Raw genomic sequence first — 46082 nt, forward strand, 5'->3', positions numbered from 1 at the left:
TGTAATAATTAATTTTTCCATAACGATTCTCACAATAAAAAAGGCCGCTAAAGCGCGGCCTTTTGATTCCCGGGGGAGAATAAAACTTAACGAATGTTTGCTAGGTGATCAGCCATCTGATCAACACCACCAATAATGACTTTTTGTGTTTTGATGTTAATGTCATCAACCACTGTGCCGTTGATTGTTAGCTTGTATGTATTTGCAAAGCCCTCTAACGACCACACATCTTCATCAGTCGTTTTCGAGCTGTCTTTGCCTCGCTTAGTAATTTCGCCTGTAATCTCGTGGACATACGGGATTTTATTACCGTCTGAATCTAAAATTGACTCTTTAAACGTCAAACTATACGTATCACCAGCGCCAAGACCCATTTGGTTCGCAATTTCGGCTGTCATACCCTCTTGCTGGAACGACCAAGGATTCATTTTCCAGCCTTTCGTGCGAGTACCCTCAATAGCGCGACCACCGCTAACACCTTCAGTCACCTTTTCAACTGTCGGTGGCTTAAATTCTTTGGTCTTACCAATAAGCGGCACACCGTTTGTGTGTGCCGCAATCCCAAGTGTTGTTGAAGATTGGCTCATGATTTACTCCTACGCTGCCAGTACATTTTCTAAGAACGCTTTTACAACGCCATCAGATTCATATAGTTCAATTACGGTGTTTTCGTTCACGCCATACGCGCCATACTCAACAACAATGAACCAGCGGCCTGACTTGTAATTGTCGACCGTGTTTTTCTCAGGGTGCAAATAACAGCTTGAACCCGGCATCACCACTTCTTCAGCAATCAGTGATTCTAGCCAGTTGTTCACTTTGCCGACTTCTTGCTCCATGAATGTTTTTGTTAAGTTGCGACCTAACCCTTTTTCAAGCGCCTGCGTTAACTTTCGAATAAGGGCGTGTTCAAGACCAACGTGAGAAATAAAACGGCCTGTCAGTGTACGGTTGCCAATCAGTGACCAGCCACCTGCTGAGGTGTTACCGAAATAACAAATTCCGTGTTTATTTAGCAGGCTGCCATCCGTTGCATTTGATAGCGGGTTGTACTCGAAATACACGTCAACACCCGAAATCGCGACACCACGGTGGCCCGGACCCATCCACGGCTTTTCAGCAGCAATTCGGCCTGTTGCAACCACCGAACCCGGCATAACTAAATCGCCATAGTGGTTGTTGTATTTTGCTGTGTGTGCAATTGCAACACAGTTACCAAAGCCCGTATCGTCATTACCAAGTGCATCACCCTTTGCCGCCACATCAGTCGCTTTCGCGCCAACTAAATCAACCGTAAATAAGCAATTAATATCAAGTGATACCGCACCAAGTGCCTGCGCAACACCAATGTCTTTTGAATAACCTGGTGCAGCAATGATGGTCGGCTTCTCAAAACAATTGTAAATCGCTTTAATGCCTTTCTTCTGGCCTGTTGTACCGTCGACACCACCAATGATATTGGCAATTGTCGCAGCTTCATCAGCGCCCTCGTCGACACGAATAACGTAAATCGGCACGTTTGCTTGTTGGCGTGTCATATCGCAGAAATGCACCAAAAAGCCCTCACCCGAATCTGTAGTGTCGAGTTTAGCTGTTAGTTCTTCTGTTGATACACGTACAGGCGTATTAAGAGGGAATGCTGCTGCGTCTGCATTCGGAGCAGTACCAACGACTGCAACAATGTGATCAGAAAGTGGACCAAGCGCCATTGGAGCGCGTTTGATTTCTTTAGTAATACCGTTGTGTGCAAAGTTCGTCACTAGCGCCATTAGTTAGTTTCCTTTTGTTGCTTTTTGGGAGTTGGTGCAACTGGCTTAATAACGCCTTGTACGATGTACGTTTGCGCGTTCGCTGGGTGCATTTCTAACTTTTTACCTTTCTTAAGGTACTGGCCGTAAATCGGCCAATCTTTCAGTACTTCGTACTGCTTCTCAGGTTTTTCCTGTTTTTCTTTCATTTTCTTAGCCCATAAAAAAAGGCCGCAATTGCGACCTTTGTTAGTGAATAATTAAATTTAGTTAATTAATTTTCGAAATAACCCGTACACCACTACAAACAAAAACATGATGTAAGATTTGATAATAAAGAGCCTGCGCGACCATGCTTTTTCGATTGTTTCAGCGTGGTCGAGTAGTAATTCTAAAAACTGAACGTGCGGTTTTTTAAGCTTCTTTTTTAATGCGTAGTCATGCCAGATAGCCGCAACCAAGCCGATGCCAAAAGGGTTGTGAAACCAGCGCAAATACCACGGAATCGTAAAACCATCACTACCAAACGGCAATGGAACGACACCAAACTTGGTTTTAAGCTCTTTTGTTAAATGAAAGTGGCCGTCAGCACAAAAGAAACCATCGACCACTCTTTTGATATTTGACATAACTTACACCATTGTTTTTAGTTCTTCGCGCACAACGCCATAAACGTCGAACTCGATGTCTTCAAATTCAAGCTCAATCGGTTTTCCGATACTTGCTAAGCCCTCATTTAAACGCGCAGCGGAAATGATAAAGTTACCCTTTGTCTCAAACTCGCCCGTTACAGTTACGACGCCATTTTTGACAATCGCCAGCTCACGCTCGTCAGACACAACACGCTCACCGTTCACGACTTTTTCAAGCATGAACATAAACACCCCATCGGGCAGCGGTAAATTACCCGTGAGCGTGTATTGCTCTGCTTTGGGGATCCACCAGATTTTATCTGGTTTTGTCGCATTAACGCTTGATACATTCACGTTTGTAAGCGGCACTTTCATCACTTGGGGTGCGGTTTCTGGATTGAATAGCTTTCTAGATACCTCACTCCCTACTTCGTCAAGCTCAACAACGTAGCAAGGCGCTAGCTTTTCAGTGATTTCATTACCGTCTAGATCAAAAAATTTGATGTCCATTAGTAAACCTCTATAAATTCGATTTTAACAGCACCAGAAACAAGTGTGTGACCAGCGTAGATGCTTCTTACAGCCTTAATTTTCACAGATGCCATTTGTTCGACAGGCATTCGAGTGAATAGTGACTTACCACCATAACTTGCAGCAGACACAATGAATAAATCGTAAAACGGAGAATGACCTAGACCACTGTTTGTTGTTGCGCTCACTCTCAGCGTTTCGACAAAAGAAATACCATCGAGAATCAACTCAATATCAACATCAATATCACCTGATGTGACAGTGTTCCCGGTTGCATCTTCTCTAGTTGTTAGCGTACCTGAGCGATACAATCTGAGATTTTGCAATATGCATTTAGTGTTACGCGAGTGAACTGCAACATTACTCGAACTGGAACTTAACGGAACGACCATAGATGCACGATTGATGATAGCTGATGAACCATTTACATAGTCTTGAAATAGCCCACCACCACTAAGCAATGAATCTAAACTCATTTTGATTTTATACCTCTTGCTCTAAAATGATCGCCCAATGACTGAAAAATCAATGTGCCCTTTTCACGTACAACGTCTGACAATCCGTTGTACTTATCTTTGTATAACCACACGCCAACAGCGGTGTTTATTCGTATTCCTGAGCCTTTGTGATGTATAACGACTTCAACTTCATAGCCTTTCGGCATCAAAGGTATATTTATCGTACCACTCCCAATCCACGCATTTACTACCGTTTTACGCACAGGTAACAGAGTAATTTCACCGCCATCCGTCAAAAAAACATGATGTTCTGAGTTTGTTTCCCAACCTTGCCAAACACCTGCAATTCTTGTATTAAACCACTCCACGCTTGAGCGCACATCTTGCGCTGTGACTTTACAATACGTGGGGTCGACTGACGTTGAAGGAATGCCGTCCAAACCTTTTACAGTAACGACAAAGTCACTCGCATTAGCTATGTAGCCCGGCGGTAGGTCTGTTTCTGCATTATATATTCGGTAAATGCCCGTTTTAGTATGCTGAAGAAGTGAACCACCTGTATCAGTCACCGGATTAATAAGCAGCGCTCTGTTCGCTTTTTCTTGTGCTGATTTTGCAACACTGTGTGTAATACGCATCGCATTGGCGCTAGCCGATGTTGACGAACTAGTACTAGTTAAAGAGTCAGTGATAGCGCGGTGAGTATCTGTAAACTTTGCATTTACTGGTACGGGTGTTAAAACGTGCTCTTTTAATGCGTAACGTCCGTCGTGATTGTGCGCTAAAAATTCCTCGCGGGTGACATATACAGCGCTATTATCGACAACGATTGCTAAATTTACATCTGACGTAATTTTAAACGTGGCTTTGATTGGTATTTCAATGCCAGCGCCCGAATTGGGCAGTGTTTTTTCTACTGGCGGATATTTCGAAACCGCAAATAATGTGCCGTCATCTAAAAACCAGCCAACCTCTTTTATGGTCCAGCCGCCATCCTGAATAGGTACAATCCCTTGGATAAAATAAGCGTTTTCTTCAATGGCTGGCCCGAGCGTAACAATAGGGTATCGTTTAACTTCATCAATGAGCTGTGTTTGCGTTCTCATTGCAGCGACAGTCGGATTGTAATTTGCGCCACCTGTGCCAATTGCCATTTGGCTAATGTTAAGTGTGCCGCCCGGTTGCGTTGCCGCTATTGCTGCAGCGCCTGCATTCGTCAGCACTGTAAAATAATCAGACATAATTACTCGTAGAATGTTGTGATTGTTGTGATATAAGTCGAGCGCGTTGCTGCGCTTATGTGTTGTGAGCTACTAACAACCGCACCAATTGACAGTTGGAACGTGTCTCGCGCTGATACTGCTAACGATAAACGGGCGCGTATTCGTCGTTCTAACTCCGCATTCACGGGCCTGTTAACAGTAATATCTAAATCAAGATGATATGGCGCACCGGAATGTTCCCACCATTTTTTAATAGCTACTGTACCGCCTAACGGTGACAACGCCTGCTGAATTGCTGCGCGCGTTCCTGCCAACCGACTAATTCGCATTGCTGATTTTATCGTTTCGCGTTTTTCTAATTCGCTGGCGTTTGAATCCCAATCTGGCACAAGACGTTCTTGCGCTAAATAATCCAGTTTATCAACCGGGCAAGTATCGGGATTTAGTAAGTCGGGGTACGGGTTTTTGTGTCGATAAACTAAGCTTTCAAACGCATGATAAAGCCCCCGTTCAAGCAGCGACGCATTGACAGGTAAAACATGTTTTTTCATAGCTTCTCGCTGTTAAATGAGCGCCATTGCTAAATTAATGGCAGTGCAATTCGGGGCTTGATTTGGTGTGCACGTAATTCGTGGCAGCGTTAAATCATATTTAACCGCGCCTGCAGCGTGTAGCAAATGTCCGACATAGGTCGGCTCAATTGTCAGGCCAAGGCGTTTTTGCTGCTCTGTGTATTCAGTTAGCTTATTTAACGCATCATCATGAATGATTTTCGGTGATGCGCCCGAATTTGTGTAGAGCGTCGCAGTGATTTGATAATCAACAAGCGTGGCTTTTTGCGTGATAATGTGGTCCGTTGCCGGAGCGACATCATTGCGCGAAAAGTACTCATCAACAATTGCCATCAATTCATCTGTCGGTACACCGTTATTTTGATGCGACAAAAAGGTCAGCAATACTTGACCGGGTGCTGGCCTTTGCACTGACACATCTTTCACTTGCGCAGCTGGCGTGTCTTTGGGGAATTCATAGCGCACTAATAATACGCTGTCAGATTCTTTATGCACTGTGATAACAGGACGCTGGCCCAAGCTAATGCCGTGGTATTTATATGCGTACTCTGCACCTGCCGTTGAAAAACCGAGCAATGTTAGGTAAAAGCGAAAACGTAAGTCTTCATTACTTTCTTTAATGTCAGGAATTGGCGGGAATGCGTTCTCATCACCCTTTTGAATGACTTGTCGAACCAAGCCTAATTCGGCCACTTTAGCATCTAAATTAGAATCTTCTGCCCAATTCGTGAACATTTGAAGTGCATCGTAATTAATCTCGCGCTGGCGATTTTGCTGAATGTAAACAAACGCTTCACAGACTTTTGCTAATAGATCAGATTCAACATCGAGCGACTTTCTTACTTCTTGTGCCTGCGCTTCATCTTCTTTTGCGATGTACGCAACTAATTCTGATTTAAACGCGCTCAGTGCGGTTTCAAAATCATCAGTTTGAACCACATCTGGCTCAATCAGTCTATTCTGTTGGGCTAGTAACACGTTTTATCTCACCGTTATATAAAAAATCTAAGATAAGATGAAAGCCATTTTCTTTGACGAGTACGTCAATAGATAATAAATCAGCATCATCTTTAATTTGATTAGCGTCGTTGTAATACGCATTCGCGGCCCATGCCCGAGCCAGCATTTTGTGATTTTCTGACAGCGTTTTGCCCGTCAAAAACGGTACTTTTGAACCGACTTTACGTCGTTTAATTCGCTCATTAACGCCCGTTGTCATCACTTCGATAACACGCTGTGCGTAGACGTCAAAACCACTTATCGTGCGGCCTGTTGTTCTATCTATACTCAGCATCAAATCATCCTGTTAGCGCTTGGAGGCGCTACATTGTTACCGTGGCCATGCACGTTGAATTTATCACGCATGACTTGCATGGTTGATGTACCGTCACTGACTTGACCATCTGCAGCCACATTTCCGTCAACGTCCACATTGCTATTACATGCCACATTGCCAATGAGGTTTGTTTCACCCTCAACAATTAAATTGTTTGTGCATGTAACCACGTTTGTATCAATCGTAACGGCATCAGGCGCGGTAATGTTTGCCGTCCCTTGTTGCATTACGATGTTTAGCACGCTGTTTTTGTGGTCATATTCAACGATGGTCCCGTCGGGATATTTACGGCGATGCACATCAGGGTTGTTTGTTGGGAATTGAAAACTATCACTTTCAAGGCCGCACAGCGCTTGATAACAACTGGTGTCATCACCACCTGTTAGATTTATTAAGATAACCGACTCACCGACACTTGGTGCGCGATACTCAATAACCGCACCTGCAGATGGAGCAAACCAACGAATAAACGGTGTTTCGCATGAACCGTGTTTAACTTTGATGCGCTTTTTATCATCACTGAGCGCTACAACTTTACCCGGTACGATCATGTTGTCTAAACGACGTTTTACACTTTCAAGCTCACGCAAAACATGCGCAATTGCCGCATCATTCATTGATTTCACCGATATAACGATAATCGTCGTCGTTTTCTGGATTAACGCCAAAATAGACGCCCGTACACATAAACGCTTCTTCATTCATCGCCGGTTCGCCAAGTTTTATTTCTTGTAAAAAATTTACTTGCCAAACGCGATACCCTTTTGGGCCTTTCTTGCCGCCTGCGGGGAATGCCTCAATTTCTTTCGGCATAAATACTTTGTCGCGTAAACCCCATTTTTCACGGCGAACAAAGCGCTTAACTAATGATGCGAGGTTTATCACCTCCATTGCAGGGGATGAATCATTAACAGGCTCAGACGATAAAATACACAGGACCGCAATATTCAGTGTTTCGGGGTATGAGCCATCGCTCGGGGGCGCTTTATTTTCGCCAAGTTCATCAACCGCGATTAAAAGCGCTGGCGTTTCTAATTCACCAAACTCTTGATCATCGAGCAGCTCAATCGTCGGAAAATCAATACCAAGTTCAATGAACTTTTCACGTAATGTGGCTTTCATTGCTTCAAAATAAGGCGTCAAACTACTTAACGTTGAACTCATAATTTAGCTCTTGCTTAAAGATTACTTGAAAGCGCTTGTTTAATTCACGTTCAAGCAGTCGAATTTCATTAACTGCATCTGCTGCAATTTCCACTTTTTGCTCATCAACCGGAAAGCGGCCCTCACCACTTTGGTGCGGGTTATGTTTCGATGAGCGGCGAAGCCATACTGATTCACGGTCATAAATATTGGCGATAAAAGCACCACGTACAAAATGTGATTTTGCCATGACGCCGTGTTTCTTTTGTTGCGGATTACCTAAACGACTTATGGCAATGGGGAGTAGTCCGATCCATAAATTGACTTGATTCGTGTGTTTGTCGTGTTTTACTTCCAGTTTAAAGCGATTACGTAATGGTTTCTGTGCAATGTTCAAAGCGCTTGATGTGCGACGTTTAGCTTGCACATTAAGCCATCGACCTGTTTTTGTAATGGCGCGACGAATAGCGCGACGCACTTTAGCTTTATGCGTTGCAAGCTGCTGTTCAAAGCCTTGCGGCATATCACCTAAATCAAACGTGAGGTTAACCGAATTTCCCATACTGACTGGCGCTTTTGGTTGATTTGTTTGTCACGGGTGCGACTTGGCAGTAATAAAGCCCCTCACCATCGTCTAAAGGCTTTTCTGATAACCGATAGAGCGTGCCTTGGTGCTTAAGCTGCCATTCTTTGTGCGGCACAACCGCGCTTTGAATAGTCGCTAAGTGCGCTTTATTTGTTGCATGACTATCAATAGTCCCGCCTTTCGCTTGAAACGCAATAAGCGACTCAGGATCATCTAATATCACGCGGGCTGCGTGTTCGTTTAAGTCATCATCAATTAACACCGACTCATCAGCAACCCGGCGCATGATACGCCGGGTTGCTTTAGCAAAAGGGCTAGACATTAGTTAGTCGTTTTTGCTGTCATTTTAATGCGACGTACTGCAAGTGGACTCGTACACACATTAATCGGGTTAGATTGGCTTTCAAGTTTAATGCCTTTATCCATCGGAAGCGGCTCCGAGTTACCATAGAACGGTAAGCCAGTCGTGCCAGCTGTCTCGTTGTAGTTCGCAGGTGCAAAGCGCGTTAAGAACATTTTCGGTTTATCTACCGGGAAAACAATGGCGTCATTGCCATCAAGGAAATCTTTCCCCTCAACCACTTCCGGGTTGTATTCTTCCCAATATACGCCTTGATAATACACACCCGAACGCACATCATCACGTAGCACTGCACCGTTTTGGTAACGGTCAAACGCCTTTACAAATTCAGGGTCTTCAAGCATTTGGTCAAAGTAATCAGGCTTACATAAACCGCGGTAGACTTTGCCTTTAATGCCTTTTTGATGCTTTTCGGAATTGCGCTTAACACCAAGCAACTGCGTTTTAAGGGGCTTGTTAAAATCAACAGTGTCTTTACCGTCAGCTTCTTTAATACCAAAGGCACTAAACAAATCGAGAATAACACCGCCGTTTGCACCTTTGACTTTACCCAGCAGCGCCCCCATGCGGTGAAACTCGATGGTCGCATCCAAACTCATTTTGTGATCTTCTTGCTTTTCATCAATCAGCGTTTGCAGTTCTTCAAGTTCATTTTCAGAAGCAAAAGCGCGGAGATTAAGCACATCATCTGCCATAATTTGCCCCGTAAGCGGCAAATGCGTTGCTTTGATAGTCACTGTTTTGCGCGTTCTATCGTTGGTATCTGTGCCATCTGCGCCACGCTCTTTTTCTGGCACTATCATAATTTGACCGTCTTTGAATTCAATCTCAACCGACGTCGTGCGGATGCCTTTTTCTTCAAAAATACCCAGTTCAGCAAGGCGGGTTTTAGGGGTTTCAACATTGTTAATCGAAGCAGTTAACGTTTTAACTTTGAACTTGCCCGACTGTAAAGCAGCTTGTAATTCCATCGTTATTATTCTCTTACACTAAATTACGGTTTAATCGTGCGCTTAGCGCAAGATCAGGTTTAATGCGGCAAGTTCAGCAATTGCCGTTTCTTTTTGCTCGGCTGTGATGCCGTCAGGCCATGTGATGCGGTCGGCATAAAATGCAGCGACACGTGCGTGGGCTTGTGCTTTTACAGGACCTGCTGATGCATCAGCATGGCCGTATAAAATACCCACGGCGGCATTAGCTTCACCTGTGCCCGGCACAAGTTGCACGTGTGTTCCATCGGGTTTTTCACCAAGCACCGTGCCCGAGGCAAGCACGCCCTCAGAGATAGTGACTTCATCTTTTGACACTTGCGGCAAATCATTCATTACATGTGCGCTTGCACGCGGTAGCATATGTGCTGTTTCTGATTGCATGGTTTACTTTCCTATTTTTTGTTACGTTTTTCGTAAATCGCCTTTGAACAAAGCGATTGCTCTTTTGGCTCGTTGTCATCCACGATTTGTCGCGTTTGATCGCTGTTTTCATCTGCAGCGGCTTTCGCTTCGTGAATGGCTTTACCAACAAGGGCAACCGGATCAGCAAGCGAACCCGATAAGGCGCTGTAGCTACCCGACAAACCTGCTGCGGCCAAGGTATCTTTTAAGCCTTTCGCTTGGGTAATTTGGTTTTCGGCGGCTGCTTTGGTCATACCATCAACAAGTAGTGTTGCCGATAACTCAGGCACACCATTATCAGCACAGAGTTTGGCGATACCTGCTGCATCGTTTAATGCCATTTCTTCTGCAGGGCCTTTAATTGCTTCGATTGCATCAGGGCGTTGTGCTGTTAATGCCGCCACTAAGTCACTCGCGCTTAATGTGGCTGTATCTGGTAGCGTTAAAGCAGTGCTTGACGCTGCTGTGTTTTCTTTTGGCATATTGGATTTACTCCCGTTTTTAAGTTCACAGATCACAGCTTCGAGTGAGCCAAGGCGATGCGCCATGCCTTTATCGACAGCCATTTGACCGATTAATGTTGCACCGCCACCAAAGTCGCTTAGCACCACATCGCGAGACAAATCCATGTTGCGGGCTACTCGATCAATGAAAATATCGGCTAAGGTATCGACTTGCGCTTGATACGCGGCTTGGCCTTTCTCAGAAAATGGATCAAGGCGTTTGTCTGGTGATTGGCTTGATACTATTTCAAGACGTTCAACGTCGCTTTCAGCACTTTCTTTGATGCGTTCAAGCGTCAACACAACACCGATAGAGCCAAGCCTTGCGGTTGCATCAATGACTACTTCATCACAGGCACTGGCTATCCAATAAAGCGCAGAGGCACACGTACCGCCGACATACGCTTTAATCGGCTTGTTGCCTCTTTCTTGGTAAATCATTTCTGCAAATTCGTGGATGCCGTTTGCATCGCCGCCGGGACCATCACAATTTAAAATCACACTAGTAACAGCGTGATCCGACATTGCGTGTGAAAAGTCTTTGGCAAGTGCTTCTGTTGATATGCCGCCGCATACATCATCAAACATGCCTGCGTATCGACTAATCACACCCGTTAGGTGTATCACTGCGACGCCGCCCTCACGTAATTCCATACGCGGTGACAGCGTCCGTCCGGTTTTACCCTCAAGTGCTTTTGGTGAGAACACACTGAGTTCAGATAAATCAATGTCGTCATCATTGCGACTGGCGATTTCGGCCATCACTGACAGCAAGCTGCCATCAAGCGCCCACATTTGCCGCATTAAATAACTAAGTGCTAATTTCTTCTTACTCACGTTTCACTCTCGCTTTTTTCTGAGGGCGCACAAAAAAGCCCGCCTAAATCTGGCGGGCTTTCAATGCCTTGTTCTTTACACATGTCTAGCCATCGTTTTAGCGCTTTGGCGTTCACTCGCATGTTGTTTTCTAAGTCTGTGCCATATTCTGCACTTTCCCGTTCAATGTTTGACACATTTGAACTCACCGCTTTATTGCGGGCGTTTATGTCTTGCTCAGGGTGCAAATGACGCCATGCATCAGGGCGAATATCCACGACATAATACGGCCACGGTGAAGTTGCAAAATCAGGGGCGCTCACTTGGTTTGTCGTGACAATGGTTTCAATAAACCAGCGCCAAATACCAAAGCATAATTGCCAGCCAGAAAGGTTTTCTTGATCAAACGAAATGCCGCGACGGTACTCATTTAAAAAAGCACGTACTAGGCGGTCATTTAAACCAGACCAATCGCCCGTCAATACCGGATAAGGCACTTCTAAGCCAGCGGATAACAACAAGGACTGCCATTTCATATAATCAGCGTAGCCTTGACCTGTATCATCGCCGTTAAAGAGGTCCAGCTTTTCACCCGGTACGCCTCGCAATATCATCCCCGCGCGCACAGACGTCGTTGATTCTGCAACCTCAGTGTCAGGGTAATAAGGCTGTCCCGTCAGAGGATCAAACTCGAAATCCTCATCGCCGTTACTTTCTCTTGATAAAAAGCCAGTAAACGTCGAGCGATTCTTTTTGCGCACCAACTCTTGATCGTCATATTCGTGGAATGTACGGTCTTTTAATAGTGCTGCGGCTGTTTCGGGTTCAGCGCGCACTTGACCGGGGCGAGTAGGCATATAATGATGAATAACATCACGTGCGGGTACACGCTCTAAATCACGCAAGCTCACATTTTCAATACCGTCCTCGGGATGGTATTTGTAAAACCAATACGCGACTTTTTTTCGTTTATAAAATTCAACACCTTGAATAATGCGGCGGTTTTTAGCCAGCTTTTTATTCAGCTCTACAGGACAAAAATCCGATTCAAGCAATTCAACTTGCATCGGTACGGTTAAGCCCGAATCAAGACGACAGTGCAAACGTCGCACGAACACTTCACCACTCATGCGGCGCGATAGTACGCCGAGTTTAATTAAGCCACCAAAATTTAAGTCACCCCACGGATCAAGCTGATTAACAGTGATTTTCCAAAGCTTATTAACGGATTCTCTAAAATCATCATCTAAACTCTGCGAAATCAGTGTAAAGCCTTTCCCCACCTCATTCGTGGTGTTTTTATTGATACCCGAGCGCAGCAACAGACTGTTACGATAACCTTGCCGCGTTCGGTTTCTAAGCGTGACACCCGCATCAGCAATAGAGCGAACCGGACCGACTGCGGGCGCGTGCCAATTTTGTGCGCGCGGGCCTCGGGTTGCCGCTTCATACGCTTGTGCTTTAAACGGGGCGTTCGTTCTAGGGTTAATGATAAGACTCATTAAAGCCCCCTATCAGTCATCGGATTAATACCGCTTAATGGGTTTTTCCGTATACCACCTTGCTTAGCTATCACACTCGCAATATGACGACGCGCTTTGATTAACTCACCAATTGAACGATAAGTAATTTCGCGACCGTTAATTTTCACGGTTAATTCACCGCTTGCGATGGCTAAATCAAGCTCATCAATATCTGCTTTTGATACAGCCATATTTCACCTTTTAAAAACTTGTTCGCCGTCGGCGGCGTGGTGGCAGTGACACGGTATCACCCGAGCCAGTTATTAAATTGCTGTTTTCGCTAATTGGCCGCGCATACGGTGGCGGATTATCCCAATCAATCGTTTCGGCTTTTTTCTTGTAAATACAGGCCCACCCGTAAACAAACAAATCAAATGTTTCATTGGGGGCGCGTTTAGATAGTTTTACCCACTTACCCGACTCGTCGCGTTCCTCTGCGGCCAATTCATCAAAGAATGACTGCGGCAACCAATTTGGCAAATGGCAATAACGCCGACCAGGTTCATCACGCTGCAGGCAGTTATCGACAATATCTTTTAAGCGATTGGTATTGAGTAAATACACGGGCACATCGCCATAGGCGCGGGCTTTCCTATCTTTTCGCTTGGTGTTATCAGGGTAAGATTCATGTATGGCCGCACCTGTAGCACGCCCTTTTACCAGCATAAATTTACTTGCTAACCCTTGTCGCTTAAGTTGGCGATAATACTCATACGCATTATCGGTCACGCCATCTTCACCACCGGAGTCACACGCAGTGATTAAAATTGGCATTTTGCGACCTGTGCTATCATCCAGCTCATACGAACCATTGATAACGCGATCGGTTAATTTTTCCCAATCTTCTAAATGTGTAGCGGGGTTAATGCGCACAAATTTAGCAGCATCATCGGGATGCACCCGATCTGACTTTTCGATTTTGTAGCGGTCAATAACTTGGTGTTCTAAGTCTTTCCCCCACGCAAGCACCATCACATCAAAGCGCGCGGTTTTTGCACCCGCTTGCACATCGACTTGCGCTGTTAAGAAACGCGCCCAATCAGGCACAACTTTAACGCCTAACTCGGCTTGCCTTGCCATCAATTCGCTTGTGTCTCTGTCAGACTGACGCGGCGGTGTAAAGGCTTTGCCTTGGTCGGTATTGACCGTAGTTTGTAAATCATAATAACTGCCCGTTTTTTCATACTCGATAAGCGCAGCAAGGTACTTATAAACAAGCTGATTCCATGTTTGAAACGCCGCTGTAGGGCCTTTTTGCCAAAATGATGCAATACGAGTTTCACGGCGCTCACCGCTAATGACTCGGTTTTGGTCAATGGTCATGCCATCAGGCAACCAGATACCACTGTTATTCGCTGCCACTTTAAATGCGCGACCACACGATTGTCGGCTGTACTCATTGTGAAGCGTGCCGCAGTGCGGGCACACCATTAGCACCTCTTTTGATGCGCGTGTGGGATCGGCTTCGTGCTTATCCCATTCAAGCAAATCAAAATCAGGCTCGAAATGCTCACCACAATCAGGGCATTGCCAATAAAACAGGCGTCTATCGCCTTGGTTGAAAAGCGACAAAATACCGTTTGTTGGGGGCGCTTCGTGGGCGTTCTTTACACGATAATTAGGATCGGTAATTAAAAAGCCCGGTGAACTCTCAGCCATCACCATGCCTGATGACATAAACTGCTGCGTTCGCTTGCCAGCTAGGTAGAACGCACTCCCTTCACCGTCAATGTTTAACGGTATGCGGTCATAGTCCGTAATCGCTACATACTTCCAGTCGGATGACGCAAAAATATTTTTAGACGGCCAGCCTAATTTTAAAAAGTTACCCGCCTTGAATACCTTGTCATGCACATTGTTATCATGGGCGCGGGGTGACATTGCAGCGCGAATTTCAGCACTGGCATTAAATGCGCGACCTAAGCGCTTTTTAGAGAACTCCGCCGCTTTTTCTTGTGATATTTGAACCAGTAAAAAATCAGCCGGGTTATTGACGATAGTGTCACACACCCACCCATCAATGAGGCTCACCGTTTTTGCGGTTCGGGCAGGGCCTGCGAAAATCACCGCATCGTATTGCCGCGACTTCAAACAGTCCATTGGTTCAAACATGTAAGGAACCAGCTCCGGGTCCCATTTCACCATCGAGCCGTTTTGCTCTACATGTAATAACTGTTTTGCGCTTTGTGATACAGGGGCACGATTTGGCGCTTTAACTAAGCTTGCAACTTGGCGGCGGGTTTTGCCGGGCGCTGCATAGCTAGCCAACATCGTCGGTATTTATCTCTAATAACTGTAGGTACAGCTCATTGCGAAATTCATCACTCATTGTTTCAAGCTGCTCCAATTGTTCGGGTTTAAACACACGCTTACGTTCCATTTTATCGGGCATCGACTCAAAAAAGCTCACCACCTTTTTAAGCGTTTCTGACAAATCAAGTTGGTAATGCGGTTCGGGAATAAGCTCACCGATTTCCGTTTCAAACTTTAAGCGTTCACGCTCCGATTGAAAGAAATCTTTGCGGTCTTTTGGGGCCATTTTTGATGGATCATGTATATCGTCTTGTTCGGCTTTCGCCTCTTGACCAAATAATGCAGGGCCTACATCAGCCAAAGCATACACATCAGTGCTCTTTATTTTCTTAATAGGTTTTACGCGGGCGGCATTTAACCGTTTTCTAACCGTGTCCCGGTGCAAGTCAAAGGCACGTGACAACGACGATATATTCATCAAATAGGCGTCATCAATGCTGCTTACGCTCATAATGACTGGCTGTTTTTAATGTATTGCCGCACTTCTTTAAAGCGCAGATCACAGCGCTCAATGACACCCAACAACACAGCATTGTCAGCCGCAAGATCGGCCCATGTTTTACCGACAAAGGGCGGAGCCACACAGGGCGAAAGTAAAATATCAGGCGGTGTGACATACACGTATTTGGTTTTAATGATTGGTTTTGGCTTGGGTGCGATTGCGCAACCGGATAAGCTCATCAGGCAAAGACTCGTTAGCACAATCATTTGTTTCAACAATTTCATAGATAACCTTTTGCGTTTCACTTGTCTTGGTTTTAACTTGTTCAACCTGCACATAAAGCGCGGCCAATTGCGATTCACTTTTACGCCTTAAGCGCGTTTGCTTTTTAAGTTCTTTGTGCTGTTGATTAAAGTCATTGGTCAGTTGCGCGGTTGTTTCACGTTCAGTTACAAGGGCTTTAGTGGCGGCGTCGCGTTGTGATTTAATCACATCAAAACGCCAAAGAAACACCACAATCACAGACACGACACACGCCGCCAAAAGTAGTTTAAATTGTGTTACCACCACAACCTCCGTTTAAAACGCTGCGTATACCAGTGATGTATTTTTTCAACATAATCAATCGTTTCTTTCGAGTGTTCCCCTGTTACATCTGGCAAACAGGCGATAATCCCCGAATACGACATAGCCCCGTCGCATAACCGCTGAGACTTATACAAATGACCTCGACCTGCGTTATAACCAGCTAACCCTAAATCGTATAAATCACCTTGGGTGCGCCCTTGACGCTGCCAGCCGTTAAGCTGAATACGCATATAACTTGCAGATGCATGAATGTTGTAATGCACATTACGAACCGACACACCATCAGGCACAATATTGCGCTTTTGCATATCGCGCCACGTACCCGGCATAAACTGACCGACACCTGCAGCCCCGACGGGACTTGTTGCATTTGGATTTAAGCGGGATTCTTGCCAAAGCTGCGCCCAACCTAGGCCCCAATGGTATTCGGGTAAGTTTCGACGCCAAGCGGCTTTTATTTTGGCGTCATACTTTGATTGTGAGTATTTAGCCGAGGCCAAGCATTCGCGCGGCCAAATGACAAACGCCAAGCACCCAAGCACCGTAAAAAACAGCCAGTGCAAGCGGGCTTTTTTTAAGTATCGGGTAAACATCATTGCGAAAGCTCACAGCAAGTAATTTGTCTCGAATGCGCAGGGCCACAAACACCGTGACCACTGCGACAAGAAGATATAAAAGATTAAATAGTATTGCGGTCATTTTTTCCCTCGCTTAATGCGGCGCTGATCAAAGTAACTCCACACATCAAACGCAAAGCGACATACAACCACAGCTGCACCGACAATAGTCAACAACGAGCCAAGGCTTAAACCCGGCAAAATAACCCACGTTAAAATGTCAGATACATTTGAGGATTCATTTATCTTTTGCAACGTTTGTGTCTTTTCAGAGGATAGCGACACGCCTGCACCACCTATGTAGGCGATCAAGCGGCCTTTTAATTCGGACATTGAAAGTATTTTCATAATAGGCATAAAAAGAAAAACCTCGACACTGAATTCACAGGCCGAGGTTTTTAAAAGGTCTTTAGTTCTTATTCTGATAACGCAGTTTTGCCACGTTAGGAAAAAGCTTACACAAAAAGGTCACACATTGCAATACCTATCACAGTACGAAATAAAAACACAGCAACTAACCAAGTGTGACCCGTCACAAATCAACATAATGACATAATGTATAATGCCTATTGTCACTTTGATAAAACAAACCCCTTAACCGAGATCACTTCTTGCGGGGCGCGGCCAGTGATGACCAAAAAGCGCCGCCAAATATCATAAGGGATTTTAGAGCGGCCTTGCTTATATTCTCTTACACGCCTATCAGAACTCACACCCAAGAGCGCCGCCAGCGCCTTATCGCTGCCACACTCTGCAAAGAGCGCTTGAAACTGGCGAAAGTACGCACCGACCACATCATTATGCGGGGCTTGCCACCCCTCAGACTTTCTGAGTAAATGCTTATTGCAATAATCCGCCTCGTTTATATCCAAGTCACTATGTAGCACAGGGGCATTTAAATTCGCTTCAAGTGTCGCGATTGCTTCACGCGTACTGCTTTCATATATCATGCGCTGCTGCTCACTCAGCGCGGGTAAGTTTATTTCCATGTTTAACCTCATTACTTGCCGCAAGTATCAAGGGGCTTTCGCCCCTGTGCTACCTCGGTGACAGTCGGATTTTCCGAACGTCTGACACCTTGATGTTAACAAGGCTCAATGTACCGTTGACTAACTGTTCCCACTGCTTGCTTTGATGAATGTGCATCATGCAATAGTAAAGATAGTCAGGTAGTAAAATGTCAGTATGTGTGACCTTTACCCCAATGTGTTCCGGGTTATATTCCCGTGACACACTACCAACCGTTTTTAAAGAGCCTCGTCGTACTATCCAAAAATCAGCTTGTTCAAAGTGAGTTTTGATAGTTGCAACATCGGAAAGTATCATCTCGTTCTCCGTGGTGGCATCAACTAGCCCCCTCGATGACGAGTGGCTTTCTGTGTGCCACCGACAAAACAGAGTATAGGCGCAATGCGCCTAACAATCAAGAGAAAAACACCGAAACCATAAAAATAAATATTTTAAAAATATCTTTTAGATACTCTTTATATATTTAATCTGTAAGAAGCGTGACAGGTCACAACGATAGTATTTTGAAGTCTTTGAAATGAAAGCACTCATACTGGCCTTTAAATGCACCACCGCACCCGGCAGGCAATGCCTTGTTACAATGCGCGCATTTACCAAGGCTGGCAACTTGGGATTTCATCAACGCATGATCACGACGTATCAGTGTCGAAATAAACTCATCAGCACTATACGCGCCGCGCACACCGCCACGCACCTCGCAAAGCTCATCCAACATGGCGCGCTCACGCTCTGACAGCTTCACTTCCGTTTTTTTAATGCCTAATGCTTTATTACGTTCCCGCTCCTTGGCTTTACGTTTTCGCGCAGCGCTTTTTTTTGCATCATCCGTCATTGCTTAGTCTCTTTTCTCAAACAGCGCAGGCCCTGCCACCGCCATATTGTAAACAGGAACACCTTTCACTTTTTTCACTGGCTGCACATTGGCAGTTCGCAACCGGGTGCGCACTGTTGGTCGGGATAAATCAAACATGGTTGCCATCTGCGACACATTCAAAAACCGATTAGTCATGTTTTACCTTTCAATAAACAAAAAACGACACCGTTAACGCCAGTAATGACGCGGGTTTTTCCAGCTAAGTGGAAAGCCTGCTGACGACGCCATAGAAAACCGAAAAAATGTCAAACCCCGCGAGGCTGCTTGCCCCGTGGTAAACGACAACTACTCAGGGTCCCCGCCACTCTCCCCGATCAACCTATCAAGACGCATTTCTAACTGTTTGTTTTTAATAACTTCTTCCAAGTAATTCAGTTCCTTTTCAGTGAAGTTTTCAGCCTCAAAATCATCGAAAAACTGTGCTCTTTTTTTGATGTTCATTTGGTTTTCATTACTCCTATGAGATAGATTGCAACATTCCTTGTCTAAGCCACGCATGACAAGCCTTTGCGTGAGTTGTAAATAAAAAAGGATCTCGGGATTGGATCGGTGTCAGATTCTTCACAAAACACACTTAACCCTCTTGCTAATAAATAATCGTGATAGCGCTCTATTGCATCGCGTTTTGGGTCGACAATCAGCGTTTGATAATAAGCACTATCAAGCCCACCAAGAGCATGATTTAGTAGCCGTCTACCGACCATGTAATCAATTTTGATTTCAGCCCATACCGAGCGGGCACACTTTCTAAAGTCATGCGCTGAAAACTCACCTTGACTAAATTCTTTTATCCAACGACTAACCGTTGATTCACACACTGCACCTTTACGCTCATGACCGGGGAATAAGTACTGCCCTTGATAGCCTTGTTTTATTTGGTACTCACGATAAGCACTTAGTAAAAAGATGATTTGTTCGGTTAAATGCAGGCTTAGACTTTCTTTACCTGTTTTTGTGTTTTCTTTTGGAATGGTCCAAAGGCGGGCGTTGAAATCAAACTGCGACCATGTTGCAAGGCGTGTTTCACCGATGCGCGTTGCATAGGCACAAAGCAGCACAACCAACACTTGCACCCGCTCTTTTTGATGCGTCAATGCATTTAACACAGTGGCAAGCTGATGCTTTTTAAGTCTTCCCTCTTTGGCTTTCACGGTGTCGTCGATGAAATCACTGAACACAATATCAGACAGTGGATTGACTGAAATACGCTTTTGTTTCTTAGCACGATTAAAGGCTGCTTTAAGCGTAACAAACGCAAGACGTACAGTTGGTAACTGCCTGATCTGTTGCAATGGCATGATTAACTTATCATCAATAATTGCGGTGCTTATATCACTTAATGCAATATCACCCAATGCAGGTAAGAGGTGATTTTTAACCACCGATTTTATATTAGCGCGGGTTGATTTAGATAAGTCTTTCAATTTATCTGAGCGGTCTTGATACCAACTCAAGACCGCACCAACATGATTAAAATTATCAGCACTCACACTAGCGGTCGGATCAAAGGCTTTTTGTGCAAGGATAGTTGGCAGTTGTTTTTCAAGGGCGTTAAATGACAATAACGGCCAATCACCTAACTTTTCCCAATGGTCCTTATTGTTGCGATACATCACTAAATGCCATGTTGCTTTAGTGCGGCGTTTATTAAAGCGAAGTCGAAGCGGAAAGCGTGGGTCGCGTAATTGGAAAACATCACCCGCCAGCTCACGTTTAATCAATGATTCAGAGAATTTAACGACTTTGGTTTGTGGGCGTTTAGTCATGACTTTTAAACACCTTATCCACTTTTTCTGTGGATAAATGAAACAACACGATAAACGCCACTATCAGCGCTGACACAGTGAATACATAGCCGAAAACGGTAAGCAAAAACAATAAAATCACAAATAGTGTTAATTCAATACCATTTAACACTTTGGCAATACCATAGTGCTGCAGCAGGGCCAACGGCGAAAAGCAGTAAACGATGAAGACAGCGAACAGCAACCACGCCCCACTCACCGCAACAACTTGCATGAGTAGTACACGTGTAAACTCGCCAACGAATACAAGTGCAATCAGAATAAGTAAAAAAATTCGACACATGGTGCGTTCGCTTAATGGGTTAATCTAAGGAATACATCGCAGCGATGGCGCGCTGTTCGAGGATAGCTTCTATACTTCTTCTTACCTGCACTTTTTTAGCACTGCTTTTAGCAGGTTTCACATTGTGTTCACGCTCTTTAAAACGCTCACCACTGGCACTTGGTGAAATTTGGAAACGATTAGCTGACATTATGATTTCCTTTGTGTTAGTTGTGTTAATACATGTTCTTTACATTTTGCTAAGCGTCTGCGGTAAGTGCGGACACTTATCCCCAAGCAAGCGGCTTTTTCAAGTTGCGGCTTAGTCGGATCAAACTTATTCATTCTGAGTGCGCCATGCTCAAGGCGGAATAACAACACCGCATCAGGATCTCGGTCATTCAATGCCATCAAAGCAAGCTCAATATCGGACTCAATACAATCAATAATCGGCGCGCTTGTGCCCCCACTGCCAAATGTAATGTGCCCTTTGTTTTCAATAAAACGACTCATTATCGAGCTGCCAACAGGCATTAATTTGCCCTGATGACACCAACGCGCCCACGCTTCGACAATGTCTGAAAACTCACTTTCTCGCATGTGCTGGCCTTTGGCGTTTAGTGCGGGCGATTAGCCCACGTATTAAATTGCTCAACAAGCATTTCAAAACAGCCTCGCGCACCTGAGTCACGGTTAAGCTCTGCGCGCGACTGGATGCCACAATAGTCTCGAACGACCTGTGCTGCTTGCTGCTCGGTTTCAACGGGTTCTTGATTAATTAGTGCTAGGAATTGCCAAAACTTAGGCTTTTGGCATAGCACGACTGCGCCTTGTGTGTAGTTGTGATTACGCATTGCCGTTATCCCTTGCATTTGTAAATAGTTCACTCACCAACTCAAGCGGGTCCATTACCCCCTCTGGCACGATGCCATCATAGTTAGTTGGCGCTACATGGAAATCATCGCAACGGATAGGCTCATCATTAAACGCCTTAGCAAACGGCCCGCGCACATGACAAAACACCGCACCATAGTGACGCAGCAACGTTATATCTTGTACTGACTCTACGTCGGTTATTAACGTAATGTGATCAATTGCTTTAACGCCTGCTAAAAGCGCATCGAGTTCTTTTTCACACATCGAACCGCCGCGAGTTAATGCTGACACTGACACTTTCTGAATACGGGATGGACTCACTGCTACCACCTCAGAAACCACCTCGTCATGGTCTGACTCTGTACCACCAAATAACACGAGAATTGTCATTATTTTTGTTCCTTTGCTGCTAACCATTGCGCTTCAAGCTCACTAAAGTCGATATTTTGCGCGGCGATTTTTGTTATTTTCTTTTTGTAGTTTGGGCGAGGTACGCGCTGTGCTTTATACCAGTACCAGACTGTCGGCTGACTCACGCCAAGCAATCTTGCTGCAGCACTCACGCCACCCTGTTGATCAACCCATAGTGCGAATGTCATAAGCGCCTTTAATGTTTCAATCTGAAATACATATTAATAACAATCTGTGATAAATACAACCACAAAATGTGACATTTACATCATCAAAACGTGTTATTTATAACAATTTGTGGTACTTTTAATTATGGACGAAAGAAAATAGTTTTATGCGGTATCGTATTGATACAAATGGGATTAAGTAATGGGAAACAAATCAGAGAACGTAAACAACTCAGTCGCTAAACGGATCAAAGAATTACGCCTAGAGAAAGGCACGACAGCACGCGCAGTAGCTGAAAAGCTAGATAACGCTAACAACCCTACAACAATTTACAACTATGAAAGTGGGGCACGTAATCTTGATTTGGCAACCTTGTCACAATATGCCGACATATTTGGTACGACTGCAGACTTTATTTTAGGGCGCACAAACGTTAGAAATAGCAGCCCTGACTCACACAATTACACACCCGCTAACGCCCCAATTTTGAAAAACTCCGAGGTTATTAGTGAAGAAATCGGCTTTTTTCATAAGCTGCTTGAACGTAAGAATTTAAACGCTAAAGATATTTTGCTTGTCACCGTCCAAGATGATGCTATGTCACCCGAACTCATGCTAGGTGATGATGTATTGCTGTCACTGAGCGACACGAATATTTCTAAAGCAGCAATGTATTGCCTTGAGGATAGTGAGGGCGATTTGTGGTTTCGTTTCATTCGCAAAGAAATTGGCGGAAAGTACAAACTCTACACGGCTGACAAACAAAATCCTGACGAGCAGACACTCACAAAAGATGAGTTTAATGAACTTAAAATAATTGGCCGGGTTATTTGGCGTAGCCGCTGGCAATAAAGAGTACCGTTAATTAAAGCGTGGTTTCGACTGCGCTTTTTTTGCACATAACATATCACAAAATGAAATATTCAAAACAAAATGAAATAACCGAGGCATTTATGGCAAACCATCAACAACGCTCTAAAACTAATAAGCGGTATCGCGATCATACATCAACCCCACAATGGCTTTACGCCGCACTTAACGAACGCCATGATTTTGATATTGACCTTGCGGCCACTGATAAATCAGCCAAACATACCCAGTATTTTACGAAACGCCAGAATGCATTAAAAAAAGCGTGGCATCAATACGGCGATGCAGGCTGGTTGAATCCACCGTACTCGCATATTTTGCCGTGGGTAGAGCGTGCCCTTAGCGAACAACAAAAAGGCTTTACGACAGTGTTTTTAGTGCCTATGGATGCCTCAACAGAATGGTGGCCGGGCAATCAGCCTTGTATCATTGAAGAAATAACCGGGTATTACACCGATTTCACGTATAAATCAGGCAAGCAAAAAGGCCAAACAATTAAAAAGTGGTGTAGCGGGCGCATCGAGTTTGTCGACGCGCGTACAGGCAAGGTAATGAAAGATCCGCTGAATAAACCCTGTTGCTTAATCACGTTCCCTGCGCATTACCAAGGCGATACTATTAGGACCTCAGTATCTAAGTTTGAACTCATGCTGCAGGGCGAAATCGCACTTAATAAACAACATTCAAAGAGGGCCGCATAATGCTTGATTTAACACGCCTGGTATTAAGTGATAATGCGGCAAACACCCTCACTGAGTTTGTGAAAGAGTTCAATGCGCTCATTGAGGCGCAAGACAAAATGTGTGAAACGATTGCGCGGCTAAAAGCTGAAAATAATGAGCTAAACGCAAAAAATGAAGCGCTGCTATTTAGTCAAAATGAAGCAGCTGGCTATAAGCGATTAGCCGATGAACGTCTGCAGACAATCGAAAAAAACAATGCAACATTAGCAACCGCGCAAAAAGTCGCAGTCGAGTTTATGGCGAATAAGCGAGAACTTGAATTACTGCGCACCAAAGCAACCACGTTACAACAAGAAATTACAGCATTGAAAGCGGGCGGGAACCCGGCAAGGCTACGCGAGCAAATAAAACGCGTAAAAGAAAAGTCTGCAGCAAAAGACACGCTCATTACGCAGCACAAACAAAAACACCAAGAAAATGAGCGGCGCATTAAACAGCTTAACACTGAGCTTTCAGAGATTAAGAAAAAGCAAAGCACTAGCGGTATGAACTCGGTTTATCATAACGGCGATAATCATTTAATTGTGTGGCCGCAAAAAACCAAAGTTCAAAGTGGTGACGGGAGTATTTATGAGGGCCGCTCTTTGCTTTGGATGCACCAAAGCGGCACAGGTAAATTAATCACATTCGATAAAGACAATTTTACATCGGTTCTATGCAAAGCGCCCAAAGGCGGCACTAAGCTACCAAGTGAAGTGCGCGAATTTGCGGATAACTGGCTGTTTAACGTGAACGTTACACAACATGGCGAACTCACTGAAAGCGATTTCGCATGCACCGATTTAAATGCATGATGTGGAAAACAGCTTAAGTTAAGCACTGTGGGAAAGTGCTTAACTTGCCTCATCTACAATATTAAACACGACGCGACTCACCTTGCCCGCTTCTTCTTTTACAAGATAAGAGACATTCAGTGGCGTTTCTTTATTAATACGCTTAACGGCAGGCTCAATAAAGCTGCGTTTCATTTCTGCAAAGTTATTTTGTTGACTACTTGGCAATTGATAGCGCTCTGACAACCAATCAGGTGACACCGCCCACACGCCAGAGCTTCGAAACTGGCACAAACTTTCATATAAGCGAATGGTGCGCGCGTTATTAATACGGCCACACTCATGTAAATAGAAGCTAGTAAATTGCTCTGTAAGCGAATTGACGTAGGGCATGAGCTTTTGATTAAACTCAACTCGATACGTGCCTTTACCGCGCTTTAATGCGGTTTCAGCAAGCCACGGGCGCTCAATTTCTTCGTGTTCGCCATCCTTGGGATAAAAAACAACGGTATTCTTGCTAATTTCCTTAAGGCCCGTTTTGACATCAGCACTTGCCGTTGGACCACTTACCCCGAATAAGTTTTGGTAGTCACTCACATTAACTATAAACGCGCCATCATGCGCGGTGTCTCGGTTAATCTGACTTAGGCAGATCCACAAAACACGCTTAGCCTTAAGCGATAAATAGTAAGCCGCTTCGGTGATTTCGTTTGATTGAACAACTAACGATTTTTTAGCCGTTTTAACAAGTTCGGTCATCGTTTTTATTTTAATTGTGGGAGGTTTTATTTTTACCCATAGTAACACAATAACCCTGTGAATAAAGGAAATAAACTTAAGGCAATTCCCACAGCAACTTAAGGTAATTCCCATAACAACTTAAGGCGCTCCCCATAGTAAGTTAATGCATTTCCCATAGAGTCTTAAGGACTTTCCCATAGCACCCTATTTACAGGCTTTATGCACCAAGGGATTGCGGCATCCTAAAAAGCTTTAAAAAGAGTAAAAATTAAAAAAAGAATTAAAAATAGGCTGTGAATAATGGGTATTACTCACATTGTGGGAAAAAGCTTAAGTTTTGGTGCAACGTGTAAAGATTGTTTACACGTTATGTTTTAGCCGAGCTTTCACTACATTCAAAACAACAGTGTATGGATCTGAAAAAAGACTTTCTGCTGCCTGCAGCGATTTAGCATTAACAAGCTGACTTTCACGCATACAATGAAACATTTGATATTCCACTAAATACAGGTGCATGGTGATTCCCTATCGTTAGTAATACTTATCAACAACGAGGCTTTCTTTATCAATGTAAACAGAAAACATTAACTTGTTTTGATAGTAAAACTCTCTTTTATTTGCTGAAACATAGTGTTTAATCTGTGCATTTTCTGAATGACATTTAATTCTTTCAAGATCTGAAACACCATGCACCTTTAAAAAATATTCAAAAATATGTGACTCAAAGCTCTGCAGCACTAAATCATTTTGCTTATGACTTTCGCGTTTTATTGCAAAGCTTTGAAACTCAAAATCGCCAACGATTTCATCTTTGATATTACGCATTACTATTCTCGCTATTTACTTTCTTGAACAGCCAGCGCTCTTGATAACGAATCTTTTTCATTTTGAAGTTGAGACACTTTGTTTTGTAGCTCAGATGATTTGCGTTCTGATTCAAGTAACAATGTTTGCACTTTCGGCAATTCGTTTGCTTGGCTCTTATAATCTGCTAAATCACCTGTTAAACGCTCAATATTAGCGGTAAGCGCTTCTTTCTGAGATTCCAACTTAACGGCGTGGGTGTTGCTTTCAGCAAGGCTTATGCGCAGCTCTTGATTGTGCTTATGCTCTTGCTCAAACTTCTCGCGTTCCATTTCAAACTTCGCATTATCAACCGATAGCGATTTAATTTGCTCACGCAATGATGCGGTTTCATTTTCAGCTTTTTCTAGACGCTCATTTGCAACTGATACCAATGATTCACTTTTTTGCTCTGCGTTCTTGATGGCTGTTTCGGCAGCTAGGTTTGCTTGCTTTATTTGTTCTGCTGTATCGTGTTTTACAGCTTCTAACTCGGCTTGCGCATCACTGGCTTTCTGTGTGGCTTGGTTAATTTGTTTCTCTGCAGTTTGCGCCCTCGCTTCTGCCATTTCAACACGATGCACACAGTCTTTCTCTTTTTCTTCTAGCAATTCGATTACTTCATCGCGATCTTTTTTAAGTCGCTCGATAATCGTTTTTAAGTCTGCGGTTTTACGGTCAACAACGCTTTGCATTTCACTTGCCAGTAATTCAGCAATCTTACTGCTACCAAGTTCATCGGCCATGCTTGCAACATCAGCATCACGCTTATCGTTAAAGTCGCGCAGAAAACGTGACACTGTTTCAGTTTTCCCGCCTGTAACCTTAATCACTGCGCGTACTGTTAACTTAACCCCGCTATCTAAAATATCTTGTGCGGCGCTTGCCACTTGCTCGTATGTAATACCGTTTTGCTCAGCCATTTCTTAATCCTTAAAAGTTGTGTTGGTTAATAATAGTACCAAGGGAAACAGGAAACAACTGTTTCCTTATGTTTTTGTTTCCCAATCAGGCAAAATAAAACCACAAATACATGTGGTCGTGATTTCCTATTAGCTTAACGGTACTATTTGACCAGTGTTAAACACCCGTCTACGCTTGCCAGAATTACAATCCACTTCATCAACAAAGTGAGTTGTAATCACCACTATTTGCCAATCTGGTTTAGTCATACTATTTCCTTTCTACACACTCATTTCTGAATTGTGCATTGTGGCCCAATGCAATTGCGCAAGTGGGCGGCGATATTGAACCGCTAAAAAGTGTTGCCAGCGATAAAATTTTAATACGTGTGCATTTGCCATATTTTTTGCCTTGTGTGTTTTTCGCAAGCTTGCGAACTAAAATTCTTCAATCAGCACTTGGTGTGCTTCATACTCTATGCTCGTTAATGCGTTATAAAGTTCGCGCTCACTTTTCTTTTCAGCGTCTTTAGTTTGCATAAGTAAGTAATCAATAAAAAACTTACAATTACTGAGTCTTACCTCTAATTCTTCGTTGGCTTGTTGTAGCTTTTCAATTTCTTTACCCGCTTCAATTAATGCTGATCCTGTCACTTTAGAATTCCTTATGTCGTTTGCAAGCTTGTGAGCTAACTTATTGCATCTTCAATTTGTGTTGCCATTTCAAACATCCAAGCATCATCGTACTTATTTTCATACACAGCTTTTAAAAGTTGCTTGAGTTCAGTTACCTTTGCTTCTGATTCATTACTTTGAAACTCAGGCTCTAAAACTACATTCTTATCTGCAGTTTTAGACATTCGAGCCATAACACGCGCAAATTCATCAGGCGTGTAGTTATCAATATCTCTTATCAATTGCTCAAGTTTGCTAGTGAAATAGCTGGCATCTAAGCCGTATCGGTTAGCCATAAAACCTCCAATATCAAAATTCGTGGCGTTCGCCATCAACTGTTACGTTTAAAAGCTCATGATCATGAGTAACTAAAACAGCATTTTCGTGATCTAAATTGCAGACCAAACTGTCATAATTAAAGTCTTCCATTTCATCCTCTGGCCAGTCGATTTCCTGTTCCATTTCAACTAAAAATTTAACTTGTACCTTTGCCATAAAAATTTCCTATTTAGTTAACAGTATCTCAGGCAGCTTAGATCGGCTTTCTGAGTTGTGTTGTATGTAGACCAAACCCTATGCATTGTCATTTTGTAATGAGACAATCCGCCTAACTCTTTGCCATGATCGTTGATTGCTTTTCCGAGTGCGGCATCTGCATCTTTAACTTGTCCATCTTCGACAAAATAGGTCGATGTTAATAGGCGCTGTTCGTATTGGCCTGAGCTGTCTTTTTGCCACACAATCGCCACATGAAAAGCTAGGTTTTCCATATTCAAAAATTCCTATTTAAAGAGTTAGTGAGATTCACGCTGCAACTTATCAATTTCAGCAGCTATTAAAGCGCCAGCTTTAGTTAGCTCTCGAATACGGGATGGGTGAGTGTCATCTACCCCAATTTTTAGATAACTCATTTCCCAAGGCCAGTGGCGAAGAGGTTTATTAATCTCTGCACGAGTTCTAAATTCATGGCGTAATTGTGGCGAACTGGTTGCTACAGTGGCGTAGGTAATTGCAGCCATTGTTAAAACACCTTTCCCATAATTATCATCTCGCTCGGACGTATAACCCTCTTTTTCTATCTGTCTAGTGCGTTCATCAGCAATTAATTGTGCGCCTGTTTTCATATCAAAATTTCCAATACGATTAATTATTAGTTTCTTGCTCTTCTCCAAGCTCTTCCAGAGCATCAAGAACATCTGTCTGAGTCATTAACTCCTGAATCTCACAAGCCGCTTCCCAACACTGAGTTTCGTACGGGTGCCTGTTGACCGTTTCAGTGTGAAATTCTGTACCTTCTGGCACATGATAGCCGCGAGAAGCATAAATAATTCGCGCTATTTCATTTGTCTGATCTACGATTTGCTGTGCTGTTCTCATGACTCAAAATTTCCTATTTAGCTATACCAAGCTCTAAAGCTGCATTTTTTACTATTTGTAAGTCTTCGCCATAGCCCCAAGGGTGACGCCCGAAATTTCGTTCTTCGCAAAAGTAATCTGCTCTCAAGTGCTGACCTTTTTTGATAAAGTCTCTCAGCGATTCAATCAGTCTTTTAAGCGTTCCGCCGCTTGTGAATCCTTTCCATTCACAATATTGGCGATGAGTGTAGATCCGTTTCTTTGTGTAATAGTCTATAAAAAACACACGCTTAGTAGGTGAAAGCTCAAGTGATGAAACGAAACCTTGGTGCTCAAAAAACTTTCTCCCGCAACTGGCGATTACTTTTATAAACTCGTTTGCTGCGTTTAGCCTTTCGTGTTCAGTTGTACTTTTTTCCATGTTTAAAATTTCCTATTTGGTTTGTGTGCTTATTTTGGCGCTAAGCATTTGCTCAGATACCCACTGCTTAGCTTGAGGTAAAGCTTGTGCCGCATTTTCAACATCAACACTTACGTTTTTATAAAACTCAGGTCTTTCTTCTGGCTTGTCGTCATCTACCACCATTACAGCCAGAACTATTTTCTTATTAGCCATAAAATTTCCCATTTAAACGTTAATGCAAGTTATGCTGTAATCAGCGCTATCTTCTGTAAATTCACCGCGCCCATGAAATGAATAAATACCGACTTCTTCTGGTATGTCATCAATATTGCTTTTAACCCAATCATCGATGCCAACTTGGTGCATATCATGTAAAACAAATTCAAGGTCATCGCTTGGAGCAAAACCAAACGTTTGATTAATTTTTTCATCAAGCTTCATAAGGGCAAAACCCTCGATACCGACTGCTATTTCTAGCTCTAAATCTACAATTGCCTTTGCCATAAAATTTCCTATCTGTTACTTGTTAATTGGTGCGTTTTAGATTGCAGCTTTGAAATGGCAACCACTGTATCTTTTACTTCGTCTGGGGCTTCGCTGTAACCGTTGAGTGTCATATACATACTGACGGAATTAGAAACTTGCATGAGATTGCTCAATTCAAAGTTTTGCTTGTTACCATCTTTGAATCGTATGTTGTGATCTGGCTTTAGTGGTCCTATTTCGCGCTCGTAAATGATGCGCTGTTTTAACGTCCAAACATTAGGCTCGGCAGTTTTAACTTCCACATAACCATCAACATTCACACGTTCAGAACCAATCGGTTTTTTGTTAACTGATTCACGGCCTTTTTTAAATTGAGTCTCCACACTTCGACCACCAGGCTGCCAACCTTTCATACCTTTGTTGTGTGGTACATGGTTAGCGTCAAAGTGACCTGTGCGACCACTTTTAATGCCGTGGTTTTTACAAGTACCAATGATTTGAACGTCAGTTTTGTTAGTGCCAAACTTTTTATTAAATGCTTTTGTTAGTTGGTGTCTATCCATGCTTGGGTAATATTCACGCAAGAATTGCAAATGCTCTTGTGTGTATGCCCGCAGCTTACTTGATCCAACTTTGCGACCACACTTAATGCTGTAATTTTTAATGGCATACTTAATCTGTTTTAGCTCCCTTTGTAAGCCAAACTCAGCATTAAACGCTTCCGTTAATTCTTCAAAGGTCATTAACGGATATTTCTCTCTTAGAAAATCAATATGTTCTCTTTGGTAACGAAAACGCGCCACGATAAATCCTTAGTTTGCTTCTAACATTTTTGGTACTTCATTCGCAGCGGTTTGCCCTGCGTATTCAGCTTTAAACTTTGCCGCATCGAGGGCGAGTCGTGCATTACCAACAATTTCTTTTGATACGCCTGTAATTGCTTTGCTGCGCTCAATTTCGGCTGTTAGTTCTTCACCCTGTAAATCTTCATCACCCAAGCGTTCAAGTTGCGCGAATAGGTGATTGTTTAAATCCATTAGTTTGTTTTTCATTTTTAAACCTTGTTGAATAAATCAAAGTTGATGTATAAACTATAAATCAAAGATGATTTATTTCAAGTGTTTTTTACATCATTTTTGATTTATTTAGTTAAAAGCACTAGGATCGCGAGATAGCCAAATTGGAAGATAAACAATTGCCTAAAAAGATTGATGATAATCCGCAGTATGTGAAAGCCTTGCGCGAGTTTTTAAAGGCTGAACGAAAGAAGCTAGGCGGAACAAAAGCAATGTATAAATTGCTGTATGGTGTAGAACCAACTGAGAATGAAGAAAAGCGCCTTATTAACCTGTTAAATCGTGGGGCAATGGGCGCTGAATTTATTGGTTTGTGTGCTGAAAAGCTTAGCCTTGAAGAAAAGACACTAGGCGAAGTGTTTAAAATAAATCAAAGTTGATGTCTATAGAAAGAGGGTTAACCCTCTTCTGTAATATCATCTAGTTTCTTTTTGAAATAATGCTCAATCAACTTTCGTCCTGATTCAAATATAATTTTGAATGGAGCATCTTTGAAGTCACTTTTTAACCGTTCGAAAACCTCACGATTATCTAATGTGCTAGCAAAGTCGTGACCTAGTTGGGTTAGCCTTAAATCAACTATAGTTAATGTGCAATTATTATGCACCAGCCCTATACCTGTATTTTTCATTGTAGCGTGTTCTAGTTGCATGTTACTTATTAATTGATTTTCAACAAGTAATTGATAGTGAAATATGAATTTGTCATTAGTACTCCGCTTATCTTCACTGTAAATACTAAATCCATTATCAGCTAGGTCGTTAATTGTTATGGAGGGCTTCTCTGATTGTTTCCATACATTTAACATTCCTTTAATATAATTTAAGTCAATTTCCATATTTATCTCCTTTCTTTGGTCTTCCACGTTTTTTAGGTTTAGGTAACATCGCTTGATGCGCTGCTTTAACTCTTTTGTAATCAATTACCTCTGTGTAATCATTCTGCGCTTCTTCACACCTATGATGCAAGAGGTTTTGCAGTATAAATCTGGCGTGGGGATTATTCTTTTTGTTTAGTAGCTTCTCAGCGAACCGCGCCATTGAATGACGGCCAGCGTGACTACTTGAGCGTGGAAAACCGTATTCTTTATAAAGCTTGCTAAGTAAATTTTGTACTGCAGTAGCAACCAAGTATTCTTTGCCTTTGCTAACCTTTCGAGTCAGTGAGAAGTTTTGCCAAACACCGCGCCAATTACTTAAAAACACATGACTTTCGGGGTCTAATCCACGGTATTTAGTCGAACCGCTTTTATCTAGTTTAATACGATGCTTTACCCGGGCATTAAGCCATTTATCAAGCATTTCTCTTTGCTCTTGAATGACAACGGGCGCTTTCATTGGGTATTTGCCTTTTGTTCCGTCCTTTCTAACGTGGGTGATATGGCAGATAGAGCCGTCGGGATAAAGGCACTCTTTTACTTTCCATTGGCTAACTTCAATCGCTCTAAAACAGCTAAAGAACGTCATAGCTAACATGCATTGATTACGTAGGCCAAGCAGCGGATCAACACGCACATTATCGACTCTCTCTATTAAGTCGATCATTTCTTCTGGCGTGAGAATGTCAGGCTGTTTTACGTTGCGTAAATCCGGTGTTTTCCATACCCATTTAAATTCAATTGCGTTATCCATGCTTAGCCTTGTTAATGTCGGTTTCCTATATAGTAGTGCAAAAATAAAGCGGCTGTCTACAAGCCGCTATTTATCTAGGGTGATGGGAAACGCCCCTAAACCCACTATTCCAATATCACCCCAGTTAGTAAGGGTTTCTCATTTTAAAGCCCAAAAATTCAACTATGTTGGAATTTGGTGTAACCCTCCCCCTTTACAATGCTAACCAATTAAGTATATTTAACCAATTAATTAAGGTTGTTAAGAGTATTTTAATTGAATAGAACCGAATTTAAGGCAGAGTATGAAAAGCGGGGATGGACGCCTTTGTTGCTGGCTAAGCGATGGGGTTGTAGTAAAACACGTATTCATCAGATGGCCGCAGAGGTGGAGCAAGGCCACAAAAAAGCGCAGGCCTATATCGACATGCTACACGGTTTACCCCATGTAATAAATAGTTAAATATATTTAACTTAATGGTTGACGATTAAATATATTTAACTGATACTTGTTGTAAGTTAAAGAATTGGAATATCCAAATAAGGAACGGCAGTAATGAGGCAAGTCAAAAAAGCAGAATACAATGCTATTTCTACCAATGTAGATAAGTTGAACTCTAACATTAATCGAATGAGTGAGTTCAAAGAGCAACTTGAGGACTTTCTCAAATCTAAACTGTCTGAATTTCGCGTTGATGGTATGACGGTTGAAGAATTTACCAATAGCCACAACCAATTGCTTGCAGAGACAAATGAATTAATAGAAGCGGTAACAACTGATATTGATAATTATATGTCGGAACGTAAAGATGCTTGGCATGATTCTGGTAACGGTGAAGCTACTCAGGAGTGGCTTGAAAGCTGGCAAGAATTAGAGGCTGGCATGGCAGAAGAAATGTATTTTGATTGCATTGAAGTTAATTTTGATGTGCCTCATTTGGAGTGTTTTGAATTACCACCAAAAGAGCGCATTCAGTAGATTGGAAAATCTATGAAAAAAGCAGATTGGCAAATTGTAGTCATTGGCAACTCATTCGTTGATGAGATTGATTGTAATTCTGGCCGTCGTCGTCGTGTTTTTCAAGACGGCCGCGTAATAAATTATAGTTGGAATAACAGAGGGAATTATGGCTGAAATGAATTATGACGTAACAGCGTGGGGTGAGGTGAAAGCCGATGTTTATGCTGGTGAACCCTGCGGCTCTAAGCATGAAAAGTTTATCGAAATGAGTTGCCAAGACGATATGGAGTCAACGACCGAAAAAGAAATAAATATTTGTTCTTCGCGTTGGCCTGTCGGAACAAAAATCACGATTGAAACACCGCTTTGTCCGAGCTGTGAAACAGATGCCGAGCTTCAAAATGAGGATGGTAAATGTGAGTGTGGTTTTGACTGGAAAATTTGGGCAGAAGAACAATATAGCTAAGTTGGAAAATCAGAGGGAATTATGGCTAAAGCAATTGTAGATTTAAAGCTTGAAATCGCGGTTGGTATCGAGGGTTATGCACTCATGAAACTCGATGAAAAAATTAATCAAACGTTTGGTTTTGCTCCGAGCGATGATCTTGAGTTTGTCTTGCATGATATGCATCAAATTGGTATCGCTGATTGGGTTAAAAGCAATATTGATGACATACCAGAAGAAGCAGGCATTTACTCATTTCATGGGCGAGCTGAATTTACAGAAGACACCGCAGATTACAGCATAGTTTGTATGGATATTTAGCATTGGAATATCTTTTAAAGAACAAGTGTGCGTTTTCAGCAGGTTTTGGACAATGTGTAAACTACTAAAACCGCCGTCAATCAGAGTGAGACGTTAAAGAGCTGACAGGGCCGGAGACCAAACCTATATAAGAGTGGTCAAGCAGGGGTGGAAAGTCCCGCCGACTAGCAGCCGTAAGTTGCTATTTATTCGCATGGGTTCTGTAGCTCAGTCTGGTTAGAGCGCTACGCCGTTACTGAGGTGGTTGCAAACACCAAAGTTATGAGTTCTAGATAAAGGCTATTATGGGAGGTCGCTGGTTCAAATCCAGTCAGAATCCAGCCGAATAAATTTAATTGGAAATAAAGAGTTATGGCTATTAGCAGAAGAATTCAAATAACAGAACAGGAAGCAATGACAGCATTTGAGTTCCTTAAAAATGTAAATGAAAGTGCTGATGAACCATCTCCTGTAATTTATTCGTTGCTTGTGAAGCTGGCTAATGGCTTCGGGAGACCAGAAATGCTGAGTAACATAGCTGTTCCTGGTAAAGATTTTTAAATAGTTGGAATAACAGATTAAACAAAAGGCAGCTTACGAGCTGCCTTTTTTGTGCATATAGGAAACGTTTAACTTTTAGTTCAAGCACTTGTAAAGCTTTTTATATTTAATAAACACCTGCCATAAAGATACTCTATAAATACTTTTTAAATATTTTTAAAGGATTTTTAAAATATCAATTGAATATTTAAAAGGTATCTTTTAAGCTTTATAAAAACTGATAAGGAAAACACTATGATTATTGTAATGGCACACGAAAAAGGTGGAGTTGGGAAGACAACGGCGGCGATAAATATTGCTGACGAGATAAAACCTGCATTAATTATTGACCGAGACACGCATGGCAACATAGGCGTATTAAATTCACTTCGACCTGACAGCGAGAAATTCAATGTAAGAGAGGCGAACAGTGAAAATGAGTTAATTTCGCTGCTTGAAGAATATAACAAGAAAGGTCACATATTAGTCGACTGCGGGGGCTTTGACTCAGACATTAACAGCATGGCAATTGCGGCTGCTGATCTTCTGATAGTGCCAGCCAATGACGATATAAACGAAAAAATAGGTTTAATGCGATTTGACGAAACTTTAAGTCGCGTTTCTGAGCAAATGGGGAAAAAAATCGTCGGGCACGTATTATTCAATCGAACCCACCCAAGCCGAAAAAACTTTGGGGGCGCGGAGGACTTTATCAGCGAATCTAATCACTTGGTTAGATTGAAAAGTGTTTTACCACGTCGCAACGACTTTCCTTTGGCCGCAGCCAATGGCAAAGGTGTTAGCAATTTCAAAAAAACAAGAAAGAGCAAAAGCGCCCTTGAAGTAAAAGCGCTAGGGAAAGAAATCGAGAGCTTTAAAAGTATTTAATAAATACTTATTGAATACTTTTTAAATACGTGTAATATACTCAAAAAGTACATGGGAAACATTTATGTCTGAATTTGAAAAGTTAAAGAATGCGGCGAAAGGCTCAAAACTAACTGAGAAAAAAACAGAAGTAACAGGCTCACAAGCAAAGCATTTAAACAAATTACCGTCGCGCTATGTTGAAGCGCACAGGAAATTAAAATCTGATGGAATGACTTCTCTCGATTTGTCGTCATATATTTATGAGGCGCTAAGAGAAAAGCTAGAGCGTGATAACGCGCTTTAGGAAAGGATTGAGCCAGTAAACTTCGACCCTCACTGGCTCAGCAACACAATCAAACTGATAAGGAATTAACTATGTCACAAACTAATTATACTAATATTGATAAAATGAAACTAGTGGAAATTAACGCATTACCATTAGAGGTGCTTCTTGAGTGGCTCAGCAACAAACAGCAGTGGTTCAAGCAGAGTATTATTCGTTCTTATCAATCGAACAAGATACATCATCAAGCAACCTCATAATAACCAATGCAGTGGCACTTGTTGCAGGATCGTCATTCTCTGTTGCCTTAGCCAGAGTTGCAGCAAGCGCCTTTGCCTCTACCAACCTTTGTTCTGAATCTATTTTTTTTGGATTAGACATTTATCGTCCTTGTAATAAATCAATGTGCTTAACTATTAATGCATTCTCACTAAAACTTGGCATTTTGTCAAAAAAAATAATTTAATTTGTTAATTTGCCAAAATAATTGGTACATTATAAGAGTCTAGATTGGAGTTAACTAAAAATGAATCAGCACTTAGAAGTACGAGAACCAGACTCTAAGGCAGTATTAGAGAGGATAATGGGCCTTTATGGTTTCTCTAGGCCAAGGGAATTGGCTAACCATTTTGGCATTGATGAGAGTACACTTTCAAAATGTAAAAAAGGCGAAAGAGAAGTACCAAAAAACCTTATCAGAAAGGTTAAATTCGATAAAAATGTATCACTGGATTGGCTAGAATACGGCGAGAAGCCGCACCTTTTTGACGACTATACTCGCACTGAAATGCAGCTAGGTATTTTGTCCGGATTGGCAAAAACAAGCAGATTAAAGCTGTTACCAAAAGAGGTTTTAAGACAGGACTTAATATTATTGGAAAGTGCTGCTGCATTAATTATTGAAAGTATAGAAGAACGGATTATGCAAAAAAAAGAGATAGCTTAAGCTATCTCTTTTAGTCATCTTTCTTTTTAAAATCAACTACGTTATTTAGCTCTTTCGCTTTTTTCTCTCGCTCAAGCATATCCATAAACCAATTTTTTTGCTTATATTTACCCATCATAACGCCTACATCATATTGAGCTTGCTCGGCCCTTAATGCGTGACGCTGGATTGATAACGCATCTTCCGCTAAATCAGCCTCAATAGAATCCATAGTGTGCTCAAGTGAGCGCTGAACTATTTGCTGCTGAAACCACATGTTTTTAACATCGCGGATCATAGTAAAAAGAATTGTCACAAACCCAAGCGGAATTATTGCGTAAACAAATTTGAATACACTATCCAATTCCAACCAAAAATTAACTAGCGAATCTAGCACACTCATTTACCCTCCCCTTAAAATTAACCATTTACTAATTTTCTTGAAATATACGCTTTAAACATTTTTATATAATCAATGTAAATAACAGAAACGATTACAACTGTTATTAAATTAGAAACAACACTATAAAAATAGTTATACCATTCACAAGGAATAGAAACAGCTCCTATATTGCAGTCAAAATTCCAATTGAAAACAGCCAGTTTTAACCACAATAAAGCTTGAATAAATACGTTAATCCACAACCCAAAAATCGCGATAAAATAAATATTATTATAATGGCTGCTTTCTTTTAAATGTACGCTTTTAATATAACGGATTATTACAAAGTCAATTAATGCGTAGGCGATATAAACATGCTGTGATCTTTCAATGAGTATTTGCTCTGCTGATTGCTCTGCTGATGAAATATGCATTGAAATGAACATCATTATGAACCCCGTTAAAATATACTTACCAGATAAAGCACGAACGGTTATAAATCGACTATAAGACTCAGTTTTTTGGATAGCAAAAAATATAGATGAAAAAAAAGCAAGGCAGTAAAGAATGGAAATGTAGCTTGATAAGAAGATTGGAGAAAGGTTTGATTTATTCGATGGGCGAACATATACCATCGAGTCAATAACAGCTGCTAACTCACTAAGTTCCATGTGATAACTCATTAAAAATTCATAGCAACATTTTACAAAAAATACACAAAAAAAACCACGCATTAAACGTGGTTTTCTTCTCTTTTAATAATTAATTTTCTTTCTTTTTATCAGGAACGATTACACCACCGCCACCGTTTCTAACTTCGATTTTAGGTTGTTCGATGTTAGTTTCCGCTACTGGCTGTTGAACGAATAACGAAGCTAAGAAAAGATAGATTGTAGATAACATTGTTATACCTCATTTAGTTGGTTTTATTGAAAAAGGCAAATAACATGCCAGCCGAAAAAAATTAACCGCCTAGAGTACACCCTAGGCGGTTAATTAATTTCAGTTAAAGCAGGCTATTTAATTACACTCTAGCGGTCTTAAATTGCTCTAGAGTGTAAAACTGTAATATGGCTAAAATTTACGCATATACGAGAGTCAGCGATCCAAGAAAGCAAAGCGCTGATGCTCAAAAAGAAATAATTCGTAAATATGCCAATCGTTATTCACTCATCATTGACGAATGGATAAATAAAGAAGTAAGCGGATCTAGTAGCACACGAGAAGAACGAGGAATAATATCGCTGCTCGATAACATCACTGCAGGTGACATTATTTTAGTATCGGACCTTGACCGACTTGGCCGAGATTCTATTGCGAGTATAGTAAACACACTGACGAGTATTATCGACAAACGAGCCGAATTGCACCTCTGTTCAATTGATGAACGATTCACCGAAAATAATAAGAACGATTTAGCTTCTTTTTTCATACAAATAGGGCGCGCATTTGCTGCACAAGACTTTTCTCGTAATCGTTCATTAAAAGCAAAAGCGGCAATACAGCGCCGCATTGATGCAAACTTAAACGTCGGGCGGCAACCCGGTACTATCGTAAAAAGCTATATAGATGATAGCGAAGTTAAAATTATTTTCTGGCTAAATCAGCAGATCCCTGTTGCACAAATAGCACGTTCGTTAGATATACCCTATACATCGTTAAAGAAATGGATTGAACGGCGAAACGAATTAATTTGCCAAGCAATCGACCTAAATTTATACACACCCGGTATGTCTTTAAAAGACATTAAAAATGCATTGAGAAAGCATTATAAATTAAATAATACAGATTAATGGCCGCAGGCCATGCAGTGAGTGCAATGAGCTTGCGAATGGCTGCGCGAACGGTTACACCAAGCAGCCACGGATTTATTATAAAAACTAAATCTATCACTGCGCGGTTAGTTTGCACAGTTGGTGCGATGGTTGCAAATGCCACTCTGCTAAACCTCAAATATCCTTTCAGATAAAAAGAACACATAGTAAAAGCTCAGCTATAAAAGGTTCATCAGTCATCTTGCCCCCTAGCAAAGCTAGGAAATGGGCAAGGCATCATCTTTGTACTGCGACAGCAACTTGTTGCTTGTAAGCAGACGCATTTAATCCACTGCTTGCAGTGCGTATTAAGTATTTAAAAGTATATATAAGTATAAAGATAATATTGCACTTTAAATCAGGGCTTTCACACTTTGTGAAAATAAGCTTTGCACCTTATATGTATAAATAGACTCTATTAATCCATATAAGAGTACTAAATAAACTAATTGTAGTATTTTCAGTGTGTCGAGGCTCTTAAATAGCCTTGTATTAAATTTTAAGCACGCAAAATACCGAGCATATAGCTCGGTTATGAAAAGCGGTTAATTTAGCTTGTTGTGGGGGTTACGCCCGTGAATTTGCGAAGCACTGCGACTTCTTTGTTTACAGCATTTTTGAACTCATCGAAACTCACATAACTCACTGCATCGCCGAGTTGATCCATGACGCGCTTCGCAGCCACAGTTCGTTGCTCTGAGCGAGATTTGCTATCGAGTTGTCTTGATAAGCGTTTCTTTGCCGCTTTTTGTTTTCTAAACTCAAAGCATTTCTTTATCCAGTTTGTGCGGCCAAGGGCTTTTAGGCTTTTAATCGACATATTGCCAATTTCATCCGGGTTGTAACCCTTACAAATATGTTGCTTTTTGAGGTACGCAAGACGCACACTTTGCTCTTTTTGAACTTTTTCTTTAGGTACACCCATTGCTGCAAAGAAAAGCTCTGTTACTTCAAAATACTTGTGGACCCAAATTCCTGCTTCTTTATCCCACACTTGCCATTTTGCATCGGCCACAATCCAGCCCATCTCGATCATGCTGTTAATTGCACGAGAAAGGCGTGTTATGTTTTTCTTTGGCTCATAGTGTGGATCTCTATCTGCTTTTGCTTTTTCAGCTTGGGAAATAGTATATAGCCCTGTTACGTCTGCAAGCCTTGTTAGCGAAACTTGAACTTGGTGAGTCACTAAATTTAGATACTCACAACACGCTTTATGAATAGCTCTAATTGCTTTTCGGCGATCCAAGTAAAATGCTTTTTGGCGATCAAGGTCCGGTCTGACATATAAAGCAACGTCAGATTGCGTTACATCGCATGACGCAGATTTTTTTACGAAGTAATCAATAACAGCTAAGCGTTTTTTGTGCGTTTCTGGCACAGCAAAATCAGGATTTGCATTTTTTACTTTTGTGCTGTGTAAACCGCGATGACGGTTTGTTTTGTTGCAAGGCTTATCATTTAACATGACACCTCGCTTAGTGACAGTCCATTCATTGTCATTTCTTCTTTTATTTATTTGCAAAATAAAATCAGACGTCTTACAATGAATGTGAATCAAGTCTTCTTTGAAAAGGTTTTTTGTTTTTTCATTGTAAGAGCAAAGAAAGTCGCACGCCAATGCGGCTTTTTTTGTGTCTAGATTTTCGTTTCGTCGCAAAAAATCAATAATTACTGCAAGCGACGCAATAAAATGTATCACAACATGTGATACATTTTCCATATAAATTTAGCATTAAACTAAAACTTTTCCATCGTACAGGATCATTTGAGAATTATTAAACTAATTTTACAATTAGTTTAATACCGCGCTGCAATTAGCATTAACAACATAACTTGAACCCGGTGTCATTACGTGTTCAACACGATCATTAGAATAATCACCGTTTAATTGGTCCTCGTCAAACCCTGTAAAGTTGACTGGCCCCTCAGACATTAACATCGGTTCACCCGCCACTGTATAAGTAGCTTTAATGCCGTTTCTCGCCATATTCGACAACTCACCAATTGCAGCATCTTTTGCTTTTTGTTCATCAGCAAAGCGACCCGGCAATTGTTTGAATGGGCTTTGTCCAACTTGAAATTTAACTATTTCGGCTTGGTCTTGGTTGTACCAATCAGCAATCACACCTCGATAAATCTCGCGCTCTGGCTCAACAAAAGAAACGCTTTTAAACGCATTGTGGGGCGATTTCTTGCCCTCATATAACTGCAACGGGATTGGTTGTAAATTCTGGCCTGACAGCGACCTTGATTGGCCTCGCTTGCTAAACACTAATAAACCGTTTATCGGCTTGGCCACCGCATCGTGACGCAGGGCTAAACGTGATAAGAACGCCAGATCACTTTCGTTTTTTTGATCTATATGCGTTATTTGCTTATTTTCAAAGTCGGGATGCACCCGCGACGATAAACCAAGACGATTCGCACAGTAACGAACTAAATCACCTAACGTGCAATCCGTGTAAGTTTCCGAACGTCTGACTTTTTTGCCGCCTGCTTGCGCATTAAATGGCGCGGGGGATGCAATGATAATGGCCTTTTTTGGTAAATAAACGGGCTTAACTTTTGACACTGTAAATTTACCCATGTCGACTAAACCGCTTTCTTTCCAGCCTAGTTTCAAATGCAGTTCATCACCGCTGCGCGGCCACTGCGAACGAGGAATGTTTTTCATATTCACCGTAAGCGTTAATGTGTCGGCCACTAATCCGGGTGAATCAATTAACACCAGGTGTTCAGTTAGCTTGTTTAAATCATCATTACCCGAAATCAAAAATTGCGGGGTATAGTTTATTAATCCCATACGCTCAAACGCTCACTTGACTGCTCAACAATTGGATCAGGAATGATTAACGTCACGCCTGCAGGCAACACCGCACCGATACGCGCCACATTTGGATTTAGCTTGTAAAAACTATCCTCTGTTTTAGCGCTGTAATCGCCAAGGTGCTGATAAAGCACACCGTCAATGGTGTCACCATCAATTGTTCGAATTTCTTTAGGCATTCGCAAATTCCTCCAATTGCACCGCAAACTTAATTTTACGTGTAAGGCCATTTGGCTGAATTTCTTCTTTCGTTTTGCGAATTTGTTTAATCGTCCAAAGGCCGCGATTGTTAATATGCTCGATAAACACCACAGGCTCATCGGCATCTTTTAACGTATGAAGCGGCTCAAGCACTGCTGTACTTGTGCCGCCAAACGCCTCTGCGGTGATTTGTACTTGGTCCAATTTGCCGCCTGACAGGTCTTGTCGAGGCTTGCCGTTTAGCACTTCTGATGACTTAAAGCCTGCGCCACTTACCTCAGAAATGCTGACAATAGTGGCATCAGCATTAAACGGACTAAATACAAAATCACCTGCTGAATTACTTAAAACTGCTTGTCTCATTAGTAATCAAACCCTGTCGGAATTCCGTCGATAAACGTGTTATCAAGACGGTCGTTAACATCATTAGTAAACAAATTAGGCGCGTTTTTACGCAGCTCATCCATAAAGCTTTTTTGGCTTTCTTCTAACGCCTTATTTATTTTCTTTTCATCCGCGTCACCCGCAATATGAATCGTCGGGCGATAGTCCACCTTTAACTCTGTTCTTTCGGTTTTTTGAATGTTTTGTAATGGCTTAACATTCGCAGTGAGTGACTGCGTTTTAATGACATTATCAAGTTCAAAATGAGGCTTTTCTGGTAGTACGGCAGGTGACTTAGCATCGAGCTGAACAACACGCACAGTAAGCGGTTTTTCGCTTTCGGACTGTGTTTTGTTTTGCTGCTGTTTTTTTACAACATCTTCGGGCTTTTCAGTTAAGCTTTCACCAACTTCGCGACCTAGCATTGCACCAAGCGTATCACCTAAGATTGCACCAATAATGCCGCCTGCCACTGTGCCAACAATTGGCACAATCGAGCCAAGCGCAGCACCTGCGGCTGCACCTGCCATTGAACCACCAATGCCACCGACGTTTTCAGCCGTTGACACCGTGTCACTATCCGCGAGTGATGAAGCCACTAGACCAGCTGCGGCAACATTAGCCACTATCGGCATTTTCGTTTTACGGGCCATACGCGCCATTTTATTAAACTTGCCGCCCCGACGACCTCTGCGACGGCGTTTTTTACCGTCTGCACTGTCGTAGTCACCGTAATAGCCGCCACCTGCACCGCCTCTGGCTGTGCGGTCAAGGCTGCGATTAAGCATGTCTAATGCTCTGGCCGCAAGGGTAGCTTTGCCAGCGGTCTTACCCACTGTCATACCTAATTGAGTTTCGCTTAACTTGCGTTTGCCAAGGGCAATTTCAACCGTCAACGCACCAAGTCGATACGCTGTGTGGGCCGCTTTTAGCGCGGCTAATGCAGCCACACCTTTAATCACTGCGCCTGCAATTTCTTCATTGTTTTTAATGAATTCAGTGCCTGCCTCAATGGTGTTTGCTAGCGCCTCAACCCCTTTGGTGTAAACAGGTAACAGTTCAGTACCCACAGCAGCAAGAATCCCCGTAAACGCGCTCGATAAGCGCTGTTTTTGGAAATTAGCAGTGCCAAGTAGTTTATTAAATTCATTATCCAGTGAATTTCTAAGCGCCACTTCATCGTTGCTAACAGACATTACACGCTTCATTTCATCCATGTTTTTGATTAACGTAGTCATGGACCCGATTGATTCTGTGCCAAATAGCGTGTTTATTATGGCAGTATGCTTATCTACTGGCTCTTGGCGTATTGCCTCAAACACTTTATACATTGTGCCTGCTGCGTCTGCTTGTGCGTCTTTCGCAATTTGCACTGGATCAAAACCTAGTGATTTCCACATTTGCTTTTTAGGGCCGCTAGCCGAATCCCCAAGCGTCATATTAATTGCTAAATTTTTAGCAGCAGTACGCCCCATTTCAGCCTTGTTACCATTTGCAGCTAAAATAGCCGCAGCTAACGATGCAGCCTGCACTTCATTCATACCTGCCGACATAATCACACTGCCAACATCAGTCATCACATCAGTGATTGCGGTAGTATTTGCTGCGGAGTTATCTGACAAATGATTGATTGCACCAGCTAAGCGTTCAAGCTGCTCCATGTTTAGACTCATCGACGCTTTCCACGCTGCTACACTTTGACCTGCAGCATCTGCGGTTAGACCATCAAATGCATTTGCCATTTTTGCCGCAAGCGTTGAAAAGCGTTTTAAGTCTTCGATTTCGTAACCGGCTCTCGCAATGTTTGAGCCTGCACCACTGGCAACGATGTTTGCCAGTTCGCCCGGTTGCAAACCTAAATCGGGGGCGCTCGTTAAGATATAACGCTCTAACTGATTTAAGCGCATGGCTTGTGTGGCTTGGTTTAATTCAAAGCCATCTTTATTTTTAAACGTGGCCTTTTTGACTACTTCAACCATTGCCGACTCTAAGTCTGCTGCGGTATCAACAGTGCTTTTTGCGGCATACAAACCAACGGCCACTTTTGCCGTATCACCGACCATGCCGTTTCGTTTATCTTGTAACTTAGATAAGTGCTGCTCTTGCTCAGCAACGCGCTTAAGCCCTGCTTGCTGCGCTTTTAATGATTTATTCGCGTCATCGGTCTTACGCTTTAACTTTGCTTGTGAAGCCGCTAAATCATCGGTTTTAATGCCTGTTTTTGTCAGCTCTCGTTGCAACGCATTTAAATGCTTTTGCTCACGCTCATAACGTGTCGACAAGCCTTTAATTTGTTTTTTACGCGCAGCTGCATCAGCATTCGTTAGTTTTATGCTAGCGGCAACCGCTTTGTCTTTTTTCGCAATCGCTTTAAGTTCGCGCTGGTGTTGCTTAATGCTGTTTTCATGCGCAGCTATTTCACGCTTAAAATTAGCACGCTGCGTTTTCGATAAATTGATACCCGAATCCTCTAACTTTCGGATTTCGGCTATTTTTTTCTCAATGGTTGCAATTGCTGCAGCATGATGATTCTTATCTTTTGATAAATTAACTTGCTGTGCAACAAGTGCGCCTTGCTCTTTATTTGTTTTTTTAAGTTGAGCCTGCATTGCCGCAAGTTCTTTGTTGAGCTGCGATACGCTTTCTTTACTTTGAGCAAATGATTTTAAATCACGCTGTGCGCCTGATAGTTTTTTGATTTCTGCGCGACTGGCTGTTAATTGCTGTGTAAATTTTGATTGAGCAGCGCTTGCGGCTTCAATAGGTTTTGAGTATTGGTCCTTTGCTGCAACAGCAACAGTATATTTACTTTGCATCAGCTATTCTCAACCTTAGTGATTGCTAGTTTATAACGACGGAGGGCTTTATCTGTGGGCCAGTTGTCCAGCTCAGTATCTGATGTATTGAACGAATACAGCAACGCATCAGATACATTTTCGATGTCACTTATTGAAAGGAATCTGACCCCAGATTCAAAAAATCAGAAATTCGGCCCTGCAGTTGATTCCAATCAGGCAATGATAAGCTTTCGATTTCATGCGGCATTAACTCAGTACATGCCTGCGTGATATATTCTGCCTGTGCATATGGATTATTTGCCGTGTTTTGCACTTTATTCATCATTCGCGAGGCTTTAACACTTGGTGTTTTTAGCGTTACACGGTCATAACTTTCAATCGGATGCAGCAGCTTAGGCGCGTCTTTATCAAGCTCCACACCGTCTTTTAAAAAGAAATACGCAGCATCACGGGTTGTGTAATCAATCACGTGTGCATCAATAGTATTTTTATCAGGTGTTTTAAGCTGTTCAATTTCTGCTTGCGTTAAACCTGTTGCCAGTGTAATAAACGCATCTTCGCGCTTTTCTTCACTGCTGCCAGCTTCGGCAAGGGCTTCTTTGTACTCTGCAAAGGTAAATGGTCTAAATTCCAGTTCTTTTTTATCTGCAACTGGTTCACGCAG

General features: G+C 42.4%; 76 protein-coding genes and 1 tRNA gene. 16 read left to right on the top strand and 61 right to left on the bottom strand.

The window, feature by feature from the left end:
• Positions 1 to 86: 86 nt before the first annotated feature.
• The 36 genes from L1068_RS19805 to L1068_RS19980 form a co-directional block, all read right to left on the bottom strand.
• On the bottom strand, positions 87 to 587 hold the full coding sequence (locus L1068_RS19805) for a phage major tail tube protein (RefSeq protein ID WP_237131607.1): 501 nt from the start codon (positions 585 to 587) through the stop codon (positions 87 to 89).
• Positions 588 to 596: 9 nt separating this feature from the next.
• Entirely contained in the window at positions 597 to 1769 is a 1173-nt protein-coding gene (locus tag L1068_RS19810; protein ID WP_237131608.1) for a hypothetical protein, read from the bottom strand.
• Positions 1769 to 1957, bottom strand: coding sequence for a hypothetical protein (locus L1068_RS19815; protein ID WP_237131609.1), 189 nt, complete (start codon positions 1955 to 1957; stop codon positions 1769 to 1771). Before L1068_RS19815 ends, L1068_RS19810 begins: the two co-directional genes overlap by 1 nt.
• 57 nt (positions 1958 to 2014) lie before the next feature.
• Positions 2015 to 2377, bottom strand: a complete 363-nt coding sequence (locus L1068_RS19820; protein ID WP_237131610.1) for a DUF1353 domain-containing protein — start codon at positions 2375 to 2377, stop codon at positions 2015 to 2017.
• Between the two features lie 3 nt (positions 2378 to 2380).
• Positions 2381 to 2890, bottom strand: coding sequence for a hypothetical protein (locus L1068_RS19825; protein WP_237131611.1), 510 nt, complete (start codon positions 2888 to 2890; stop codon positions 2381 to 2383).
• Entirely contained in the window at positions 2890 to 3387 is a 498-nt protein-coding gene (locus tag L1068_RS19830) for a hypothetical protein (RefSeq protein WP_237131612.1), read from the bottom strand. Before L1068_RS19830 ends, L1068_RS19825 begins: the two co-directional genes overlap by 1 nt.
• A complete protein-coding gene (locus L1068_RS19835) occupies positions 3384 to 4610 on the bottom strand; it encodes a phage tail protein (RefSeq protein WP_237131613.1) in 1227 nt (408 codons plus the stop codon). The genes L1068_RS19830 and L1068_RS19835 overlap by 4 nt, the downstream gene beginning before the upstream one ends.
• A gap of 2 nt (positions 4611 to 4612) precedes the next feature.
• A complete protein-coding gene (locus tag L1068_RS19840; protein WP_237131614.1) occupies positions 4613 to 5143 on the bottom strand; it encodes a phage tail protein I in 531 nt (176 codons plus the stop codon).
• A gap of 12 nt (positions 5144 to 5155) precedes the next feature.
• The gene (locus tag L1068_RS19845) at positions 5156 to 6142 is read right to left on the bottom strand and encodes a baseplate J/gp47 family protein (RefSeq protein ID WP_237131615.1); all 987 of its coding nucleotides are present in this window, start codon (positions 6140 to 6142) and stop codon (positions 5156 to 5158) included.
• Entirely contained in the window at positions 6120 to 6458 is a 339-nt protein-coding gene (locus L1068_RS19850) for a hypothetical protein (RefSeq protein WP_237131616.1), read from the bottom strand. Before L1068_RS19850 ends, L1068_RS19845 begins: the two co-directional genes overlap by 23 nt.
• The gene (locus L1068_RS19855; RefSeq protein ID WP_237131617.1) at positions 6458 to 7168 is read right to left on the bottom strand and encodes a phage baseplate assembly protein V; all 711 of its coding nucleotides are present in this window, start codon (positions 7166 to 7168) and stop codon (positions 6458 to 6460) included. The genes L1068_RS19850 and L1068_RS19855 overlap by 1 nt, the downstream gene beginning before the upstream one ends.
• The gene (locus tag L1068_RS19860) at positions 7110 to 7664 is read right to left on the bottom strand and encodes a hypothetical protein (protein ID WP_237131618.1); all 555 of its coding nucleotides are present in this window, start codon (positions 7662 to 7664) and stop codon (positions 7110 to 7112) included. The genes L1068_RS19855 and L1068_RS19860 overlap by 59 nt, the downstream gene beginning before the upstream one ends.
• Complete coding sequence (locus tag L1068_RS19865) at positions 7645 to 8205, bottom strand: hypothetical protein (RefSeq protein WP_237131619.1); 561 nt, start codon at positions 8203 to 8205, stop codon at positions 7645 to 7647. Before L1068_RS19865 ends, L1068_RS19860 begins: the two co-directional genes overlap by 20 nt.
• Complete coding sequence (locus L1068_RS19870) at positions 8189 to 8551, bottom strand: hypothetical protein (protein ID WP_237131620.1); 363 nt, start codon at positions 8549 to 8551, stop codon at positions 8189 to 8191. The genes L1068_RS19865 and L1068_RS19870 overlap by 17 nt, the downstream gene beginning before the upstream one ends.
• On the bottom strand, positions 8551 to 9561 hold the full coding sequence (locus L1068_RS19875) for a major capsid protein (protein WP_237131621.1): 1011 nt from the start codon (positions 9559 to 9561) through the stop codon (positions 8551 to 8553). Before L1068_RS19875 ends, L1068_RS19870 begins: the two co-directional genes overlap by 1 nt.
• A 42-nt stretch (positions 9562 to 9603) precedes the next feature.
• Positions 9604 to 9963, bottom strand: coding sequence for a head decoration protein (locus L1068_RS19880; RefSeq protein WP_237131622.1), 360 nt, complete (start codon positions 9961 to 9963; stop codon positions 9604 to 9606).
• A gap of 11 nt (positions 9964 to 9974) precedes the next feature.
• The gene (locus tag L1068_RS19885) at positions 9975 to 11324 is read right to left on the bottom strand and encodes a S49 family peptidase (RefSeq protein ID WP_237131623.1); all 1350 of its coding nucleotides are present in this window, start codon (positions 11322 to 11324) and stop codon (positions 9975 to 9977) included.
• Positions 11321 to 12805, bottom strand: coding sequence for a phage portal protein (locus L1068_RS19890; RefSeq protein WP_237131624.1), 1485 nt, complete (start codon positions 12803 to 12805; stop codon positions 11321 to 11323). Before L1068_RS19890 ends, L1068_RS19885 begins: the two co-directional genes overlap by 4 nt.
• Positions 12805 to 13017, bottom strand: a complete 213-nt coding sequence (locus tag L1068_RS19895; RefSeq protein WP_237131625.1) for a hypothetical protein — start codon at positions 13015 to 13017, stop codon at positions 12805 to 12807. The genes L1068_RS19890 and L1068_RS19895 overlap by 1 nt, the downstream gene beginning before the upstream one ends.
• 10 nt (positions 13018 to 13027) lie before the next feature.
• Entirely contained in the window at positions 13028 to 15097 is a 2070-nt protein-coding gene (locus L1068_RS19900; RefSeq protein ID WP_237131626.1) for a terminase gpA endonuclease subunit, read from the bottom strand.
• Positions 15087 to 15590, bottom strand: coding sequence for a DUF1441 family protein (locus L1068_RS19905; protein ID WP_237131627.1), 504 nt, complete (start codon positions 15588 to 15590; stop codon positions 15087 to 15089). The genes L1068_RS19900 and L1068_RS19905 overlap by 11 nt, the downstream gene beginning before the upstream one ends.
• 180 nt (positions 15591 to 15770) lie before the next feature.
• A complete protein-coding gene (locus tag L1068_RS19910) occupies positions 15771 to 16148 on the bottom strand; it encodes a hypothetical protein (RefSeq protein ID WP_237131628.1) in 378 nt (125 codons plus the stop codon).
• Positions 16142 to 16669, bottom strand: a complete 528-nt coding sequence (locus tag L1068_RS19915; RefSeq protein ID WP_237131629.1) for a lytic transglycosylase domain-containing protein — start codon at positions 16667 to 16669, stop codon at positions 16142 to 16144. The genes L1068_RS19910 and L1068_RS19915 overlap by 7 nt, the downstream gene beginning before the upstream one ends.
• Positions 16656 to 16868: a hypothetical protein gene (locus L1068_RS19920; protein ID WP_237131630.1), complete on the bottom strand. Its 213-nt coding sequence runs from the start codon at positions 16866 to 16868 to the stop codon at positions 16656 to 16658. Before L1068_RS19920 ends, L1068_RS19915 begins: the two co-directional genes overlap by 14 nt.
• On the bottom strand, positions 16865 to 17119 hold the full coding sequence (locus L1068_RS19925) for a hypothetical protein (RefSeq protein WP_237131631.1): 255 nt from the start codon (positions 17117 to 17119) through the stop codon (positions 16865 to 16867). The genes L1068_RS19920 and L1068_RS19925 overlap by 4 nt, the downstream gene beginning before the upstream one ends.
• Positions 17120 to 17358: 239 nt before the next feature.
• On the bottom strand, positions 17359 to 17775 hold the full coding sequence (locus tag L1068_RS19930) for a hypothetical protein (protein ID WP_237131632.1): 417 nt from the start codon (positions 17773 to 17775) through the stop codon (positions 17359 to 17361).
• A 527-nt stretch (positions 17776 to 18302) separates the two neighbouring features.
• Positions 18303 to 18647, bottom strand: a complete 345-nt coding sequence (locus L1068_RS19935; RefSeq protein WP_237131633.1) for a hypothetical protein — start codon at positions 18645 to 18647, stop codon at positions 18303 to 18305.
• Between the two features lie 3 nt (positions 18648 to 18650).
• Entirely contained in the window at positions 18651 to 18824 is a 174-nt protein-coding gene (locus tag L1068_RS19940) for a DUF1441 family protein (protein WP_237131634.1), read from the bottom strand.
• A gap of 150 nt (positions 18825 to 18974) precedes the next feature.
• Positions 18975 to 19130 (bottom strand): hypothetical protein, encoded by a 156-nt coding sequence (locus L1068_RS19945; protein WP_237131635.1) that lies wholly within the window; start codon positions 19128 to 19130, stop codon positions 18975 to 18977.
• Positions 19131 to 19174: 44 nt separating this feature from the next.
• Positions 19175 to 20455 (bottom strand): tyrosine-type recombinase/integrase, encoded by a 1281-nt coding sequence (locus L1068_RS19950; RefSeq protein WP_237131636.1) that lies wholly within the window; start codon positions 20453 to 20455, stop codon positions 19175 to 19177.
• The gene (locus L1068_RS19955) at positions 20448 to 20777 is read right to left on the bottom strand and encodes a hypothetical protein (RefSeq protein ID WP_237131637.1); all 330 of its coding nucleotides are present in this window, start codon (positions 20775 to 20777) and stop codon (positions 20448 to 20450) included. Before L1068_RS19955 ends, L1068_RS19950 begins: the two co-directional genes overlap by 8 nt.
• A 19-nt stretch (positions 20778 to 20796) precedes the next feature.
• Complete coding sequence (locus tag L1068_RS19960) at positions 20797 to 20967, bottom strand: hypothetical protein (protein ID WP_237131638.1); 171 nt, start codon at positions 20965 to 20967, stop codon at positions 20797 to 20799.
• A complete protein-coding gene (locus tag L1068_RS19965; RefSeq protein WP_237131639.1) occupies positions 20967 to 21356 on the bottom strand; it encodes a hypothetical protein in 390 nt (129 codons plus the stop codon). Before L1068_RS19965 ends, L1068_RS19960 begins: the two co-directional genes overlap by 1 nt.
• A 17-nt stretch (positions 21357 to 21373) precedes the next feature.
• Positions 21374 to 21610: a hypothetical protein gene (locus L1068_RS19970; RefSeq protein ID WP_237131640.1), complete on the bottom strand. Its 237-nt coding sequence runs from the start codon at positions 21608 to 21610 to the stop codon at positions 21374 to 21376.
• Positions 21603 to 22022 (bottom strand): hypothetical protein, encoded by a 420-nt coding sequence (locus L1068_RS19975; protein ID WP_237131641.1) that lies wholly within the window; start codon positions 22020 to 22022, stop codon positions 21603 to 21605. Before L1068_RS19975 ends, L1068_RS19970 begins: the two co-directional genes overlap by 8 nt.
• Complete coding sequence (locus L1068_RS19980) at positions 22022 to 22231, bottom strand: LysR family transcriptional regulator (protein ID WP_237131642.1); 210 nt, start codon at positions 22229 to 22231, stop codon at positions 22022 to 22024. The genes L1068_RS19975 and L1068_RS19980 overlap by 1 nt, the downstream gene beginning before the upstream one ends.
• 181 nt (positions 22232 to 22412) lie before the next feature.
• On the opposite strand from L1068_RS19980, the gene L1068_RS19985 reads away from it, so the two are divergent.
• The 3 genes from L1068_RS19985 to L1068_RS19995 all read left to right on the top strand — a co-directional run bounded on the left by L1068_RS19985 (position 22413) and on the right by L1068_RS19995 (position 24618).
• The gene (locus L1068_RS19985; RefSeq protein ID WP_237131643.1) at positions 22413 to 23063 is read left to right on the top strand and encodes an XRE family transcriptional regulator; all 651 of its coding nucleotides are present in this window, start codon (positions 22413 to 22415) and stop codon (positions 23061 to 23063) included.
• Between the two features lie 62 nt (positions 23064 to 23125).
• Complete coding sequence (locus L1068_RS19990) at positions 23126 to 23782, top strand: phage N-6-adenine-methyltransferase (RefSeq protein ID WP_237131644.1); 657 nt, start codon at positions 23126 to 23128, stop codon at positions 23780 to 23782.
• Positions 23782 to 24618 carry a hypothetical protein gene (locus tag L1068_RS19995; RefSeq protein ID WP_237131645.1) on the top strand — a complete coding sequence of 279 codons (837 nt, stop codon included), beginning with the start codon at positions 23782 to 23784 and terminating at the stop codon, positions 24616 to 24618. Before L1068_RS19990 ends, L1068_RS19995 begins: the two co-directional genes overlap by 1 nt.
• Positions 24619 to 24657: 39 nt before the next feature.
• On the opposite strand, the gene L1068_RS20000 is transcribed toward L1068_RS19995, so the two are convergent.
• The 14 genes from L1068_RS20000 to L1068_RS20065 form a co-directional block, all read right to left on the bottom strand.
• Positions 24658 to 25356 (bottom strand): RepB family plasmid replication initiator protein, encoded by a 699-nt coding sequence (locus L1068_RS20000; protein WP_237131646.1) that lies wholly within the window; start codon positions 25354 to 25356, stop codon positions 24658 to 24660.
• Between the two features lie 513 nt (positions 25357 to 25869).
• The gene (locus tag L1068_RS20005) at positions 25870 to 26163 is read right to left on the bottom strand and encodes a hypothetical protein (RefSeq protein ID WP_237131647.1); all 294 of its coding nucleotides are present in this window, start codon (positions 26161 to 26163) and stop codon (positions 25870 to 25872) included.
• Positions 26164 to 26174: 11 nt separating this feature from the next.
• Positions 26175 to 27104, bottom strand: coding sequence for a hypothetical protein (locus tag L1068_RS20010; protein ID WP_237131648.1), 930 nt, complete (start codon positions 27102 to 27104; stop codon positions 26175 to 26177).
• A 417-nt stretch (positions 27105 to 27521) separates the two neighbouring features.
• Positions 27522 to 27737, bottom strand: a complete 216-nt coding sequence (locus L1068_RS20015) for a hypothetical protein (RefSeq protein WP_237131649.1) — start codon at positions 27735 to 27737, stop codon at positions 27522 to 27524.
• Between the two features lie 35 nt (positions 27738 to 27772).
• A complete protein-coding gene (locus L1068_RS20020; RefSeq protein WP_237131650.1) occupies positions 27773 to 28054 on the bottom strand; it encodes a hypothetical protein in 282 nt (93 codons plus the stop codon).
• A 13-nt stretch (positions 28055 to 28067) separates the two neighbouring features.
• Positions 28068 to 28253, bottom strand: coding sequence for a hypothetical protein (locus L1068_RS20025; protein WP_237131651.1), 186 nt, complete (start codon positions 28251 to 28253; stop codon positions 28068 to 28070).
• Positions 28254 to 28270: 17 nt separating this feature from the next.
• The gene (locus tag L1068_RS20030; protein WP_237131652.1) at positions 28271 to 28528 is read right to left on the bottom strand and encodes a hypothetical protein; all 258 of its coding nucleotides are present in this window, start codon (positions 28526 to 28528) and stop codon (positions 28271 to 28273) included.
• Positions 28529 to 28552: 24 nt separating this feature from the next.
• On the bottom strand, positions 28553 to 28882 hold the full coding sequence (locus tag L1068_RS20035; protein ID WP_237131653.1) for a hypothetical protein: 330 nt from the start codon (positions 28880 to 28882) through the stop codon (positions 28553 to 28555).
• Positions 28883 to 28901: 19 nt separating this feature from the next.
• The gene (locus tag L1068_RS20040) at positions 28902 to 29135 is read right to left on the bottom strand and encodes a hypothetical protein (RefSeq protein WP_237131654.1); all 234 of its coding nucleotides are present in this window, start codon (positions 29133 to 29135) and stop codon (positions 28902 to 28904) included.
• Positions 29136 to 29148: 13 nt separating this feature from the next.
• Complete coding sequence (locus L1068_RS20045; protein WP_237131655.1) at positions 29149 to 29535, bottom strand: hypothetical protein; 387 nt, start codon at positions 29533 to 29535, stop codon at positions 29149 to 29151.
• A gap of 12 nt (positions 29536 to 29547) precedes the next feature.
• A complete protein-coding gene (locus L1068_RS20050; RefSeq protein ID WP_237131656.1) occupies positions 29548 to 29730 on the bottom strand; it encodes a hypothetical protein in 183 nt (60 codons plus the stop codon).
• Positions 29731 to 29742: 12 nt separating this feature from the next.
• Positions 29743 to 30021 carry a hypothetical protein gene (locus tag L1068_RS20055; protein ID WP_038640887.1) on the bottom strand — a complete coding sequence of 93 codons (279 nt, stop codon included), beginning with the start codon at positions 30019 to 30021 and terminating at the stop codon, positions 29743 to 29745.
• 8 nt (positions 30022 to 30029) lie between these two features.
• Positions 30030 to 30806: an HNH endonuclease gene (locus L1068_RS22185; protein WP_237131657.1), complete on the bottom strand. Its 777-nt coding sequence runs from the start codon at positions 30804 to 30806 to the stop codon at positions 30030 to 30032.
• A 9-nt stretch (positions 30807 to 30815) separates the two neighbouring features.
• On the bottom strand, positions 30816 to 31055 hold the full coding sequence (locus L1068_RS20065) for a hypothetical protein (RefSeq protein ID WP_237131658.1): 240 nt from the start codon (positions 31053 to 31055) through the stop codon (positions 30816 to 30818).
• Positions 31056 to 31183: 128 nt separating this feature from the next.
• Here L1068_RS20065 and L1068_RS20070 point away from each other — a divergent pair, with 128 nt between their 5' ends.
• The gene (locus L1068_RS20070; protein WP_237131659.1) at positions 31184 to 31459 is read left to right on the top strand and encodes a hypothetical protein; all 276 of its coding nucleotides are present in this window, start codon (positions 31184 to 31186) and stop codon (positions 31457 to 31459) included.
• Between the two features lie 17 nt (positions 31460 to 31476).
• On the opposite strand, the gene L1068_RS20075 is transcribed toward L1068_RS20070, so the two are convergent.
• Positions 31477 to 31917: a DUF2513 domain-containing protein gene (locus L1068_RS20075; RefSeq protein ID WP_237131660.1), complete on the bottom strand. Its 441-nt coding sequence runs from the start codon at positions 31915 to 31917 to the stop codon at positions 31477 to 31479.
• On the bottom strand, positions 31907 to 32710 hold the full coding sequence (locus L1068_RS20080; protein ID WP_237131661.1) for a hypothetical protein: 804 nt from the start codon (positions 32708 to 32710) through the stop codon (positions 31907 to 31909). Before L1068_RS20080 ends, L1068_RS20075 begins: the two co-directional genes overlap by 11 nt.
• A 255-nt stretch (positions 32711 to 32965) precedes the next feature.
• Between L1068_RS20080 and L1068_RS20085 the strand changes: the two genes are divergently transcribed.
• The 11 genes from L1068_RS20085 (at position 32966) to L1068_RS20135 (ending at position 37033) form a co-directional block, all read left to right on the top strand.
• Positions 32966 to 33151, top strand: a complete 186-nt coding sequence (locus L1068_RS20085) for a hypothetical protein (RefSeq protein ID WP_175079696.1) — start codon at positions 32966 to 32968, stop codon at positions 33149 to 33151.
• Positions 33152 to 33244: 93 nt separating this feature from the next.
• A complete protein-coding gene (locus tag L1068_RS20090) occupies positions 33245 to 33667 on the top strand; it encodes a hypothetical protein (protein WP_237131662.1) in 423 nt (140 codons plus the stop codon).
• 12 nt (positions 33668 to 33679) lie between these two features.
• A complete protein-coding gene (locus L1068_RS20095; RefSeq protein ID WP_237131663.1) occupies positions 33680 to 33823 on the top strand; it encodes a hypothetical protein in 144 nt (47 codons plus the stop codon).
• Positions 33816 to 34115 carry a hypothetical protein gene (locus L1068_RS20100; RefSeq protein ID WP_237131664.1) on the top strand — a complete coding sequence of 100 codons (300 nt, stop codon included), beginning with the start codon at positions 33816 to 33818 and terminating at the stop codon, positions 34113 to 34115. Before L1068_RS20095 ends, L1068_RS20100 begins: the two co-directional genes overlap by 8 nt.
• A 21-nt stretch (positions 34116 to 34136) precedes the next feature.
• Positions 34137 to 34415, top strand: a complete 279-nt coding sequence (locus L1068_RS20105) for a hypothetical protein (RefSeq protein ID WP_237131665.1) — start codon at positions 34137 to 34139, stop codon at positions 34413 to 34415.
• A 196-nt stretch (positions 34416 to 34611) separates the two neighbouring features.
• Positions 34612 to 34734 (top strand) — tRNA-OTHER (locus L1068_RS20110).
• Positions 34735 to 34766: 32 nt separating this feature from the next.
• Positions 34767 to 34955 carry a hypothetical protein gene (locus L1068_RS20115; protein WP_237131666.1) on the top strand — a complete coding sequence of 63 codons (189 nt, stop codon included), beginning with the start codon at positions 34767 to 34769 and terminating at the stop codon, positions 34953 to 34955.
• Positions 34956 to 35189: 234 nt separating this feature from the next.
• On the top strand, positions 35190 to 35822 hold the full coding sequence (locus L1068_RS20120) for a ParA family protein (protein ID WP_237131667.1): 633 nt from the start codon (positions 35190 to 35192) through the stop codon (positions 35820 to 35822).
• A 64-nt stretch (positions 35823 to 35886) separates the two neighbouring features.
• Positions 35887 to 36108, top strand: coding sequence for a hypothetical protein (locus L1068_RS20125; RefSeq protein ID WP_237131668.1), 222 nt, complete (start codon positions 35887 to 35889; stop codon positions 36106 to 36108).
• Positions 36109 to 36259: 151 nt separating this feature from the next.
• Positions 36260 to 36553, top strand: coding sequence for a hypothetical protein (locus L1068_RS20130; protein ID WP_237131669.1), 294 nt, complete (start codon positions 36260 to 36262; stop codon positions 36551 to 36553).
• A gap of 60 nt (positions 36554 to 36613) precedes the next feature.
• Positions 36614 to 37033 (top strand): helix-turn-helix domain-containing protein, encoded by a 420-nt coding sequence (locus L1068_RS20135; protein WP_237131670.1) that lies wholly within the window; start codon positions 36614 to 36616, stop codon positions 37031 to 37033.
• A 10-nt stretch (positions 37034 to 37043) separates the two neighbouring features.
• On the opposite strand, the gene L1068_RS20140 is transcribed toward L1068_RS20135, so the two are convergent.
• From L1068_RS20140 to L1068_RS20150, 3 genes are all read right to left on the bottom strand, one after another.
• Entirely contained in the window at positions 37044 to 37415 is a 372-nt protein-coding gene (locus L1068_RS20140; protein ID WP_237131671.1) for a hypothetical protein, read from the bottom strand.
• A 17-nt stretch (positions 37416 to 37432) separates the two neighbouring features.
• Positions 37433 to 38065, bottom strand: coding sequence for a hypothetical protein (locus L1068_RS20145; protein ID WP_237131672.1), 633 nt, complete (start codon positions 38063 to 38065; stop codon positions 37433 to 37435).
• Positions 38066 to 38156: 91 nt separating this feature from the next.
• Complete coding sequence (locus L1068_RS20150; RefSeq protein WP_237131673.1) at positions 38157 to 38297, bottom strand: hypothetical protein; 141 nt, start codon at positions 38295 to 38297, stop codon at positions 38157 to 38159.
• Between the two features lie 167 nt (positions 38298 to 38464).
• On the opposite strand from L1068_RS20150, the gene L1068_RS20155 reads away from it, so the two are divergent.
• Positions 38465 to 39187, top strand: a complete 723-nt coding sequence (locus L1068_RS20155; RefSeq protein ID WP_237131674.1) for a recombinase family protein — start codon at positions 38465 to 38467, stop codon at positions 39185 to 39187.
• A gap of 571 nt (positions 39188 to 39758) precedes the next feature.
• Here L1068_RS20155 and repA read toward each other — a convergent pair.
• The 6 genes from repA to L1068_RS20185 form a co-directional block, all read right to left on the bottom strand.
• Entirely contained in the window at positions 39759 to 40673 is a 915-nt protein-coding gene (gene repA, locus L1068_RS20160) for a plasmid replication initiator RepA (protein WP_237131675.1), read from the bottom strand.
• 327 nt (positions 40674 to 41000) lie between these two features.
• Positions 41001 to 42011, bottom strand: a complete 1011-nt coding sequence (locus L1068_RS20165; protein WP_237131676.1) for a contractile injection system protein, VgrG/Pvc8 family — start codon at positions 42009 to 42011, stop codon at positions 41001 to 41003.
• On the bottom strand, positions 42002 to 42214 hold the full coding sequence (locus tag L1068_RS20170; protein WP_237131677.1) for a tail protein X: 213 nt from the start codon (positions 42212 to 42214) through the stop codon (positions 42002 to 42004). Before L1068_RS20170 ends, L1068_RS20165 begins: the two co-directional genes overlap by 10 nt.
• Entirely contained in the window at positions 42207 to 42599 is a 393-nt protein-coding gene (locus tag L1068_RS20175; protein WP_237131678.1) for a phage tail protein, read from the bottom strand. The genes L1068_RS20170 and L1068_RS20175 overlap by 8 nt, the downstream gene beginning before the upstream one ends.
• Entirely contained in the window at positions 42599 to 45436 is a 2838-nt protein-coding gene (locus tag L1068_RS20180) for a phage tail tape measure protein (protein WP_237131679.1), read from the bottom strand. The genes L1068_RS20175 and L1068_RS20180 overlap by 1 nt, the downstream gene beginning before the upstream one ends.
• A gap of 130 nt (positions 45437 to 45566) precedes the next feature.
• A partial coding sequence (locus tag L1068_RS20185) for a phage tail assembly protein (RefSeq protein WP_237131680.1) occupies positions 45567 to 46082 on the bottom strand: 516 nt, incomplete at its 5' end.

This window comes from Pseudoalteromonas sp. MMG024, from assembly GCF_021654175.1.
GTDB lineage: Bacteria > Pseudomonadota > Gammaproteobacteria > Enterobacterales > Alteromonadaceae > Pseudoalteromonas.

Bases quoted from the DNA above. Each gene is read 5' to 3' on its own strand.
- L1068_RS20150 (WP_237131673.1), bottom strand. From the start codon at position 38,297: ATGTTATCTACAATCTATCTTTTCTTAGCTTCGTTATTCGTTCAACAG.
- L1068_RS19860 (WP_237131618.1), bottom strand. From the start codon at position 7,664: ATGAGTTCAACGTTAAGTAGTTTGACGCCTTATTTTGAAGCAATGAAA.
- L1068_RS19900 (WP_237131626.1), bottom strand. From the start codon at position 15,097: ATGTTGGCTAGCTATGCAGCGCCCGGCAAAACCCGCCGCCAAGTTGCA.
- L1068_RS19985 (WP_237131643.1), top strand. From the start codon at position 22,413: ATGGGAAACAAATCAGAGAACGTAAACAACTCAGTCGCTAAACGGATC.
- L1068_RS19815 (WP_237131609.1), bottom strand. From the start codon at position 1,957: ATGAAAGAAAAACAGGAAAAACCTGAGAAGCAGTACGAAGTACTGAAA.
- L1068_RS20125 (WP_237131668.1), top strand. From the start codon at position 35,887: ATGTCTGAATTTGAAAAGTTAAAGAATGCGGCGAAAGGCTCAAAACTA.
- L1068_RS20095 (WP_237131663.1), top strand. From the start codon at position 33,680: ATGAAAAAAGCAGATTGGCAAATTGTAGTCATTGGCAACTCATTCGTT.
- L1068_RS19975 (WP_237131641.1), bottom strand. From the start codon at position 22,022: ATGACAATTCTCGTGTTATTTGGTGGTACAGAGTCAGACCATGACGAG.
- L1068_RS19880 (WP_237131622.1), bottom strand. From the start codon at position 9,963: ATGCAATCAGAAACAGCACATATGCTACCGCGTGCAAGCGCACATGTA.
- L1068_RS19830 (WP_237131612.1), bottom strand. From the start codon at position 3,387: ATGAGTTTAGATTCATTGCTTAGTGGTGGTGGGCTATTTCAAGACTAT.
- L1068_RS19890 (WP_237131624.1), bottom strand. From the start codon at position 12,805: ATGAGTCTTATCATTAACCCTAGAACGAACGCCCCGTTTAAAGCACAA.
- L1068_RS19895 (WP_237131625.1), bottom strand. From the start codon at position 13,017: ATGGCTGTATCAAAAGCAGATATTGATGAGCTTGATTTAGCCATCGCA.
- L1068_RS19925 (WP_237131631.1), bottom strand. From the start codon at position 17,119: ATGTCCGAATTAAAAGGCCGCTTGATCGCCTACATAGGTGGTGCAGGC.
- L1068_RS20040 (WP_237131654.1), bottom strand. From the start codon at position 29,135: ATGAGAACAGCACAGCAAATCGTAGATCAGACAAATGAAATAGCGCGA.
- L1068_RS20120 (WP_237131667.1), top strand. From the start codon at position 35,190: ATGATTATTGTAATGGCACACGAAAAAGGTGGAGTTGGGAAGACAACG.
- L1068_RS19870 (WP_237131620.1), bottom strand. From the start codon at position 8,551: ATGTCTAGCCCTTTTGCTAAAGCAACCCGGCGTATCATGCGCCGGGTT.
- L1068_RS19920 (WP_237131630.1), bottom strand. From the start codon at position 16,868: ATGACCGCAATACTATTTAATCTTTTATATCTTCTTGTCGCAGTGGTC.
- L1068_RS20165 (WP_237131676.1), bottom strand. From the start codon at position 42,011: ATGGGATTAATAAACTATACCCCGCAATTTTTGATTTCGGGTAATGAT.
- L1068_RS19995 (WP_237131645.1), top strand. From the start codon at position 23,782: ATGCTTGATTTAACACGCCTGGTATTAAGTGATAATGCGGCAAACACC.
- L1068_RS19825 (WP_237131611.1), bottom strand. From the start codon at position 2,890: ATGGACATCAAATTTTTTGATCTAGACGGTAATGAAATCACTGAAAAG.
- L1068_RS20065 (WP_237131658.1), bottom strand. From the start codon at position 31,055: ATGAAAAACAAACTAATGGATTTAAACAATCACCTATTCGCGCAACTT.
- L1068_RS20075 (WP_237131660.1), bottom strand. From the start codon at position 31,917: ATGGAAATTGACTTAAATTATATTAAAGGAATGTTAAATGTATGGAAA.
- L1068_RS20105 (WP_237131665.1), top strand. From the start codon at position 34,137: ATGGCTAAAGCAATTGTAGATTTAAAGCTTGAAATCGCGGTTGGTATC.
- L1068_RS20140 (WP_237131671.1), bottom strand. From the start codon at position 37,415: ATGAGTGTGCTAGATTCGCTAGTTAATTTTTGGTTGGAATTGGATAGT.
- L1068_RS20100 (WP_237131664.1), top strand. From the start codon at position 33,816: ATGGCTGAAATGAATTATGACGTAACAGCGTGGGGTGAGGTGAAAGCC.
- L1068_RS19955 (WP_237131637.1), bottom strand. From the start codon at position 20,777: ATGTGTCGAATTTTTTTACTTATTCTGATTGCACTTGTATTCGTTGGC.
- L1068_RS20050 (WP_237131656.1), bottom strand. From the start codon at position 29,730: ATGGCTAATAAGAAAATAGTTCTGGCTGTAATGGTGGTAGATGACGAC.
- L1068_RS19945 (WP_237131635.1), bottom strand. From the start codon at position 19,130: ATGAACATCAAAAAAAGAGCACAGTTTTTCGATGATTTTGAGGCTGAA.
- L1068_RS20080 (WP_237131661.1), bottom strand. From the start codon at position 32,710: ATGGATAACGCAATTGAATTTAAATGGGTATGGAAAACACCGGATTTA.
- L1068_RS19805 (WP_237131607.1), bottom strand. From the start codon at position 587: ATGAGCCAATCTTCAACAACACTTGGGATTGCGGCACACACAAACGGT.
- L1068_RS19970 (WP_237131640.1), bottom strand. From the start codon at position 21,610: ATGCGTAATCACAACTACACACAAGGCGCAGTCGTGCTATGCCAAAAG.
- L1068_RS20020 (WP_237131650.1), bottom strand. From the start codon at position 28,054: ATGGCTAACCGATACGGCTTAGATGCCAGCTATTTCACTAGCAAACTT.
- L1068_RS20170 (WP_237131677.1), bottom strand. From the start codon at position 42,214: ATGCCTAAAGAAATTCGAACAATTGATGGTGACACCATTGACGGTGTG.
- L1068_RS20030 (WP_237131652.1), bottom strand. From the start codon at position 28,528: ATGGAAAACCTAGCTTTTCATGTGGCGATTGTGTGGCAAAAAGACAGC.
- L1068_RS20010 (WP_237131648.1), bottom strand. From the start codon at position 27,104: ATGGCTGAGCAAAACGGTATTACATACGAGCAAGTGGCAAGCGCCGCA.
- L1068_RS19810 (WP_237131608.1), bottom strand. From the start codon at position 1,769: ATGGCGCTAGTGACGAACTTTGCACACAACGGTATTACTAAAGAAATC.
- L1068_RS19905 (WP_237131627.1), bottom strand. From the start codon at position 15,590: ATGAGCGTAAGCAGCATTGATGACGCCTATTTGATGAATATATCGTCG.
- L1068_RS20005 (WP_237131647.1), bottom strand. From the start codon at position 26,163: ATGCGTAATATCAAAGATGAAATCGTTGGCGATTTTGAGTTTCAAAGC.
- L1068_RS20035 (WP_237131653.1), bottom strand. From the start codon at position 28,882: ATGAAAACAGGCGCACAATTAATTGCTGATGAACGCACTAGACAGATA.
- L1068_RS20045 (WP_237131655.1), bottom strand. From the start codon at position 29,535: ATGGAAAAAAGTACAACTGAACACGAAAGGCTAAACGCAGCAAACGAG.
- repA (WP_237131675.1), bottom strand. From the start codon at position 40,673: ATGTTAAATGATAAGCCTTGCAACAAAACAAACCGTCATCGCGGTTTA.
- L1068_RS19950 (WP_237131636.1), bottom strand. From the start codon at position 20,455: ATGACTAAACGCCCACAAACCAAAGTCGTTAAATTCTCTGAATCATTG.
- L1068_RS19820 (WP_237131610.1), bottom strand. From the start codon at position 2,377: ATGTCAAATATCAAAAGAGTGGTCGATGGTTTCTTTTGTGCTGACGGC.
- L1068_RS19850 (WP_237131616.1), bottom strand. From the start codon at position 6,458: ATGCTGAGTATAGATAGAACAACAGGCCGCACGATAAGTGGTTTTGAC.
- L1068_RS19940 (WP_237131634.1), bottom strand. From the start codon at position 18,824: ATGACTAATCGGTTTTTGAATGTGTCGCAGATGGCAACCATGTTTGAT.
- L1068_RS19865 (WP_237131619.1), bottom strand. From the start codon at position 8,205: ATGGGAAATTCGGTTAACCTCACGTTTGATTTAGGTGATATGCCGCAA.
- L1068_RS19990 (WP_237131644.1), top strand. From the start codon at position 23,126: ATGAAATATTCAAAACAAAATGAAATAACCGAGGCATTTATGGCAAAC.
- L1068_RS20115 (WP_237131666.1), top strand. From the start codon at position 34,767: ATGGCTATTAGCAGAAGAATTCAAATAACAGAACAGGAAGCAATGACA.
- L1068_RS19960 (WP_237131638.1), bottom strand. From the start codon at position 20,967: ATGTCAGCTAATCGTTTCCAAATTTCACCAAGTGCCAGTGGTGAGCGT.
- L1068_RS19875 (WP_237131621.1), bottom strand. From the start codon at position 9,561: ATGGAATTACAAGCTGCTTTACAGTCGGGCAAGTTCAAAGTTAAAACG.
- L1068_RS19980 (WP_237131642.1), bottom strand. From the start codon at position 22,231: ATGACATTCGCACTATGGGTTGATCAACAGGGTGGCGTGAGTGCTGCA.
- L1068_RS20090 (WP_237131662.1), top strand. From the start codon at position 33,245: ATGAGGCAAGTCAAAAAAGCAGAATACAATGCTATTTCTACCAATGTA.
- L1068_RS19930 (WP_237131632.1), bottom strand. From the start codon at position 17,775: ATGGAAATAAACTTACCCGCGCTGAGTGAGCAGCAGCGCATGATATAT.
- L1068_RS20025 (WP_237131651.1), bottom strand. From the start codon at position 28,253: ATGGCAAAGGTACAAGTTAAATTTTTAGTTGAAATGGAACAGGAAATC.
- L1068_RS20145 (WP_237131672.1), bottom strand. From the start codon at position 38,065: ATGGAACTTAGTGAGTTAGCAGCTGTTATTGACTCGATGGTATATGTT.
- L1068_RS20135 (WP_237131670.1), top strand. From the start codon at position 36,614: ATGAATCAGCACTTAGAAGTACGAGAACCAGACTCTAAGGCAGTATTA.
- L1068_RS19840 (WP_237131614.1), bottom strand. From the start codon at position 5,143: ATGAAAAAACATGTTTTACCTGTCAATGCGTCGCTGCTTGAACGGGGG.
- L1068_RS20180 (WP_237131679.1), bottom strand. From the start codon at position 45,436: ATGCAAAGTAAATATACTGTTGCTGTTGCAGCAAAGGACCAATACTCA.
- L1068_RS20155 (WP_237131674.1), top strand. From the start codon at position 38,465: ATGGCTAAAATTTACGCATATACGAGAGTCAGCGATCCAAGAAAGCAA.
- L1068_RS19965 (WP_237131639.1), bottom strand. From the start codon at position 21,356: ATGCGAGAAAGTGAGTTTTCAGACATTGTCGAAGCGTGGGCGCGTTGG.
- L1068_RS19935 (WP_237131633.1), bottom strand. From the start codon at position 18,647: ATGACGGATGATGCAAAAAAAAGCGCTGCGCGAAAACGTAAAGCCAAG.
- L1068_RS19835 (WP_237131613.1), bottom strand. From the start codon at position 4,610: ATGTCTGATTATTTTACAGTGCTGACGAATGCAGGCGCTGCAGCAATA.
- L1068_RS20000 (WP_237131646.1), bottom strand. From the start codon at position 25,356: ATGACCGAACTTGTTAAAACGGCTAAAAAATCGTTAGTTGTTCAATCA.
- L1068_RS20175 (WP_237131678.1), bottom strand. From the start codon at position 42,599: ATGAGACAAGCAGTTTTAAGTAATTCAGCAGGTGATTTTGTATTTAGT.
- L1068_RS20055 (WP_038640887.1), bottom strand. From the start codon at position 30,021: ATGGCAAAGGCAATTGTAGATTTAGAGCTAGAAATAGCAGTCGGTATC.